The organism is Pseudoalteromonas sp. G5_S1_54_S4 (assembly GCF_054968565.1).
In genome coordinates, this window is record NZ_JBQKUL010000002.1 from 57,672 (window position 1) to 115,342 (window position 57,671).

Annotated in this window: 46 protein-coding genes and 2 pseudogenes (2 of these 48 cut by a window edge); 35 read left to right on the top strand and 13 right to left on the bottom strand. The window is 40.1% G+C overall.

Translation table 11 applies throughout. The features are described 5' to 3' along the window. The 18 genes from tssH to ACTRWE_RS01555 form a co-directional block, all read left to right on the top strand. On the top strand, positions 1–2,200 hold the 3' portion of the coding sequence (gene tssH, locus ACTRWE_RS01470) for a type VI secretion system ATPase TssH (protein WP_462879365.1). The gene continues 419 nt to the left of window position 1, outside the view; 2,200 of the gene's 2,619 nt are visible here — the last part of the coding sequence; its start codon lies beyond the left edge, outside the window; it ends in the stop codon at positions 2,198–2,200. Between the two features lie 220 nt (positions 2,201–2,420). Continuing rightward, positions 2,421–2,900: an Hcp family type VI secretion system effector gene (locus ACTRWE_RS01475; RefSeq protein ID WP_013462973.1), complete on the top strand. Its 480-nt coding sequence runs from the start codon at positions 2,421–2,423 to the stop codon at positions 2,898–2,900. Positions 2,901–2,973: 73 nt separating this feature from the next. Further along, positions 2,974–4,827 (top strand): type VI secretion system tip protein TssI/VgrG, encoded by a 1,854-nt coding sequence (gene tssI, locus ACTRWE_RS01480; RefSeq protein WP_462879367.1) that lies wholly within the window; start codon positions 2,974–2,976, stop codon positions 4,825–4,827. Beyond that, on the top strand, positions 4,827–5,186 hold the full coding sequence (locus tag ACTRWE_RS01485) for a hypothetical protein (RefSeq protein WP_462879368.1): 360 nt from the start codon (positions 4,827–4,829) through the stop codon (positions 5,184–5,186). Before tssI ends, ACTRWE_RS01485 begins: the two co-directional genes overlap by 1 nt. A gap of 38 nt (positions 5,187–5,224) precedes the next feature. Continuing rightward, the gene (locus tag ACTRWE_RS01490; RefSeq protein ID WP_010389361.1) at positions 5,225–5,515 is read left to right on the top strand and encodes a PAAR domain-containing protein; all 291 of its coding nucleotides are present in this window, start codon (positions 5,225–5,227) and stop codon (positions 5,513–5,515) included. A 2-nt stretch (positions 5,516–5,517) separates the two neighbouring features. Then, the gene (locus tag ACTRWE_RS01495) at positions 5,518–6,543 is read left to right on the top strand and encodes a hypothetical protein (protein ID WP_462879369.1); all 1,026 of its coding nucleotides are present in this window, start codon (positions 5,518–5,520) and stop codon (positions 6,541–6,543) included. Further along, the gene (locus ACTRWE_RS01500) at positions 6,540–7,385 is read left to right on the top strand and encodes a hypothetical protein (RefSeq protein WP_462879370.1); all 846 of its coding nucleotides are present in this window, start codon (positions 6,540–6,542) and stop codon (positions 7,383–7,385) included. Before ACTRWE_RS01495 ends, ACTRWE_RS01500 begins: the two co-directional genes overlap by 4 nt. Beyond that, complete coding sequence (locus ACTRWE_RS01505; RefSeq protein ID WP_462879371.1) at positions 7,385–11,983, top strand: RHS repeat-associated core domain-containing protein; 4,599 nt, start codon at positions 7,385–7,387, stop codon at positions 11,981–11,983. The genes ACTRWE_RS01500 and ACTRWE_RS01505 overlap by 1 nt, the downstream gene beginning before the upstream one ends. Positions 11,984–11,985: 2 nt before the next feature. Further along, positions 11,986–13,176, top strand: coding sequence for an ADP-ribosylglycohydrolase family protein (locus ACTRWE_RS01510; protein ID WP_462879372.1), 1,191 nt, complete (start codon positions 11,986–11,988; stop codon positions 13,174–13,176). Positions 13,177–13,202: 26 nt separating this feature from the next. Continuing rightward, positions 13,203–14,021 (top strand): NlpC/P60 family protein, encoded by an 819-nt coding sequence (locus ACTRWE_RS01515; protein ID WP_462879373.1) that lies wholly within the window; start codon positions 13,203–13,205, stop codon positions 14,019–14,021. Continuing rightward, positions 14,018–14,464, top strand: a complete 447-nt coding sequence (locus ACTRWE_RS01520) for a hypothetical protein (RefSeq protein ID WP_076918750.1) — start codon at positions 14,018–14,020, stop codon at positions 14,462–14,464. Before ACTRWE_RS01515 ends, ACTRWE_RS01520 begins: the two co-directional genes overlap by 4 nt. Before the next feature lie 47 nt (positions 14,465–14,511). Next, positions 14,512–15,276, top strand: coding sequence for a ChaN family lipoprotein (locus ACTRWE_RS01525; RefSeq protein WP_215522174.1), 765 nt, complete (start codon positions 14,512–14,514; stop codon positions 15,274–15,276). Between the two features lie 2 nt (positions 15,277–15,278). Further along, positions 15,279–15,863, top strand: coding sequence for a hypothetical protein (locus ACTRWE_RS01530; protein ID WP_462879374.1), 585 nt, complete (start codon positions 15,279–15,281; stop codon positions 15,861–15,863). Between the two features lie 102 nt (positions 15,864–15,965). After that, positions 15,966–16,232 carry a hypothetical protein gene (locus tag ACTRWE_RS01535; protein WP_036955105.1) on the top strand — a complete coding sequence of 89 codons (267 nt, stop codon included), beginning with the start codon at positions 15,966–15,968 and terminating at the stop codon, positions 16,230–16,232. A gap of 60 nt (positions 16,233–16,292) precedes the next feature. After that, positions 16,293–17,078 (top strand): hypothetical protein, encoded by a 786-nt coding sequence (locus tag ACTRWE_RS01540; protein WP_462879375.1) that lies wholly within the window; start codon positions 16,293–16,295, stop codon positions 17,076–17,078. A gap of 306 nt (positions 17,079–17,384) precedes the next feature. After that, complete coding sequence (locus ACTRWE_RS01545; RefSeq protein ID WP_462879377.1) at positions 17,385–17,768, top strand: DUF6795 domain-containing protein; 384 nt, start codon at positions 17,385–17,387, stop codon at positions 17,766–17,768. Positions 17,769–17,790: 22 nt separating this feature from the next. Beyond that, positions 17,791–18,303, top strand: a complete 513-nt coding sequence (locus ACTRWE_RS01550; protein ID WP_462879406.1) for a DUF6795 domain-containing protein — start codon at positions 17,791–17,793, stop codon at positions 18,301–18,303. 27 nt (positions 18,304–18,330) lie between these two features. Continuing rightward, positions 18,331–19,497 (top strand): lipase family protein, encoded by a 1,167-nt coding sequence (locus ACTRWE_RS01555; RefSeq protein ID WP_010389336.1) that lies wholly within the window; start codon positions 18,331–18,333, stop codon positions 19,495–19,497. 13 nt (positions 19,498–19,510) lie between these two features. Here ACTRWE_RS01555 and soxR read toward each other — a convergent pair whose 3' ends face one another. Beyond that, positions 19,511–19,969: a redox-sensitive transcriptional activator SoxR gene (gene soxR / locus ACTRWE_RS01560; protein ID WP_013462989.1), complete on the bottom strand. Its 459-nt coding sequence runs from the start codon at positions 19,967–19,969 to the stop codon at positions 19,511–19,513. A 98-nt stretch (positions 19,970–20,067) separates the two neighbouring features. Between soxR and ACTRWE_RS01565 the strand changes: the two genes are divergently transcribed. The 3 genes from ACTRWE_RS01565 to ACTRWE_RS01575 are packed head-to-tail and all read left to right on the top strand — an operon-like array spanning position 20,068 to position 21,721. Further along, on the top strand, positions 20,068–20,532 hold the full coding sequence (locus tag ACTRWE_RS01565) for a flavodoxin family protein (protein WP_462879379.1): 465 nt from the start codon (positions 20,068–20,070) through the stop codon (positions 20,530–20,532). 47 nt (positions 20,533–20,579) lie between these two features. After that, positions 20,580–21,104 carry a DsrE family protein gene (locus tag ACTRWE_RS01570; protein ID WP_462879380.1) on the top strand — a complete coding sequence of 175 codons (525 nt, stop codon included), beginning with the start codon at positions 20,580–20,582 and terminating at the stop codon, positions 21,102–21,104. Further along, a complete protein-coding gene (locus tag ACTRWE_RS01575) occupies positions 21,104–21,721 on the top strand; it encodes a GDSL-type esterase/lipase family protein (protein WP_462879381.1) in 618 nt (205 codons plus the stop codon). The genes ACTRWE_RS01570 and ACTRWE_RS01575 overlap by 1 nt, the downstream gene beginning before the upstream one ends. 35 nt (positions 21,722–21,756) lie before the next feature. On the opposite strand, the gene ACTRWE_RS01580 is transcribed toward ACTRWE_RS01575, so the two are convergent. Beyond that, positions 21,757–24,006 carry a TonB-dependent receptor gene (locus ACTRWE_RS01580; protein WP_462879382.1) on the bottom strand — a complete coding sequence of 750 codons (2,250 nt, stop codon included), beginning with the start codon at positions 24,004–24,006 and terminating at the stop codon, positions 21,757–21,759. A gap of 280 nt (positions 24,007–24,286) precedes the next feature. Here ACTRWE_RS01580 and ACTRWE_RS01585 point away from each other — a divergent pair, with 280 nt between their 5' ends. The 4 genes from ACTRWE_RS01585 to ACTRWE_RS01600 all read left to right on the top strand — a co-directional run bounded on the left by ACTRWE_RS01585 (position 24,287) and on the right by ACTRWE_RS01600 (position 29,008). Then, entirely contained in the window at positions 24,287–25,294 is a 1,008-nt protein-coding gene (locus tag ACTRWE_RS01585) for a LacI family DNA-binding transcriptional regulator (RefSeq protein ID WP_010389326.1), read from the top strand. A gap of 170 nt (positions 25,295–25,464) precedes the next feature. Then, positions 25,465–26,703: an MFS transporter gene (locus tag ACTRWE_RS01590; RefSeq protein WP_138594315.1), complete on the top strand. Its 1,239-nt coding sequence runs from the start codon at positions 25,465–25,467 to the stop codon at positions 26,701–26,703. A 15-nt stretch (positions 26,704–26,718) separates the two neighbouring features. Then, the gene (treF, locus tag ACTRWE_RS01595) at positions 26,719–28,215 is read left to right on the top strand and encodes an alpha,alpha-trehalase TreF (protein WP_462879383.1); all 1,497 of its coding nucleotides are present in this window, start codon (positions 26,719–26,721) and stop codon (positions 28,213–28,215) included. Positions 28,216–28,318: 103 nt separating this feature from the next. Beyond that, positions 28,319–29,008, top strand: a complete 690-nt coding sequence (locus tag ACTRWE_RS01600; RefSeq protein ID WP_013462996.1) for a response regulator transcription factor — start codon at positions 28,319–28,321, stop codon at positions 29,006–29,008. 52 nt (positions 29,009–29,060) lie between these two features. Here ACTRWE_RS01600 and ACTRWE_RS01605 read toward each other — a convergent pair whose 3' ends face one another. From ACTRWE_RS01605 to ACTRWE_RS01620, 4 genes are read right to left on the bottom strand one after another with little or no spacing between them, the layout of a single operon-like run. Continuing rightward, on the bottom strand, positions 29,061–29,834 hold the full coding sequence (locus ACTRWE_RS01605; RefSeq protein WP_024602690.1) for a CsgG/HfaB family protein: 774 nt from the start codon (positions 29,832–29,834) through the stop codon (positions 29,061–29,063). Beyond that, complete coding sequence (locus ACTRWE_RS01610) at positions 29,834–30,256, bottom strand: curli assembly protein CsgF (protein ID WP_462879384.1); 423 nt, start codon at positions 30,254–30,256, stop codon at positions 29,834–29,836. Before ACTRWE_RS01610 ends, ACTRWE_RS01605 begins: the two co-directional genes overlap by 1 nt. Next, positions 30,250–30,642, bottom strand: coding sequence for a curli production assembly/transport protein CsgE (locus ACTRWE_RS01615; protein ID WP_016900116.1), 393 nt, complete (start codon positions 30,640–30,642; stop codon positions 30,250–30,252). The genes ACTRWE_RS01610 and ACTRWE_RS01615 overlap by 7 nt, the downstream gene beginning before the upstream one ends. Before the next feature lie 41 nt (positions 30,643–30,683). Further along, positions 30,684–32,192 (bottom strand): curlin, encoded by a 1,509-nt coding sequence (locus ACTRWE_RS01620; protein ID WP_462879385.1) that lies wholly within the window; start codon positions 32,190–32,192, stop codon positions 30,684–30,686. 570 nt (positions 32,193–32,762) lie between these two features. Here ACTRWE_RS01620 and ACTRWE_RS01625 point away from each other — a divergent pair. The 4 genes and pseudogenes from ACTRWE_RS01625 to ACTRWE_RS01640 all read left to right on the top strand — a co-directional run bounded on the left by ACTRWE_RS01625 (position 32,763) and on the right by ACTRWE_RS01640 (position 43,022). Continuing rightward, positions 32,763–35,270 carry a S8 family serine peptidase gene (locus ACTRWE_RS01625; RefSeq protein ID WP_462879386.1) on the top strand — a complete coding sequence of 836 codons (2,508 nt, stop codon included), beginning with the start codon at positions 32,763–32,765 and terminating at the stop codon, positions 35,268–35,270. A 214-nt stretch (positions 35,271–35,484) separates the two neighbouring features. After that, on the top strand, positions 35,485–38,655 hold the full coding sequence (locus ACTRWE_RS01630) for a glycosyl hydrolase family 18 protein (protein WP_462879387.1): 3,171 nt from the start codon (positions 35,485–35,487) through the stop codon (positions 38,653–38,655). Positions 38,656–38,722: 67 nt separating this feature from the next. Further along, positions 38,723–40,318, top strand: a pseudogene (locus tag ACTRWE_RS01635) (lytic polysaccharide monooxygenase). Between the two features lie 73 nt (positions 40,319–40,391). Further along, positions 40,392–43,022 (top strand): glycosyl hydrolase family 18 protein, encoded by a 2,631-nt coding sequence (locus ACTRWE_RS01640; RefSeq protein ID WP_462879388.1) that lies wholly within the window; start codon positions 40,392–40,394, stop codon positions 43,020–43,022. A gap of 91 nt (positions 43,023–43,113) precedes the next feature. Here ACTRWE_RS01640 and ACTRWE_RS01645 read toward each other — a convergent pair whose 3' ends face one another. Further along, on the bottom strand, positions 43,114–43,596 hold the full coding sequence (locus ACTRWE_RS01645) for a putative 4-hydroxy-4-methyl-2-oxoglutarate aldolase (RefSeq protein WP_462879389.1): 483 nt from the start codon (positions 43,594–43,596) through the stop codon (positions 43,114–43,116). Between the two features lie 256 nt (positions 43,597–43,852). Here ACTRWE_RS01645 and ACTRWE_RS01650 point away from each other — a divergent pair, with 256 nt between their 5' ends. Then, the gene (locus tag ACTRWE_RS01650; RefSeq protein ID WP_462879407.1) at positions 43,853–45,313 is read left to right on the top strand and encodes a carbon starvation CstA family protein; all 1,461 of its coding nucleotides are present in this window, start codon (positions 43,853–43,855) and stop codon (positions 45,311–45,313) included. 72 nt (positions 45,314–45,385) lie between these two features. Here the strand turns inward: ACTRWE_RS01650 and ACTRWE_RS01655 are convergent, their stop codons facing one another. Then, complete coding sequence (locus ACTRWE_RS01655; protein ID WP_013463009.1) at positions 45,386–45,904, bottom strand: TetR/AcrR family transcriptional regulator; 519 nt, start codon at positions 45,902–45,904, stop codon at positions 45,386–45,388. Between the two features lie 177 nt (positions 45,905–46,081). Here ACTRWE_RS01655 and ACTRWE_RS01660 point away from each other — a divergent pair. The 3 genes and pseudogenes from ACTRWE_RS01660 to ACTRWE_RS01670 all read left to right on the top strand — a co-directional run bounded on the left by ACTRWE_RS01660 (position 46,082) and on the right by ACTRWE_RS01670 (position 47,918). Next, a pseudogene (locus ACTRWE_RS01660) lies at positions 46,082–46,689 on the top strand (glutathione S-transferase family protein). 14 nt (positions 46,690–46,703) lie between these two features. Further along, positions 46,704–47,396, top strand: a complete 693-nt coding sequence (locus tag ACTRWE_RS01665) for a cupin domain-containing protein (protein ID WP_427565601.1) — start codon at positions 46,704–46,706, stop codon at positions 47,394–47,396. Positions 47,397–47,516: 120 nt separating this feature from the next. After that, the gene (locus ACTRWE_RS01670) at positions 47,517–47,918 is read left to right on the top strand and encodes a SpoIIAA family protein (protein WP_013463012.1); all 402 of its coding nucleotides are present in this window, start codon (positions 47,517–47,519) and stop codon (positions 47,916–47,918) included. A gap of 197 nt (positions 47,919–48,115) precedes the next feature. Here the strand turns inward: ACTRWE_RS01670 and ACTRWE_RS01675 are convergent, their stop codons facing one another. The 3 genes from ACTRWE_RS01675 to ACTRWE_RS01685 all read right to left on the bottom strand — a co-directional run bounded on the left by ACTRWE_RS01675 (position 48,116) and on the right by ACTRWE_RS01685 (position 52,992). Next, positions 48,116–49,060: a carbohydrate kinase family protein gene (locus ACTRWE_RS01675; protein WP_462879390.1), complete on the bottom strand. Its 945-nt coding sequence runs from the start codon at positions 49,058–49,060 to the stop codon at positions 48,116–48,118. Positions 49,061–49,185: 125 nt separating this feature from the next. Next, positions 49,186–51,579, bottom strand: a complete 2,394-nt coding sequence (locus ACTRWE_RS01680) for a TonB-dependent siderophore receptor (protein ID WP_013463014.1) — start codon at positions 51,577–51,579, stop codon at positions 49,186–49,188. 183 nt (positions 51,580–51,762) lie between these two features. Next, positions 51,763–52,992: an MFS transporter gene (locus ACTRWE_RS01685; RefSeq protein WP_024602703.1), complete on the bottom strand. Its 1,230-nt coding sequence runs from the start codon at positions 52,990–52,992 to the stop codon at positions 51,763–51,765. Between the two features lie 175 nt (positions 52,993–53,167). Here ACTRWE_RS01685 and gtfA point away from each other — a divergent pair, with 175 nt between their 5' ends. Then, a complete protein-coding gene (gtfA, locus tag ACTRWE_RS01690; protein WP_462879391.1) occupies positions 53,168–54,640 on the top strand; it encodes a sucrose phosphorylase in 1,473 nt (490 codons plus the stop codon). A 73-nt stretch (positions 54,641–54,713) separates the two neighbouring features. On the opposite strand, the gene ACTRWE_RS01695 is transcribed toward gtfA, so the two are convergent. Then, positions 54,714–55,745, bottom strand: coding sequence for a LacI family DNA-binding transcriptional regulator (locus ACTRWE_RS01695; protein ID WP_016900594.1), 1,032 nt, complete (start codon positions 55,743–55,745; stop codon positions 54,714–54,716). A gap of 81 nt (positions 55,746–55,826) precedes the next feature. After that, positions 55,827–56,720 (bottom strand): AraC family transcriptional regulator, encoded by an 894-nt coding sequence (locus ACTRWE_RS01700; protein ID WP_076921973.1) that lies wholly within the window; start codon positions 56,718–56,720, stop codon positions 55,827–55,829. Positions 56,721–56,912: 192 nt separating this feature from the next. On the opposite strand from ACTRWE_RS01700, the gene exaC reads away from it, so the two are divergent. Further along, positions 56,913–57,671: the beginning of an acetaldehyde dehydrogenase ExaC gene (gene exaC / locus ACTRWE_RS01705; protein WP_064663761.1), read on the top strand. It continues 762 nt past the right edge of the window; only the first 759 of its 1,521 coding nucleotides appear in the window; the start codon lies at positions 56,913–56,915; the stop codon falls past the right edge of the window.

Below are 57,671 nucleotides of genomic sequence, written 5' to 3' on the forward strand. Positions count from 1 at the left end.
TATAGAACCTGGACAACTGTTACATGCATGGCCTGAAATTGTTGCCCAATCACAAGAACGTAATACCAGCACTGCAAGTGCTACAACACCTGCAAATGGTTCATCTAAAACACCAAGCTTAGATCAATTTACAGTTGATTTAACCGCTCAAGCAAAAGCGGGGAAAATAGACCCTATTCTAGGTCGTGATTTTGAAATACGTCAAATGGTTGATATTTTAACTAGACGTCGTCAAAACAACCCAATCTTAACGGGTGAAGCGGGTGTAGGTAAAACCGCTGTGGTTGAAGGACTTGCCCTAAGAATTGCCCAAAAAGACGTACCTGCAGTATTACAAAACGTTAAGTTGCACAGCCTAGATTTGGCTTTGCTTCAAGCAGGTGCGGGCATGAAAGGTGAGTTTGAAAATCGCTTAAAGTCGTTAATTAACGAGGTTAAAAACGCTGTTGACCCTGTGATTCTCTTTATTGATGAAGCTCACACTATGATTGGTAGTGGCGGACAAGCGGGTCAAAATGATGCTGCCAACTTACTTAAGCCTGCTCTAGCGAGAGGGGAATTACGTACAATTGCAGCAACAACGTGGACTGAATATAAAAAGTTTTTTGAAAAGGATGCTGCACTAACACGTCGTTTCCAAGTGGTAAAGGTTGAAGAGCCAACGCCAGAAAAAGCGGTTGCTATGCTACGTGGTTTAGTTCCTGTTATGGAAAAGCATCATAAAGTGTTTATTTCAGAGCAAGCACTTGAAAGTGCGGTGCATCTATCGCACAGATACATTACTGCCAGGCAACTTCCCGATAAAGCAGTTGCATTGTTAGATACGGCCTGTGCTCGTGTTGCTATGAGCCAAGCATCGACACCTAATGCGATTGAGCAGTTAATGAATAGACTTAGTGAAATTGAAGCGCAAGTTTTAATGTTAAATCGTGAGCAAAAAACCGGTTTAGATCACAGCGAACAATTATCAGCACTTAAATCTGAACTAGTTGAGATTGAACAGCAACTTGAACCATTAAATGAGCAGTTCAACGTTGAAAAAGGCATCGTTGCAGAATTAAACCAAGCGCTTGAATCGATTAACACCAACGATGCAGACTCTTCTGCTGAAGTACTTGAGCAGTTAAAAGAAAGCAAGCTTAAGCTTGCCTCGTACGAACATAATATGGTGCATTGGCAAGTTGATGAAGAGTTGATTGCACAGGTTATTTCTGATTGGACTGGTATTCCTGTTGGTAAAATGCATGAAGATGAAATTCATGGCATTTTAAATTTAGCTGCGCAAATGAAACAACGTGTAGTTGGTCAAGATCATGCGCTTGAACTCATGGCTAAAGTAGTACAAACCTCCCGTGCTCAGCTTGCAGATGAAAGTCGCCCTAATGGTATATTTATGCTGGCAGGCCCAAGCGGAGTGGGTAAAACAGAGACCGCACTTTCACTAGCACAAGAAGTGTATGGCAGTGAAGATAACGTAACGGTTATCAACATGTCTGAGTTTAAAGAAGAGCATAAAGTGTCATTACTACTTGGCTCACCTCCAGGTTATGTTGGTTATGGCGAAGGCGGTATTTTAACCGAAGCAGTAAGAAGAAAACCATACAGTGTAGTGCTACTTGATGAAATGGAAAAAGCGCATCCTGGCGTGCAAGATATTTTCTATCAAGTATTCGATAAAGGTACGATTAAGGACGGTGAAGGTCGCGATATCGACTTTAAAAATACCATCATTATTATGACCTCAAATGTGGGTACTGATACCACAATGAGCTTATTTGAAGATGAAGAAAGTAAGCCAAGTATTAAAGGCTTATTAAAAGCATTACAAGATGATTTATTAGGGGCATTTAAGCCTGCATTTTTAGGACGAATTAACGTTATTCCATATATTCCGTTAAGTGATGAAATTCTGACCCAAATTGCAGCGTTGCAAATTAGTAAAATAATAAAGCGTGTTAAAAAGCACTATGATGCGCAATTAACGTATAACGATGATGTGATTGAGCACATTATTGCAAATTGTCAAAATGCCGGATCGGGTGCACGAAATATTCACACGATATTACAGAATAAAGTACTACCTCTATTGTCTGAGATCTTGCTTTCGAGCATGGTTGAAGGTGAAAAAGTAACATCTATCTCATTGTTAATTAAAGATAATGAGTTTGATATTGAGTTAACTAAAGTTAATTCAAAATAACTTGTTTTTAAGGTTGTTTCTTTAGTTTTAGGGCATTATAATTCGTGTGTCTTATATAGAAACAAGGAATTTTTGAGACATTGTCTTCATCTAGGGAAAGGAATTCTGAAGACCTTTTCATTGCTGTTTTAAAGATAATGATTTCAAGGAATTTTGGGTAACCAAAGTAAACGAATCCACATAATGGATAATATTGTTTAATAAAAAGGAGCATTATCAAATGCAAGCAAATACATATTTAAAATACGGTTCAATCAAAGGCGAAACTACTGCTGAGTCTTTCAAAGATTTAATTACAGTTTTATCTTTAGATTGGAACGTTAGCCGTGAAATTAGCGCAGCGACTGGTACGGCGATGGATCGTGAATCTAGCTCTACTCGTTTAGGCGATGTGACTATTACTAAACTTCAAGATAAAGCATCTCCGGATCTTTTCAAAGAAGCAACTATTGGTAAAGGTCTACCTGCTGTTTTCCATATCACTAAACAAGGTGATAAAGTTGAAGAAATCATGAAAATCGAACTTACAGATGCCATGATCTCTAGCTACTCAGTATCAGTTCAAAACGACCGTCCAATTGAAACAATCACTATCAGCTACACTGAAATGATGATGACTGTTACACCTACTGACGACCAAAACAACATCACTGCACCACTTGTATATGGTTACAGCGGTGTTAAAGGTCAACAAATGTAATATTTGTTACCCGATTGTAGCTCTGGGCTTTGCCCAGGGCTTTTTTTGATCTTCAGGATGGGAAAAGCAAGGAATGCAAAAAGCAACACAAGATAAAAACGTAATTCAAATTAGTACTCCTGTTGGTAAAGATGCCCTTTATTTAACACGCTTCGTTGCGCAAGAAGCCATGTCAGATTTATTTGTTATGTCGGTCAATATGTACACCATAGGCCAACAAATTGCACATGAAGATCTGGTTGGCAAGCCTGTTTCTATCAAGGTAAAAAATGCCGAGGGTGGCGGAGAGCGTTATTATCACGGTATTGTGAGTCAGCTTGTTTCTAACGGCAGTCGTACTGCGGATGTTGATGAGCAAAAAAATTACATTGATTATCAAGCTACCATTGTGCCTTTTGCCGCTTCTATGCGTAATCGTAAAAACAGTCGCATTTTCCAAAAGAAAACAATTAAAGATATATTTGCTGATTTGTTTGGCCAACACAATGTGGCTTTTTCAGATAAAACCAGTAAAACCTACCCCAAATACGAATACTGTGTGCAATACCAAGAGTCAGATTTTGACTTTATCCAACGCTTATTACAAAGCGAGGGGATTTTTTACTTCTTTGAGCATACAAAAAGTAACCATACATTAGTTTTAGCAGATGATATTACCGCATATGAAATGTGTGGTGAGGCTAAAGTTGTTCATTCAACTGGCCATTTAAGTGAGTCTCATGTTTCGCGTTGGCAGGGCGGATTAAGCTTAGCGCCAGGTAGTTTCAAACGTTTGGGCTACGATTTTAAACAGCCATCACGTTACCCTGATGCAGAGCAAGCAAACGCAGAATTACCGACCCAATCGGTATCAGAAATTTTTGAATATACAGCTGAAGCAGAGTGTCATCCCCGCGCGGCTAATTTGGCATCAGTTCAACTAGAGTCACTGCAAAGAGACATGAAGCTCTCGAGCGGGCGCAGTGACTGCCGCTCATTCTCTGTTGGTAAACTGTTTAGTTTCAAAAAACATGAAGACCCACGCCTTGAAGGTAAAACCTTTGCTATTACCTCGATGATGACATCGATTGTAGTACCAAACCAATCAGGCGCTTTACAATCATCAAGTGATGAAGTGTATTCTAACCACTTTGAATGTGTGCCAAAAGACATTCCATACAGAGCGCAAGTGAGCAAAAAGAAACCGGTTATCAATGGCGTACAAACAGCTATAGTAACGGGTGATAGCGCCGATGAAATTATGATTGACCAATATGGCCGCGTAAAGGTGCAATTTGATTGGGATCGTGAAGGTAAAAAAGATTCTAAAAGTTCATGTTGGATCCGAGTTGCACAAAACTGGGCCGGCAAAAAGTGGGGCGCATTTTTCTTCCCTCGCGTAGGACAAGAAGTTCTGGTTGATTTTATTAATGGCGACCCAGATCAACCTATTATAAGTGGTGCTGTTTATAACGCAGACTTAATGCCTCCGTACGCTTTACCGGGCGAAAAAACGCAAAGCGGTATTAAAACTCGCTCAACTAAAGAAGGTGGAGCAGATAATTTCAATGAGCTGCGCTTTGAGGATAAAAAAGGCAGCGAGCTTGTGTATATGCAAGCCGAAAAAGATAAACAGCTTTACGTTAAAAACGATCAAAACGAAAAAATAGATAACGACCGTAATGTTGAAATTCTTAATAACGATAATCTCAAAGTCACAGCTAACCGTGTTGCTGAAATGGGTGAAAATGACACCTTAAAAGTCGGTAAAACACTTAATATTGAAGCGGGTGACGAAATAGTGATTAAAACAGGCTCGGCGCAAATTAAAATGAGCAGTAGTGGCAATATTACTATTGAAGGTACAAACATTGATATTAAAGGCAGTAATGTAAAAGTAGATGGCAGTGCCATTACCTTATCTGCTGGTGTAATTAAGTTAAATTAATGATGGAAATAGTCAATAACTTTCAATCAGGATTTAGAAACGGCATTGCAAATAACGGGCACGTTGTTTACTGCCGTTATGGTTTACCGCATTTAGTGTGTTTACCGATAAACAGGCCAGACGATCCCTTACTGAGCCCGGCTTTAAGTCATTTAAAAGCTATGAATGGCTATTATGCACAGCAGTTTTTTATTCATTTAAGTGATTCACTTAATAGTGACAATGTAATTTCAAATTTATATCAATATGCAACTCAAAGCACAGTGGCACTTGCTGATCACAGTAAAGATGAGCTAATTGAAGAAATTTCGCTATTAGTGACGACTAACAAGCTACTAGTTATTCCACTGTATGAATAGTATTTCATAAACAAGCAAAGATACGACAAGGAGTCAAAATGGGTAAACCCGCTGCTACAATTGGCCATATGCATGTATGCCCTAAAGTGACCGCTAAAGTGCCACATGTGGGTGGACCTATAGTTGCCGGCTCTGGCAATGTGTTAATAGGTGGCATGCCCGCGGCGCGCAAAGGCGACATGATAGTGTGTATTGGCCCGCCAGATAGCGTAAAAACAGGCTCGGGGAGCGTTAAAATTAATGGTAAACCCGCTGCCAGAATGGGCGATGATAGTGGCCACGGCGGAAAAATCGTTGTGGGCAACCCAACTGTTTTAATTGGTGGCTAACTTTGCTAGCGACCTATTTAAGTGATCATCAAGCACAATTACTACAAATTAGTAACGCTCAATTGTGCCCGTTTACGTGTGTAGGTCATGTTCGTTATTTAAGAAAAACCCTATTAGAAAGCTGCTGGGTAAACGCAAAAAACAATGATCATAAAAATAACTTTGAATTGCCCACCACTGAGCAACTAGTCGAAATAATAACTAACACCAAAAACGATGAATTAGTTGCCCAAGCATGTATTGAAGTCATGGCAAACTTGCCACAAAATAAAAATATTATATTTATAAATGAACTGCTTAATCAGCCAGCGCTTAGTGCTTTTTTTAAAATCATTATAAATAAAGTGGTTATTCAACAGCATAGCTTTAACTTAATTCGGCTATTAAATTTAAACACCTTGTTTTTTGCTTACAGTGCTGATGATGAAATTCCGCCGCAAACACTGGTCACTATAAATCAAATTACCAGCCTTGCGCAGCACCACGGGCCACAGATATTAACGGCTATTTTTGATGCATTAAGTGAGCAAGCCCATCTATCACCCTTAATGTCGTTATTTTTGTTGTCATTAAATTTTGAGCAAGTAAACAGCTTAAGCAATCATGCCAGTAATACCTTATCGGTTGATCAAACATTGCATATTTTATTACAAAGCGGTTTTGTAAAACTGATTGTTTTAGCTAATTCTTTGCTACCACAGGTAGAGCAACCCGCGTTAATTATTGCGCTAATAAGGCGCATGTTAGGTGATAAACTCGATCAGCTAGTGGAGTACGATATCCAGCGACTCGCTTGGCAAGGCGATGAAAGCGCGTTAATAAATTTTCAGCAGCAGTTAAAACATAACTGGCCTAAATATGAAACCGCCATGTCGAGTTTACGATTGATTGCAGGGCACCCTCTTGATGAAGTGCCTAATGCCATTTATTTATCAGCCATGGATAGCTATAGCCAAGGGGTGTTTAACTTATATCGCTATTATCAACACCTCGCTGCCAATAAAGCTCAGGACGAGGTGGCATCATGAGTGCATTTTCAATCGAGATGACATGCTTTTCTGCCCCAAATATTAGCAGCGTAGATGTATTATTATTTGACGATAACAGTGCTGTTTTTAATGAACTGCAATGGCAGTCTTGGGATGCCTGTGTTTACGATTGCATAATTAAATCTAAAGAATTAATGGCAGAAGTCACAGACAGTACATTGCCGATAATTTGGTTACTTCCAGCGTTATCATTTCAAGATGAGCTAAAACAGTTATTAACTCAGAGCTTACAACAGTTATACCCCGATCATAGCAACGAGCTGATTTTTCATGGATCAACAGGTGCACACTCAGCTATAGCTTTGGCCGGTGAAAAAAAATGGCAAAAATTTAATGTAATTGCTTTAGATGCAACCTTTAAAGCAAATAAACAGCAGCAGTTTGTATATCAAGGTTTAGGTGGTGCGTTGGCTGTAGTTGAAATGGTGCCTTGCGGGTGGTCGCAGGTAAGCCATGAGATTGCAGCATCTATTGATTTTAGCAAACATAATCAGCTAGCAGGTATGCTTACGCGATTAGCTGAACAAACAGAGAATAAGATAGAGCTAATTTTTGCACCGGGAAATGGGGTAGATGATGATAGTTGGCTAAACAATTTACAGCTACTTACTAGCTTAATTGATGAGCACACATATTACGAACTACCCAATTATAAATTAGGGAAAATAGGCGCACTAGAAGGGTTAGTTAATTTGTACCAATTAACCACAAGCCCTGCAATTGTTGAGCATTTTAGTTATGCATTAATGCTCTCCCAAGAGCAAGCAAAGCATCAAGGTGCAGCATCATACTTATGGATAAGTGAGGAAGTAGACAGCTAATGCAAAGTAATACCGTTGTTTTACAAGGAATAAGTTACCCAATTTGCCTCGTCGCTGGTAAAGGTTCTGCGCCGTCGGGCTTTGTTGCTGTAGCAGCTAACACGCCTGAAAGTGCCAAAAATCAAATTGCGCAAATAGGCAGTGCGCTTACTAGCGACGCCGCTAAACGTTTAGACGTTATTAACTTGCTTAACCTTGCAGGAATAAGCTGTTCGCGCGGTGCGTCAGCCCGTGAAACCGCGAGTGTATTAACCCAAGCTTTGGTTGCAGATAAAATTAGTTGTTATCACCAAAAAGCTAAGTCGGCCATTCAGGTCAGTGATAACACCAATAGCGGCGCAGCAGGTAAAAAGCCAAGTAGTAAGAGCAGTTCAACAGCCTCAGGTAAAAGTGCCTCTCAAGCGCCGGCTAAAAACAGTGGCGGTGCAAGTAATAATACCCCAAGTGAAGAACCAATCACCAAACAAGAGTGCCGCTCTGACCCAGTTTCTATGCTCTCGGGTGAAGAAATACTGCCGCTTATTGATTTCACCTTAGCAGGTAGCAAACAATTAATTTGGCGACGCCTATACCGCTCATCGCATTCAGATGTATGCAGCTCTATGGGTAATGGTTGGCGACATGACTTTATGGTGCAGCTAACTGAGCACTATTTACCGCCGCCTAAAGTAGGCCCAAAACAAAAAGGCACCTACTGGTTAGAATACCAAGATGAGCATGGCGCTAAACATCGTTTTGAAAAAGTAAAACCGGGGCAATCGAGCTATCAGCTAAGCAGTAATTTGGCGTTGCATTACCAAACTAATGGTAAGCAAGTATTGGTAACCCCAGATGATCAGCATCTTACGTTTAAAGCCGGCGAAAACTCATGGTTGCTCGAAAAGGTTATTAATGAAAAAGGCCAAAGTATTGGTTTTTATTACGATGCGAAAGAGCGCTTGCATCGCGTTGAGGTAAATAAAGCGCGTGGCTGTATTTTAAAATATAACCCGCAAGGGTTGCTGGCAAACATTTCGGCTTATCGTACAGGTGATAACAACAAGCCAGTATTACTAACGCCGTTACTTGCGCAATATGATTATGATGAAAACAAAAACCTCGTTCGCGCGACCAATCAACAGGGTGAAACAGAGCATTATGGCTATAACGCCGCTAACTTATTAACTAAGCGTACCCGTGCTAGTGGTTTTAGCCATCATTTTGAATGGGACAGTTACTCATCAAGTGCTAAATGTATAAAACAATGGGGCGATAACAACACCTATACGTATCAGTTTGAATATAATTTAGATGCTGGTGAAACAACCTGTATAGACTCGCGTGGGCATAAAGAATACTTTGTACATAACGCGCAAGGTAAGTTAGTTAAGCATACCGACCCTAATGGTAATGTGTGGCACTACGGCTATAACGCACAAGGTCAAAAAATAACGGAAATAAAGCCAGATAGCAGTGAAATAAAATACAGTTATACCCCTTATGGTCAGTTAGAATCAATAACGCAGCCAGATGGCAGTGTCACTAAATTTGCTTACAACCAATTGGGTCAGCGTGTATTAACCACCTTGCCTGATGGTCAAACAATAACACGTAAATACAGCGTAGCGGGTTTGCTGCAAAGTGAAACCTTTGGCGACGGCCGCACCGTACTTTACAGCTATGACAAATTTGGCCAGCTAACCCAACACATAAATAAAGATGGTCAAGTCACTAAATTTGTATGGAACGAGCAAGGCGAGCTTTTAGCCAAACACCATAACGATGAGCTTATTCGTTATAGCTACGACAGTTTAGGCCGTGTAAATGCCACCATTAATAACGCTGGTTTGCTGACTCAATATAAATACAATGAGCACGGCCAGCTTGCGCAAACTATTGCCTTTGACGAAAAAGACCCTGAAAACAAACAGCATCAACATTTTAGTTACGATGATGCAGGGCGGTTAATTAGCTCGCAAAACAGTAAGGGTGATACCACCGAGCAACACTTTGAAGGGCTAAGCCAGCCACATTGTGTTATTCAGCCCGATGGCAGTGCACTGCATTTAACTTACGATAAAGAGCGCAACCTAACCGCTATCGAGCGTAGCGACGGCCATGTATACCGCATAAGTTATGACGCTAACGAAAACCCAACGCAAGTAACTGGATTCGATGGCACGTTACAGCAATATAAATACGATGCTTGCAACCGCTTAACCTCGGTTACACAAAGCGATAAACGCCATGTAAAAATAGAGCGTGATAAATTAGGCCGCGTAACTGCGCAGCATGCAAGTTTGGCAACCGATACTCACATCGTTAATAATGCCAATTACTACAACTATAACCTGCAAGGTAAAATTACTCGTGCGCATAATGCACAATCAACCTTAAAGCAGCAGTTTGATAAAGGCGGGCGGTTACTGCGTGCTGAGCAAGTACATAATCAGCAACAAGCGCATACCTTAAAATACAGTTATGACGACTACGGCAGAAGGCAATCACTGACCTTGCCAGATTCAAGTACGCTTAAATATAGCTACAATAAATTTGGTCAGCTAAGTGCTATTCATTTACAGCAAGCCAACAGCACGGCTGTTGAACTTGCACAGCTTAGCTACGACAGCCAAGGTAATATTCAAACGCAAAAGTTTGGTAATGACATAACCCTTACCCAACAGTTTGATGTATTTAACCGCTTAACACAGCAGCAGTTAACTCATCCTGCGCAAGCACTATTTGATGATACCTGTACGTACAATTACGACAGCGTAAACCAACTGATTGCGCGTAAAGAGGAAGGCGTTAGCAGCCATAACATTAATTTTGAGTACAACAGCCTAGGCCAGTTAATTCAGCAAAATCTTGCCAGTGGTGAGAATACAAAAACCAGGCAATACCAGTGGGATAGTTTTGGTAACCCAGTTAGCCAATCAAGAATTCAAAATAACGAATTAGCCGAGCAGCAAACTACTCAGCCAAATGATAATAGCGATGCGACCAATAAGGTTGAAAGTAATCAGTCAGAAAGCACACGTAATGTAATTCATAGTGAGTACAGTGATTCAAGCACAGCAACGGTTGCTAGTGAGCTAAGCGAAGACGATGGGGTTATTACAGGCATCACTGATGCAGACCGTTTAACCCACTTTGGCGACAGCGACTTTCATTATGATGAATTTGGTAACCAAATACGCGAAACCGGTAAAGGCATAAAAACCCGCCGCGAATACAACGCGTTTAATCAGCTAAGCTGTTTTAACAACAACGGCACGCTTACTCAATACGACTACGACCCACTCGGGCGCCGTCTCGCTAAGCACACTGAGCAGGGTAAAATTGACTACATTTGGGATAACGACCAGCTAATTGGCGAATACCAACACGGCGAATATACTTGGTATATCAACCTACCAAATCAATTTCACCCAGTAGCGCTGATTAAGCAAGGCGAGGTGTACTACTACCACCTAGACCAGCTCAACACCCCACGTTTTGTGACAAATTACAAGGCAGAAGTGGTATGGGAAAACCAAGCCGATGTGTATGGTTATGAAGAACCAGAAGCCGAGCCTGGCAATAATAAAGAAAACACTTTCACTCAGCCAATTCGTTTTCAAGGGCAGTATTTAGATGAAGAAAGCGGTTTACACTACAACCGTTATCGCTACTACAGCCCTAAACAACAAAGATTTATAAACCAAGACCCAATAGGTTTAGTGGGTGGCATAAACCACTACCAATATGCACCAAACCCGGTTAACTGGGTGGATCCGATGGGGTTGAGGTGTAAAGAGGGTGAGAGAAAATTAAAAATAAGCTTAGAAAGAGCAGTTAATGAAGGTGTAATTAATAGAGAACTACAAAGGGATCTATTAGAAGCTGCACAAATTGGATTTATTAGTCCAACAGAGATTAAACAGAAATTAATTACAGGGAATCCAGCTTCGTTACTTATATTGGAAGGGATGGAAAAGCCAAGCCCAATGACCACTCAATCTATAATTGACGAATGTATTGACGGACCACCTTCAGTTGATGAATTAATTATGTCAGATTTAAATATTGGCAATAGTTTAAATGGCTTAGAAGGTGATGACTTTAAAAATCATGTCCTAATGAACTATTACATGTGTCCTGGTATGGAAGAGCTAACACGGGAGGAGTTTTTATCGATTTCGGTATATACAACAAACTTGTATAGTCCAATTAATGGCGGATTGAGAGGTTTTTCTCCTGATGATAAAAAGAAATGGTCAAATGTGGTTGAAAACGCAAATAAAGGCTTAGAAAAACTGGCGAAAAACCCAGAGTTTAGATATGAGGGAGAAGTTGTTAGAGGAGATAGATTTAATGATGAATTATTGGATGAGTTGTTTCCAATAGGCGGGATTCATCATGAGAAAGGGTTCAAAAGCACAAGCTATAATCCAGATAAAAATTTTCCAGGTAATACTAAGATTACTATACAATCTAAAAATGGTGTTAGAGTAGCAGACACAGCTTCAGTAGTTCCGCATGAAGAAGAGGTTTTATTTAAATCGGGAACTAAATTTAAAGTTATTAGCCGTGAAAAGGTTAATGGAAAAAATTTCATAGAGTTGGAAGAGGTTTAAAAGTGAGTGGAAAAAAATATTATAATGATTCCGGTGAGTTAATTACCTCTTCCGCAATAATTCGAATGTTAGACTTGGAAAAGAAAATCCCTGAAGAATTACGTTTTCCACCAATGACAGATAAGTTCAGTGGTTCTAGGGAGCCTATTAAAACACAGTGGCTATTATCGTATGCTGTTTATCGTACTGCTGTGCCTTGGCCTACCGATTTACAGTGTAAGGAATATTACCAGCGTATAGCTGTAGATTGCGAGGAAGACATTAATCGTTTCCGTGGGGCTTTGTTAGGGTGCGCTTTAGGTGATGCTTTAGGTACAACGCTTGAGTTTAAGCCTCCGGGTACATTTGAGCCGATTTGTGATATTTTGGGGGGAGGGCCATTTAACTTGAAGGCAGGAGAGTGGACTGACGATACTAGCATGATGTATTGCCTAGCTCACAGCCTCGTTCGTACAAAAACTTGTGATCTTAAAGACCAAATGGATTTGTACCATAAATGGTGGAAAGATGGTGTATTTAGTGTAAATGGTAAGTGTTTTGATATCGGTAATACGGTTGTTCACGCTCTACAAAATTATGAACAAACTGGCGATCCTATATCTGGTAATACGGATCCAAAATCTGCTGGAAATGGGTCTTTAATGCGTTTAGCACCAATACCAATCCGCTATTATGATAATTTCGAAAATGCAATTAAATATGCAGCTTTAAGTTCTATAACCACTCATGGCGCAGAGGAAGCTGTTGATGCTTGTCGTTATTTTAGTGGGGTAATTTGGGGAGCTTTGCATGGGGTATCGAAAGAAACTTTACTTGATGGCATTTACACACCTATTGATGACTATTGGGATAAAAATCCACTATGCCAATCTATTGTTAATCTGATAGTAGACGCTAAATATAAATCTAAAAGTGCTTCTCAAATACGTGCTAGTGGTTATGTTATGCATACTTTAGAGGCTGTTTTATGGGCTTTTTATCATTCTGATACATTTGAAAATGGTGCTTTATTAGCAGTGAATTTAGGGGAAGATGCTGATACAACTGGTGCTATATATGGACAACTCGCAGGAGCTTACTATGGAGAGCGTGTTATTAATTATCATTGGGTTAAAAAAGTAAGAGAATTTCATGTTTTTTATTTAAAAGCTCAAGAGTTTAAAGAGTTGATCGTTTCGGAAAGACATCAATAGCAATAAATTAAAGACAAGGAAATACAATGTCATCAATAAGAATAACCCAACCTGTTGGATTGGGCGGTACTAACAGTTTAAACGATGTGAAGACTGTACAAACGGCGTTGAATAAATTACTAAAACTCATCCCTCCTACACAAGCTTTAACTGTGGATGGTCGCTTAAACTCTCGCCCAGAGAGCTCAAAAACGATTGCCGCCATTAAATTATTTCAAAGTAAAGTATTAAACATGGTTCGTCCTGATGGGAAAATAGATCCTAATGGACGTACTCATCGAAAAATCAATGAAAAATTAATAAGTCAGGCTGCAATTAGCAGTGTAACTACTGCACTAAAAATGCCTGCATCAAATGCATTTTGGATGAAAACGGCTATCGCAGAGGTTGGTGAGGCTGAAATTCCGGGTATAAAAGCAAATCCACAAATTTTGGAATACTTTAAAGCATCAAAATTCTGGGGTAGTGATGATAGCGGTGGTCAAAATGCATGGTGCGGCTCTTTTGTTGCTTGGGTTATGCTGCAGAATAATATGGAGCCTGTTAAAAATGCTTTTAGAGCAAAAGAATGGGCGAGTTTTGGCAAGCCTCTTGCTAAGCCAGTTTTCGGTGCTATAGGCATCAAATCTCGAAAGGGAGGAGGTCATGTTGCTTTTGTCGTAGGTCAAAGTGCTGATGGAAATTACTTATATATGCTTGGAGGTAATCAAAGTAACAGTGTTAATGTTGCAAAGTATAAAAAAGAATTGTGGGATGATTTTGTAGTGCCTGCTAATTTTGACCCTTCATCAGCAAGTTTACCTATTTATACTCAAAAAGCATCTGTTGCTGGGAGTGAAGCATGATAAAAAAAATACTTGTCATTCTTTTTGTTTTATTTGCTTCAACTCATATTGTTTATGCCAAAAGTGCTGAACTTTTGGAATTGAAAGGCTTTAAAGAAGCAATTAAAAATGTGCATTATTTGGCTAAAGTCAAAATCACAAATGTTGAAATTTTCCAGGATGAGGATGAATCTGAAAAACACGTTTACTCTGCTGAAGTGCTAGCAACATACAAAGGTAAATCTCATAAAAAGCTAAGCTATGAGATGTTTGTGGAGAAAGGTGAAGATATTGTTTTTAACTCTGCTTCAATTTATGTAGCACTTTGTTTAGATGAAAAGGGAACATACTATTGGCCAGGCACAGGCTCTGAATTTAAACCTTCATTAGTTATTGATACATGGCTAACTGAAAATAAAAGTAATGTGGAAAAAGTAAGCACTAACGTAGGTTGGTGTGAATAGTGCTATCCAGTAATTATAAAAGTTAAATAAGCTTATATGGAAATAAAATGAATAAAATAAACACGGATGTAAATTACAGAACAATGGCCGGTAATGCGCGTTTAGTTATGTTAGGCGAATCAAGCCACAATCCCGCAATCTACAAATATGAAGCCATAAAAGCACTTAGGCAACTTAAAACAGCTGGCTTTACCCATTTTGCAATTGAAATGTTACCTCGTTCTATGCAAGAAAAAATAGAGTTTTATCAACGAACAGGTAAAGGGTTTAATGTAATTCAGCAATATTTTAATGATAATTGGGCTTGGGGTTATTTAGTTCCTAAAGCATATGGCGAACTGGTTAAAGCCGCTCGGGAAGTAGGCTTAAAAATAATTGCACTTGATTTGACTTTGGATGAGATGGAGTCTATTGATAAATCGTGTGATTATGATAATTCATTAGCAGGTAATTGTTTTAATAGTCACACCATTAGAAATATGGTTTGGGCTCAAAATATAAGTAATATTTTAAATCAAACTAATCAAAATCGCGTTGTTGCTTTTATGCATCGTTGGCATGCTGTTAGATCAACTAAATATCAAGAAGGTCTTGATACACTTGTGAAAATGGAAGGCACGCTAAAACTTAGATTTATTGACTTCATCGGTGGTACTGCTTGTTACTCACAAAGAAGTTGTGAGGGTTATTCTGATGAAAAGGGTAACCTTAAAAAGCAATATTTTTCACGAGAAGGTTTTCCATTTCAAACTGCAGTAAAATCTTATCAAGTACACCTGCCTGAAAATACCTCGATAGTAAAAGGTATATAGTAGTGAAAAAGTTAATTTATACTTTTTTTATACTTATATTATGTTCCGACTCATTTGCTGGAACTTTATTTCCAAAGCATGATATTAATGATCCTAAGTTATCCAAAAACACAGTGATACTTCAATGCCAAAAAAGCCTGATGTATGCGCCTAGACAGCTTGAAAAATGGTGCGAAAAAGCTTACGAAATGGGATATTGGCAAGCGCTAGAAGTTATAGGTTTACATACAAGTGATGGAAGCCGTTATATCACGGAGGCTCAATTACATGCTGAAAATGGTGATCCTGATGGAATCTTAGCATTGGCTTTTGCATATGAGTCTGGGCGTTTTGTTACTAAAAACCTACATAAATCGATTGCTTTATATAGTCAATACTTAAATGAAAACCAAGGTATTGAAGAAGAGAAAATGAGAGTAATCAGAACCCATGAAGCTCTATATTTGATATATACAAAGTTAGGTGATTTTGAAAACGCAACTAAACAGAAACGCTTTTTAGATGAAAGTAATTATAAAGAAAATAAAGAAGCTATATTAAAAAAACAAATGCGAGAAGCGGGAATATCTATTGACTCAGAACAATAAAATGCAATTTTAGTAAAATTGATACTTTGATATTCGCATGACAGATTTAATTGAAATAAAAAGGAGCTATAAACGCCAAACTTAAGGCGCTATAGAATTATTATGGAACAACAACACCAACAAACACTAACCAACCTCGTATACGATATTTACGAGGATCCAACTAAAATTGAAGAGCATCAAGAGCTTATTCAACCACTATTGAGCGATTTAGTTGCAACTGCCCCTGTGGGTTTTGAAGGTATGGCGACGATGATCAATACTCACATATCAAACGGGTTTAAGTTTAAAAACCCTAAAATACAAAAATTTGAGCTTGAGTCGGGCTTATTAAAGCTTAAAACCTACCTGCAAAAAATAAACCTTTAATTAGTTTCGTAATTGCCAATACTCTCGGCGAAGTGTGTTGGCTGTAATCAAGGATGATAAATGATTCTTATAAACACCTGCATTTTAATGCTATTTTTACAGCCATTATTTGTTTATTTAGCACTTTTTAAACAGTCAAAACACAGCGTTGAGCCCAAAAGCTCGTTAGATAATGAAGATTCAATGTTTTTATTTATTGCCCCTGGCTTATCGGTTTTTTATCTTGATCAGTTTTGGGTCGCGCTGCTTTATTTAGGTAGTGTGTGCTTATTGGGTGTATTGCTAGCTAAAATTGTAGAAAGCAAAGCAAACAAGCGATTGACCAGAGACGATTCAATAGGGTTTATGGTCGCCAGTTTTATCTTTTTTGGAATGATAAAGTTAATTATTGTTGCGGTAGCGTATTTTTTTATCGATGACGCTTCAAGCGCGATAACAGAAGATTTAAGCCCAGCTAAAGAGCCCTCATTAACGATTAGCCAAATGTTTAGTGTGGATTATTTGTATAGCCAGTTTAAACCTACGGTTTATTTTTTAGCATTAATGGTCGTGACCTTAGTACTCAAAATTATTGAGTACAAGTTTTCTTTAAAGGAGGCGCTTTCAGGCATCCTTATTATGCTAAGTGCTATATTAGTCGGTATTTCCCCACTATTTGGCGAAGCTTATATATTAGGCTTAATTGCTAACTTTTTTATCTTTTTTATAGTGTGCTCTACATGTATTGAAATAGACAAAATAGGGGATGCATCGGGTGGTGCTATTGCTATTTTATATGGCTATATATTAATGATGGGGCTAGGGTTTAGCATTATATGTAAGCTTGTTTATGAAGTGTTTTTTTAGGGAAAGATTTATTGCTTGTTTTTTGCTCTAAATGCTTGCAGTGCGCTTTGTACCCAATTAGAATAAATTTTAGTTGAAATGGCAATTTCATTAACACTGATATAGTTAAGAGTTTAAAACGTCATTAAATAGCAATACGACACGTGTATTTTGAGGCTAACAGTTGGGAGCTTGTATATTTTGTTATCACGTTTTAAAGCTTACTTTTTGGTAGTTGTATCTATTACTATTATTTTGACTACAACACAGGCTTGTGCAGATATATTTGGTTTTTTCAATAAGCAGGATTTTGTTTTATCGGCTCCGATGAAGGGGCAATTATTAGATAAAGGGCAGCCTGTTGCAAATACTAAGGTTGTACGTGCGCTTACTTATGGTGATGAATATAAAGATGAAGCAATAACCGATCATAATGGTTTTTTTACCTTCACAGAAAAATCTATAAAAACGAGTAAGCCTGCAAACATGTTTGATAATGAATCACTGGTTCAACATGTTTATTTAGAAAATGGTACGCCTGAGGGCGTTGTTCTTTGGTACATAACCGTGTCTATGCACGATGGGAGTGATACCCTAAAAAGCTTACTCGCTGACTTAGAGTGTGATATTGCCAAAGACCCACAAACATACGACATACCTATAGAAGAAGAGCCAGAGCACTTCTTTACGATATATGGTGCATGTATTTGATTTATTGGAGATTATATTTTTGATGGAGCGGTTTAAGTTGCCATTTCTCATTGTAGTTGTGGCTATTCTAATTTTATTTACTACAACACAGGTTTTTGCAAATATGTTTGGTTTTTTTAGTAAGGAAGATTTTGTGTTATCAGCTCCAGTTGAAGGGCGTTTGCTTTTTGATGAGCAACCTGTTGCTGGTAAAAAGGTATTTCGTAGACTAAATTATGGCGATGAATATATTGATGAAGTAACAACAAGTAGTGATGGTCGTTTTTCCTTCCCTAAAAAAGTTATCAAAACATCAAAGCCATCAAACATGTTCGACAACGAATCTGTTATACAACACATATACACATTAGATGAGAATGCAAAGGAAGTTACTATTTGGGCAGTTAGGCTATTTCCTTACGAGCATAAAGATACGCTAACCGAATACTTAAGTAATTTGGTTTGTGATATCTCAAATGAGCCAGAAACATTTGATATAGCTGCTAAAAATGATAAACAGCATACATTTGCAGTTTTTACCACCTGTAAGCTCTAACGTTTAAAGCCAATAAAAGGATTTAAAATGAATACGTTAACACCTACTCAGGCAGTCCAATTAGCATCACTTGCTTATGATGCTAAAGAATTAAAAAATACAAAACTATTAAATGGGCTATTGCATGCATCCTTAAGAGATCAGTTTGATTTTTCTATCAATAATAAATCCATACAAGGTGTGTCAGGCGGGTTTTTCTCTCATTTATTTGGTTTAAGTACTGGGTTTGGCCTTGTTGCACACGGTAAAAATTCATTTCAAGGTGATTCAGTAATCACTATTCGTGGTACGGCTTCTCTTAGAGATGGCCTAACAGATGCACACTTTGGTTTAAGCGGTGGCTCTAACGGCAGTATGGTACATGCTGGGTTTAATAAAACCTTTTATAGTATGAAACCTGCACTACAAGAGTTCGTTGCTGCTAACATTCGAGACAAAATGACCGGCTGTGTGCACATTGTTGGTCATAGTTTAGGTGGTGCATTGGCTACGCTTTCAGCCGATTGGATAAAAGCAGAGTATTCGTTGCCGGTTAAATTATATACGTTCGGCTCACCAAGAGTGGGGCTTGATAACTTTTCACGCGCTGCTACTTCTCGTATTGATAAAATATACCGCTGTACACACGGTGCTGATCCGGTTACAAAAGTGCCTTTATGGCCATTTTCACATGCGCCCTATAATGGCCAAGAAATTCGCCTTGATAATGGTCAGGGCCTTAAAGGCGCAGCCCACAAGTTAAGTGGTACGCCAGGCTATGTTAATACCGCAAACAGTAATGACTGGGGCAATTTAACTGTAAAAGCAAACCACTTCTTAAGCACACCGGTACGTTTAAAGTTTGAAGACAGAAACCAAGCTTCATTTAGTTCACACTGGGCAGATAAACTGGGCGCTGCGTTAGTTACCTTATTAAAAGATTCGGGTTACTACAGTGCTGTTGCAGCACAAGCAGCCATAGGTACAGGCTTAACTTTTTACGATATGCTGGCGCGAACGCTTGATAAAATAGCCAAAGCGTCAGCCTCATTTGCAACGCAAACCTTAGGTTTACTCGGCCACATGCTAGTGTTTGCTGGCAAAGTTATTAGTAAAGCCGTAGAGCTGACTTACAGTTTTATAAAATCGGTATTTGACTCAACTCTAGGGGCGTTATATCGCGCAGCACGAGAAGGCTTAAATGGTCTAGATTAATGTCTTATAAGCCTTAATCTCGCTCTAACAAAATGGCACCACTTTGGGTTTCACCTAAGTGGTCGTCTTTGTTATAAATAGGGCACTTACTCATTGATAAACACCCACAGCCAATACAGCCATCAACCCGTTCACGTAGACGTTGCATATAAGCAATGCGCTCATCAAGCTGTGCTTGCCATTGTTTTGAAAGTGCAGACCAGTCTTTTTGGGTAGGTGTGCGCTGCTCTGGTAACGTTGCCAGTGTTTGTTTAATTTCTTCCAGCGTGATCCCCATCGCTTGTGCCGCTTTTATAACTGCGACTCGCCTTAGTACATCTGGTTTAAAGCGTCGTTGGTTGCCACTGTTTCGCCAACTGCGTATTAGCCCTTTAGTTTCGTAAAAGTGCAGTGTAGATACCTTAACGCCACTGCGTTTAGCGACAAACCCAACCGTTAAGTTGGCTTCAGTAAGCTTTTTTTGTACCGCCATCACTTTAATTCCTTTTAAAAATTAAATTATTTCTTATTGACCTGAACTTAACTTGAGGTTTTAAGCTTTGCATTATCATAAGAAAAGGAGCTAACCCAATGCAAGAAAAATCAGCACACCATATCGCAATCATATATTCAAGTGGACGTAAAAATGGCAATACTACCGCGCAAGTTAATGCCTATAGTAAGCAACAAAGCGGCATTGTTTTTTGCTTAGATGATTATGTTATTTCACCTTATCGCTACGATAAGCAGTATCACAATGATGATTTTTATAATTTGTTTGAAGTGTTACTTCGTTACGAACATTGGGTGTTCGCATCGCCTGGGTACTGGTATAACACCACGCCAAAAATGAAAGCATTTATAGATAGGATCACAGATTACATGGATGATGAGGCGTTAAAACCGAAGCTTAGAACTTTACGTAAAAAACAGTTTTCACTGTTGTCTAATGCTGCATCTCCCTCTGCGCCAGACGCATTTATCGATATGTTTAAACACACCTTTAATTATTTAGGAATGACTTTTAAAGCGCATTCACATGTTCAGGCTAGTTAATCACGTTAAATAGCGTTAGGCTAAACAAAAAGTAAAAAGGATGATGTATGAAAACGTTACTTATTGGCTCAAGCTTACTTTTAGCTAGCTTTGGCGCTCTTGCTGCAGAGCCTGCGCCTGTTATTAAAGACTATGGTTATTTTTATAATGTGCCCGAGCATGTGTCTGATTTAAGCCAAGCACAGTTTAAGATAGCTTTTGATGTAGGTAAAGGCGCTGAAAAGGGTGCGCAAAATAATCATATTAATTCGTTAGCGCGATTTATTAATATGCATGTGGCTCACGGCGTAAAACCAGAAAATATTCAGCTTGCGCTGGTGGTACACGGTGGAGCCCGCGTTGATGTACTGCAAAACAGTGATTATAAAGCTCGGTTTGAAAAAGATAACAAAACCGAATCTTTAATTAAACAGCTGCTTGCTAATAACACGCAGGTATATGTATGCGGGCAGTCGGCAATGCATATGAAGGTAGCAGCAGATCAGCTTATACCTAGGGTGAAAATGGCGCTTTCTGCGATGACTGTGCATGCGCAGTTACAGCAACAAGGCTATACATTGAATCCGTTTTAATGAATATTCTGTGTTTTGGTGATTCCAATACCTTTGGTATTTCTCCTGTTGATGGCAAACGGCTGAGCGAAATTGAACGCTGGCCTACTTTATTAAAGCAGCAGTTGGGCACCGGCTTTGAAGTGATTGAAGCCGGGGAGCCTAATCGTACTTTAGTCAATAACCCCCCGTTTATGGGAGATAAATCGGGCATTAAATATTTAAAACCGTATCTGGAAGCGCACACTGTTGATGTTGTTATTATTCAGCTTGGCACCAATGACTTAAAAGCACGTTTTGCACTGTCTGCTATCGATATTGGCAAAGCGCTTGAGGAGTTAATTTTAGCTATTAAAGCCTTTTATCACTGTAAAACAATACCAAAGATAATCATTATAAGCCCGCCCAAGATTCATGAAGTGGGAAGTTATAAAAGCATTTACGCAGGTGCAGGTAAAAAAGTTGAACAATTATCCATTGAGTTCAAAGCCGCCGCCTATCGTCACACGTGTGAATTTTTAGATTGTTATCTGCTGATACAATCTTGCAAGAAAGAGGGCATACACTTAGCTGTTAGTGCGCATAGAGAGCTTGCTAATAGGTTGACACCTATAATAAAGAAAGCCGCCGTGTATTAAACACAGCGGCTTTAATTTATTGCTTAGGGAGTGTATTAAAATGCGTAACTAACACTTAAGCGTGTTGTACGCGGCATAATGTAACGACCATTGGGCGCGTCGGCATTACGTGGGTCGCCTTCAGTGATACCTTGCTCGTCGGTTAGGTTATCTATGGCTAATTGCAGTTTAATGCCTTCCATTGGTTCAACAATTAAACCTAAGTCTACTTTTTCGTAGCCATCGAGTGTCACGGTGTTTTCGTTATTACCAAAGCGGTCATCTACCGCTGAAATTGTTCCATATAAAGTGGCATACATGCCGTCTACTTCAAAGTCATAGCTTGGTGTTACACGTACTTGCCATTTAGGTTGGCGTTGTGCATCGTTACCTTTATTTTCAGGGCTTTCAGTGATTTCGGTTTGTTGTAATGTGGTATTTAAATTAACAGAAAAGCCAGATTCATGATTAAAGTTGTAATCAAGTTCAACACCATACGCTTCGTTGGTTAAAATTTCAGCCGGCACACCCGGGCGACTTACAAAGGTATCGCCTTTTACTTCATTGACAAAAAAGGTGGCATAGAAGTCGGTAGAGTCTGAAATAAGCTTGTAACCTAGTTCGCCCTGCGTTACTTCTTTAATTAGTTTTTCACCCCCTTGGTATGCGCCAAAGTTATCTCTAAAGTCATCAAAATATGGCATTTTATAACCACGGTTAATACGTGCAAACACGCCCATATCGTCATTAATTGAATAGTTTAAACCGGTTGTCCATGAGGTTTTACTTTCATCGTAATCAACAGTTTTAGTGATAATACCGTCAAGGTCTTCATCAACACTGTATTGCACGTCATGGTTTTCTTTACGTACACCTAAATCAAGCGTAAATGCATCTGCAAATTTGTATTGGCCTGTAAAGTAAAAGGCATTGGTGCGAGCATCGCCTGTTGAGCTAATATCGTAATTAAAACCACACCCGGCAGTGCTTTGGTTACATTCAATGCCATTTAATAACTCACCACCGGCTTCCAGCACGTGATACGCCGTATTACCTAAGCTCCACCAATCGCTCGCAGATGTGCTTGCGGTGTAATAACCCAAAGTGGCCGATAAATCGCCAAATTGCTTTGAAAAGGCTAAGTCGTTAGTAAAAGAGCTTATTTCTTTTAATACTACCCAGCGACCTAATTGCTGAATCGCGGTGTCACTAGCATATTCGGTGTTAGTTACCGCACCGAATGCCGTTTGGCCATTGTCGGCCACTTCACCAACGGTTGTTGCTGAACCATTAGGTACTAGGCCAAATGTATTGGCATCGCCTTTGGTAATATTGAAGCGATCAATAAATTGCCAGCCATTATCAAATTCAAGTTTAATACTACCGCCGGATACATGGCCATCCCATCCTCGGCCATCACCTAGGTCAATGTCGTGTGGTTGCGCATTTGGGCCGGTAAAAATCGTCGCTTGACGGTTAAGTGTGCCAAGTTGGGTATATTCAGCATCAATGCCATTAACATTGAGTGGTGTTGGTAAGTACCATGCGCCATGATCGTCTGTTTGACGGGTATAAAAGTTAAGCTCGCCATTGTCTAACTCTTTAGTAATGTTAATTGTAAATTGGCTGCCTTTTTCAGAAGTAAAGCCTGCATCACGGATACCAGGAGAGCTTTTAACATAGCCGCCTACCATAAAATATAGGTCGTCGGTGATTTCACCACTTACTACAGCATCAACCCGTTGTAAGTCGTAATCTGAGGTGGTGTATTTAAATAAGCCTTGAGTATCTTCACTGCCACGTTTTAATCTAAAGTTGGTTGTTAAACCAGGCTGACCATTGGATAGCACAGGATTAGGACCACCACGCAGTGCTTCCATTGTTTCGATCGTTTCATCGATTCTAAATAACGATGAGTTTTCTAAAAATGAAAGAGTAGGGGCAGGGTAAACTGGCGAGCCTTCAATACTGAGTGTTAAAAATGGCGCATCACCACCTCCTGGAAACCCACGCACAAATACGTTGGCACCAGACTCACCGCCAGAGCTTTCAACCCACACACCGGGAACGGCTTTAAATAAGTCAGCAGTACTTTTAGGTGATAATTTTATAATTTGTGATGAATCAATATTTGTTACAGCGTAGCTGGCATCAATTTTTCTGATCCCAACACCTGCGGGTGTACCAGAAACGACAATTCGCTCAACCTTTTTTTCTTTTGCTTGTTCTGCTGCAAGAGCAGCGTGTGTGCTTAGGGCTAAAGTAATTGCACAGGCTAGCATGCTTTTTGCTTTATTGAATTTCATGTGTGAGATCCCGTTTTTAGTGTGTTAAACAGTGTGTATTACAGCGAGATTGATTAAATTTTAATGTAAACAGGCTGTATAAATTGAAACTCTAGAGATAAATGCAAACGTTTGCAATGTTTATTTGTAAATTATTTATTAATAAGGGCTGTTGTTTTATTGAGCGTAATTACACAAGAGCGTAATTTTTAAGTTAATGGGCAAGCCAGTAAAAAATAATAATGCTATATTGTCAGTAAGTTAGATATAGCAACAGCCGCAGTGGAGCGTTTAGGGTTTTATGAATAATAAAAAAATTAAATTAGCTGATTTAGCAAAGCTTGCTGGGGTGTCTACCTCAACGGTTTCGCGCGCGCTGAATAATAACCCGCTCATTAAGCAAGAAACCCGCGACAAGCTTCAGCAGCTTGCAAAAAAACATAATTTTAGCCTTAACACGGCGGCTAGCCGTTTGCGTACGCAAAAGACCAATGTTGTTGCCGTCATTATTAATCTTGATGAGCAAACCGAGCAATCAATCAGCGATCCATTTTTACTCAAGGTAGTGAGCGAAATTAACCTTGCGCTTAATCAACAGGGGTTAGAGTTGTTGTTATCTAACTCTATTATGGCGCAAGATGACTGGGCTAATTACTTTATTAATGGCCGCCGAGCAGATGGCATTATTGTTGTGGGGCAAGGAAAAAACCAAACTAATATAGAAGCGGCTGCCGATGCAGGTATTCCTTTAGTTGTATGGGGGGATCCAAAAACACAAAGCAATTATCCTATTGTCGGCAGCGATAACTACTTAGGAGGAATGCAAGCGACCGCTCATTTAATAGAACACGGTGCTAAAAATATTTTATTTTTAGGCGATCCTGAGCATGGTGAAATTAGTGAAAGGCATCGTGGTTACGCTGCTGCACTTTCTACCCATAAACTTGAGCAGCATGTTATATCCATTGATCTTACCAGTCGCTCTGCGTATCAAGCAATTAACCAGTTATTACGTGAAAAAGGGTTGTATTTTGATGCGATTATGGCCTGTAGTGACATGGTTGCACTGGGGGCGATGAAAGCGCTGAAAGAGCGCTACGTGAGTATTCCTAACGATGTGGCACTGGTTGGATTTGATGACATTGCCATGGCTGATATTAGCCATCCTTCACTTTCTACAATTAAACAAAACACCCAATTTGCTGCGACTTTGTTAGTTAAAAAGTTAATACAGCAGTTTTCAGGTGAAAAAGTCGAATCACAAGTTATTGATATAGAGTTAATTACTCGCCAGTCAAGCAAACGTTAACTTAGTATGCATGTATATTAATTGTTAAATTTAAAATGCAAACGATTGCAATGGTGTTTATTCTACACTAAACTCTGGACTCACTGACTAACACACACGGTAATTTACCCCTATTGGTAATTTGCTTTTTATAAAAGTTATGGCGTATGTAGCTATAAACGAGGCAGGCAATGAGTAAAATAAAAATCACACTGGCAATTGCTGCAAGCTATTTTATTTTCGCAATACTATTAAATAGCGTAGGCACTGTTATTTTGCAGGCTATAAACACACTAGGAGTAAGCAAAACAGAAGCGTCGGTTTTAGAGGGGTTTAAAGACTTATCAATTGCAATAATGTCATTTGTTGTTGCTTCATTTATACCACGTTTAGGCTACAAGCTTGCAATGCTGCTAGCACTGATAGTTGTCGCTATAGCGTGTTTGAGTACGGCTGTAATAAGTGACTTTTACATGTTTAAAGTGTTATTTGCTGCTGTGGGTTGTGGTTTTGCGGTCGTTAAGGTGTCGGTTTATTCAATTATTGGCCAAGTGACTGAGGATGCAAATAGTCACTCATCATTACTAAACACGATAGAAGGCATTTTTATGGTGGGTGTATTAAGTGGCTATTGGGTATTCACCGCATTTATAGACCCTGTTGATAGCAATGCCTGGTTGAACGTTTATTACCTATTAGCAGCGCTTACGCTTTTGGTGGTTGTTAGTGTTGTGATAGCACCAATAAAGCCTGCTATCAAAGGTCAAAGAAGCAACTCGGGTTGGAATGACTTTATTGCTATGCTCAAACTTACCTATCAACCGTTAGTGCTGATTTTTATTATTAGTGCATTTTTGTATGTGTTAATCGAGCAAGGGGTAGGGACTTGGTTGCCTACATTTAATAATCAAGTTTTGCAATTACCAGTAGCTATTAGTATACAACTAGCGAGTATTTTTGCCGCAGCTCTTGCTTTAGGGCGCTTAGTGGCGGGCCAAGTATTAAAGCATATTCATTGGTTTGTAGTACTTAGCTGTTGTTTAGTTGCTATGGCTGCGTTGATCATTATTACCTTACCACTAACGGAAAACTTACCTAAAAGCGAGGTGAATAGTTTATTTGATGCGCCTCTGGCGGCGTTTGTTTTGCCATTAATTGGCTTTTTTATGGCGCCCATTTATCCGGTACTCAACTCAGTCATGCTCAGTGCGCTTCAAAAGCATCAACATGCTGCAATGACAGGGTTAATCGTTGTGTTTTCAGCACTTGGTGGCACCACAGGGTCGGTGATAACCGGGTATGTATTTGAGCACTTTAGTGGCCAGCATGCTTTTTATCTTTCACTTGTGCCCATTAGTTTAATTTTTATTAGCGTGATTATCTTTAAAAAACGCACCCATGCCATTTCACAACACGCAGTCAATAGTTAATAGATTAGGACAGTTATGAGTTTTTTTAATAGCCAATTATTTAAAGATGTACAAACACAGCACATATTTAGCGACTGTAAAACGTTTGCAGATGCAACTGCGCGTGTTGATTGGCAAAGTGCCTGTATACAGTATGAGCAAATAGCACCCCTTAATAAAACTCAATTAAGAGACTTTGTTGATGCGCATTTTATAACAACGCCTTTATTAACAATGAAAGGGGCTGCAAATACCACCAGTGTAAAAGGCTACATAAACTCACTGTGGAGCGGCCTTCGACGTGAAGCCGATACACCCAAAGCTAATTCTTTACTCGCTTTAAAGCACAGCTACATTGTACCTGGTGGACGTTTTCAAGAAATTTATTATTGGGATAGTTACTTTACTGCGCTGGGTTTAATTGATGCAGATAAAAGTGATGTAGTAGAAGACATGCTACAAAACTTCATAGACTTAATTAACGATTACGGCTGCATTCCAAATGGTAACCGCAGTTATTATTTATCGCGTTCACAACCGCCGATTTTAGCGCTGATGGTTGATCTTTTATGGCAGCACACTCACAGTAAAACACATAATTTAGCTTGGCTTAAATTGTGTGTTGAAGCTTTAACAAAAGAGCACGCATTTTGGATGCAAGGAGCAGATACACTCGATGATGCGCAAACAAGTGTAAAACGCGTAGTAACAATGCCATGTGGTGGGGTATTAAATCGCTATTGGGATGATGAGGCGGCTCCTCGCGCAGAGTCATTAAGAGAAGACTTAGCGCTTGCATCAGGGTTTAGTGATGATAAAAAATCTGAGTTTTATCGTAATATTCGTGCTGCGTGCGAATCTGGGTGGGACTTTAGCTCGCGCTGGTTAGCCGAGTCAAACTTACTAAGCTCAATTCAAACGACAGATATTGTACCTATAGATTTAAATTGCCTACTGTACAATTTAGAAAATCAGCTTAGTGAATGCTTTAAATTGCTTGGCAATGAGCAACAATCACAAACGTACAGCAGCTATGCTGTAAAAAGAAAGTCACTTATTAATCAATATCTTTGGAGTAATGAGCAGCGTTTTTTTGTTGATTATAATCATAAGCTATCTAAGCCGTCTGCTATTTTAAGTGCAGCGGCAAGTACCCCGCTTTTTGTTAATTTAGCCTCGCAACAGCAAGCTGAACTGGTTGCAAACGTATTTAGCGAGCAGTTTTTAAAAGTAGGTGGTATTGTAACAACGGTTGTTGATACTCCACAGCAATGGGACAGCCCGAATGGCTGGGCTCCATTACAATGGTTTGCGGTAAAAGGCTTGCGTAATTATGGTATTGATCAATTAGCTACACGCATAATGAAAAACTGGCTAACAATGGTAGAACAAGATTTTATTGAAAATAAATGCTTGCTCGAAAAATATAACGTATGCACACCGCAAAAAAAAGCCAGCGGGGGTGAATATCAAGTACAACAAGGATTTGGTTGGACTAACGGTGTTACATCACGCTTTTATACACTTTTATAGGGTAACTAAACTCATTGGCTTATACCAAAAGAGCATTGTGTTTTGTAGTTAATTTAGGTAATGTGACGGTTGTTGTAAATCTAATGTTTCAAGGATGAGTTATATGTTGCAAAAAAGCTCGGCTTTTATTAAGACAACGCTTCAATCGTCTTTCCATTCTCAAAACTACACAGTTATTTTAAGAACACTTCAAGCCATTTTTGGTGATATAAAAATGGACAGTACTATCCCACATATTGATCAGCGTGGTGCTTATGACATTTTTCTAATTGATGGATCTCAAAATGATTGGCAGGACTTGATCCCAGCAGATTTAATTTGTTTGGCTAAACAGTATAAAGTTGTGCTTTTTAATGTAGAACTAGAGCAAGTATGTGAAAAAAACTTATTACTCAATCATTTTAATGGGGTATTTTATAAATCGGCAGCAGCAGAAGATATATTTAAAGGCTTAGTAAGAATTTCTACTGGTGAGCTTTGGTTTACTCGTAAAGTAATCTCTAAGGCCTTTAATGATATTCTAAGTGTGGCCTCTTCGTTTAGCTCCTTAAGCGAAGATATCACGTTAAATGAAGCTGACTATAAGCATTTAACTAAACGAGAAAAGTCGGTTATTCATTTAATAGCACAAGGAGCGAGTAATAATAAAATAGCGGACAAACTAAACATTAGCGACCACACTGTTAAAACTCACCTTTATAGCGCATTTAAAAAAACTAATTCGCGTAATAGAGTTGAATTGGCCAATTGGGCGCAAAGATATATTTCAGTATTATTACCCGTTGAGAGCTAATCGTTATTTGTTTGGCCACATCAATGACTTTGTGGCCATCTGTAAGAGTAGGTTAAGTTGCCTGTTTAGCCCATAAGCCTTTATCAATACCTTTGGTGATAAGATCTGTAAGCGCCTTTTCTATTGCTTGCGTTACGCAAATGCTCATTGGTTCATTATCACTAAAGCCCGCCTCAGCTTCCGCCAGACGTTTATAGCTAACATACCTAAAAAAACCTGCTCGCATTTCTTGGCTCAATACTTTTTTGCTGGTGGCTACTGACAACAATACCTGGCCAGTTCTTACATCTACGGCACGTAAATAGATTGATATTGCATCTTCACGATATAGCTCTGATGCGCCAATACCAAAATATTCCATTCCTAAGCCACCCGTTTTTACATTGGTGTCGTAACTAATTATACCGCCTTCTAAAATGATTTTCGCAGTGGTTAACGGCGGTAGCTCGCCTTGATTAGGATTAGTCGCTTGTGCCGCTCTAATTATTTTTCTCTCTGTTAAAATATTTTGTAGACCCTCACGTTCAACCGGCGTAAACCAGTCAGACTCATGTAATGCTTGCACTAGAATAGAGTTTGCACCTTGAGTGACGGCCGTTGAAAACGAGCTAACATTAGTTTGTGGCTTATATTGACCGGTTTGATCGCGAAATGAATAAACCGAGACTGGAATGCTGCCCGCAGGTTTAGGTAAGCTTTTTAAATCAGAAAAGACATCTGTTGGCTCTAACGTTACCGCACTTTGTTTTGACGGAGGGATTAAATTACCCATAGTAGAGCAACCACTAAGAGAAAGAGCGATTGTTATTATTATTAATTTATACATTATCCAAACCTCGGTACTTCGATAACCACAACCGAGTCATCAATTACATTTGTTATTCTAACCGTGATAGTGTCGGTTGTACTGGTGATCACTTCTATTTGATAATCACCACTCATAAAAATGGAGTCTTGATTAAAAACACTGTCTTCAATATTTTCCCCAAAAGCCATGTCGGTGATTTCTCTCACCATTCGATTTAAGTATGTCCGCTCTAATGAATCTTGAAACTGCTCTGCATATCCTTTTTCGACAACCGGCGCTTTATGTTTATTTTGTGCTTGAGCCTTACTAAGCAGCATATTGGCATTGAGAGGGTTGCCACCAAAACTCGGGTTAATAGGGGTATAAATAATTTCAGTTGCGGAGACTGAAAAGCTTAAAGTTGTTATTATTGTTAATACTATTTTTTTCATTGTTACCATCCATTCAATGCCATATCAGGACTCGCTGTTTGCATATTCGATCGCGCCATGGCGTCCATTACAGAGTGCACTGCTTGCTCTACTCGCTCGTCCAAAGGCTCTAACTTTCGTCCCAAATGGGTTGCATAAATAATCTTATGATTCATTATTAAAACTAATTTAGTACCAGCACGGGGTATAACCGTTTCTTTTATTTCTACATTAAAGCCAGCTGTTGAAGGCAGTTCACGCCAATAATTTGAAAATTCACTGTAAAATTGATACCCAAAGCGACTAATACTTTTGTTTAGTAATAATCCATCGATTTCTAAATCAGCACTGGCATTACTCAAAGGAGTAAAAAAAGTTAAAAGTATAAAAAGATAGATATATTGTTTATTTTTCATAGTTAAAATAAGGGAGAGGGTTACTCTCCCCGTCTCATCAATTACATTTGTGTAATTGTTGCTGTATTACCATCACCAAGTTGAGTGACAGAGAATGTACTGTTAAAGCCAATTACGTTACCTTCAACAGTGTTGTAGTTACCGGTTTGAGTAACAGAGAATGAAACGTTTTCACCGCCTAATAAAAACGCTGAATCTCCAGTTCCACCTACCCAGTTACCTTCGCCTTGCTGTGCAATATCAATAGAGTGATTACTGCCTTCTACCATTAAGTCAATAACGTTAATATCACCATTTTGAGCAATATCAATTTGGTTTGCGTTACTATCAAGGATACCCGCTAGTGTAACAATCGCCTCATTTTGATTACCGACTTGATTAACATCAATATCGTTATCGTTTGAAGTGAGAGAAACATCAGGGTATGAAGACTGCACTAAAATTGCGTTTTCATCGCCACCTGATTGGCTAAGATCAACATCGTTACCGCTACCATTAAAGTTAGCTAAATGAACCGAGTTAAAATCACTAACCTGGGTTACTGTAAATTCATTATTTGAACCAATGACACCCATGTATGCTTCATTAGTGTTACCAACTTGCATTGCTGTAAGCTCATTGTTATCGCCCATTAGCTCAGTAGTCGCAAGGTTTTCATCACCAATTTGATTAACTGTTACTTCATTGAATGAACCGTCAAAAAGACCAGACTCAATAGCATTATTCGAACCTTCTTGGTCTAGTTTTATTTCATTATCATTACCAGTAACGGCTGCAAAAGTAATGGTATTGTTATCACCGCTGCTTTGTTCAATAGCTATTTCGTTGTCATCACCAGCAATATCAGTAAATGTAATGATGTTACGTGAACCATCCTGGCTAACGTCAATCTCATTTTCGTTACCGCGTAATGAGCCTATTTTAAATTCATTCCAGGTGTCTGTTTGTTCAATTTCAATAATGTTTTCATCGCCTGATAAGCTAAGTACTTCAAATTCTTGCCACATACCAGACTGAGATGAAATAATTTCGTTACCGTTACCTTTCATGTCCATGTTGTAAAACCAGTGACCGCCATTTCCTTGTTCTACGTCAATATTATTGTCGCTACCAGTGATAATATTGATTGCTTCATTGTTTTGAAATAATCCTTGGCCGAATTGAGAAACATAAACGCCGTTGTTATCACCCGTTATGCGCGTAATGAAACCATTAGCAACACCATCTTGTGCATAAGTTTGTTGGTTGTTATCACCTGTTGTTTCAACTTCGGCGTAATTACCATTTTGTAATTGAGCTATTTTAACATCGTTGTTGTTACCGATTTCAGTAGCTAGTGCAGTATTGCCATCGCCATCTTGAGAGACTAATGCCGTGTTGTCAGAAAATGATTGCTTAACTGTTACAGCATTCTCAATGCTACTTACAGATACTTTAGCTGCAAGCTCAGAAGTTGAACCTGCTTTTGTTTCTGTGTTTGCGTTTGCTGTAAAGCTGGCGCCCATTGCAATTGCAATTGCACAGCTTAAAAGTGATTTATTCAATTTCATTATTATTCTCCTTGAAAGATAAAATAAAATACCTTGATTAATTATTAAGTTTTAAAAAGGTATTTTCGTTGCAGCATGCCGTGCTGCCATAATGTGTGATTAGCTTTTTATTCTTAAACGTAAAATGCTGTTTTAAATATGAACTAGGGTTTGGTCATTAGTACTTGGTAAGGTGGTTTGCCATTCACTAATTCATAACTGCTCAGTCACTGTATTCTTCAATGAGTTCATTTTGAATCATCTTTTTTAATGGTAATTTAAATCTATAAATTTCAATTGCTTACTCTTTTAATTTGTATTTTCTATCTATTTACATCAAAAACCAGTAAAAAATAATGAGTTAATGCCATGTTAAAAATAAGTTATTTAATTCATTAAAATGGCTGCTATTAATGTTTTTTTTACTGTATTTCTAGTTAAAAATAATGGTTTTGTTCCTGGTTTTGCTTTTTTTACTTGAGTTAGTGACTGATTACCCGTTTTCTTAACACTTGCCACGTGATTACTTAAATTCATAAACGTAAATATTTCGCTTAGTAAAGCTAAGTTAACTTAATTACGGATAGAACAATGAAAACAAAATTATCTATTATTACACTTGCACTTTTACCTTGTTTAGCTGCGGCTAAATTGCCTGATGTTAACAGTACAACTCAAAAAGTAACTGCGAGCAGTGACTCGATTATTGTTAAGTATAAAAAGAATGCTTCGCCGGAAATGCGTAAGCAAGCTCGTTCGTTAGTAAAAGCCAAAATATCTGATCTAAATAACGATGAAATTGATGATAACTTCACCTCGTTATTTTCTGGCCGCCTCGCAAAATTTAAAATATCAGGAATGAGCGCTAAAGAAGCAATTGACCGCTTAAAATCTCATCAAGCTATTGAGTATGTTGAGCCTGATTATCGCGTGAGCATTGCAAGTGCAACTAATGACCCTCGTTTTGATGATTTATGGGGCTTAAACAACGAAGGCCAAACTGGTGGCACGGCTGATGCCGATATTGATGCACCAGAAGCATGGTCAATCTCTACAGGTAGTCGTGATGTTGTAGTAGGTGTTATTGATACGGGTGTTGATTATAGCCACCCTGATTTAGCTGCGAACGCGTGGGTAAACAGCGGTGAAATTGCTGGTGATGGTATCGATAATGACGGTAACGGTTACATTGATGACGTTCACGGTATTAATGCGATTACTGATGCTGGCGACCCAATGGATGACCAAGGCCATGGTACACACGTATCGGGTACAATCGGTGCCAGTGGTAACAATGGTGTCGGTGTTGTTGGTGTAAACCATGATGTTTCTATTGTTGGTTGTAAGTTTTTAGCCGCAGATGGTACAGGTTCTACCTCTGGTGCTATTAAGTGTATCGATTACATGGTTGGCCTTAAAAATGCGGGTGTTAATCTGCGTGTGTTAAATAATAGCTGGGGCGGCGGTGGTTTTAGCCAAGCGTTAGCTGATGCGATTACGGCTAGTGAGCAAGCTGATATTTTATTTGTTGCTGCTGCGGGTAACGATGCGGTTGATAACGATCAAAATCCACACTACCCATCTAACTATGAAAACGACAACGTATTATCGATAGCAAGTACTGATAGCAGAGATAATATGTCTAGTTTTTCTCAATGGGGCCTAACAAGTGTTGATATGGGCGCACCTGGCTCAGGTATTTTGTCGACCGTTCCTGGTAATAGCTATGCTACTTATTCAGGCACCTCTATGGCAACACCGCATGTAGCTGGTGCTGCTGCACTTGTACTTTCAGTTAATCCTGATTTAACAACACTAGAGCTTAAAGAATTACTTATGTCTAGTGGTGATGCTAATGCGGCATTAAATGGTAAAACGGTTGCAGGTACACGTCTAAATGTTAACCAAGCGCTAATTGATGCTGATCCAACTCCAGGCTTTAAATTATCTGTATCGCCGGTTTCTCAGCAAGCGACTGTAGGTGATACGGTTACTTATACCTTTACGATTGGCTCAATTGCACAATGGGAAGGTGACGTTTCACTGGCTTTAGCTTCAGATCTTACCGATGCATCACTAAGCGCAACTACCGCTCGTCCGGGCGATGAAGTTGTTCTAACAGTTGCAACTAACAGCGATACTCAGTGGGGAAATTACGACTTTACTGTTACCGCAACATCAGACGAGCAAGTTAAAGAACAAACTGTTAGCTTAATGCTTCAACCTGCTGGTTTAAATGACTTTACTTACAGCAGTGATGAAAACATCGCTATTCCAGATAATTCTCCAGAGGGCGCAAGCTCGGTTATTACGGTTGCTGATGATTTAACTATTTTTGGCACCACTGCTGATGTAGATATTACGCATACTTGGTCTGGTGACTTAGTACTTACACTTATTTCAGCGCAAGGTACAGAAGTAACTTTACAAAGCAATGAAGGTGGCAGTGCAGACGATATTGTTAAGTCATTTACATCAAGCGTATTTAATTCTGAAGTGGCAACTGGAGATTGGACACTTCATGTTGAAGATACAGCTGGTGCAGATACGGGTAATATCAATGGTTGGTCACTTACATTTAGCGCTATTGGTGAGGTAAGCCCACAACCACCACAAGCTGGCTTTAGTGTTTCAGCACAAGGTTTAACTGCTACATTTGTAGATACAAGTCGTGATGTGAATGATGACATTTCACAGTGGAGCTGGAACTTTGGTGATGGTTCAACATCAACAAACCCAAATCCTACACATGTTTACGCTCAGTCAGGAAGTTATGAGGTTGAATTAACCGTAACGGATAGTGAAAATAACTCAGATACATTCACTCAAACAGTGGTTGTTAGTGATGTTGAAATTGAATTGAGCTTAAAACGCGCTAACAAGTCACGTCTTGATACTATGCGTGTTGAGTTAAACTGGGCAGAAGTAGGGGCTGAGTCACTTAGCCTATACCGAAATGGCGAACTAGTAGATACCGTATCAGATAATGGCCGTTACCGTGATTATGTGCGTAACGCAACATTACCGGCATACGACTATCAGTTATGCGTATCTGAAAACGTATGTTCGAATATTATTACGGTTTCATTTTCTGAATAAAACGTTTACCCCTTAGACATTCAAAGCCCAGCAATGCTGGGCTTTTTTATGGAATATCCCTTCTTAATTTTATAATGTAACTATTTTGTATTTATTTTGTATTTATTTTGTTTGTTATTTGTGCGTTATTTTCTTGATATTTACGATATCCATGTTAAGTTTGTACCTGAAAGGTAAAAAATAATGAGTATAAACATCGTTAATGAAGGAGCCAATGAGCTCACGTAAAATAATAACAAATGCCTTTAATCTAAGTGCTTTATCGTTAAGTTTTCTTAGTTTAAATGTACACGCGTCTATTGATTGCAGTGCGTTAGAACAGTGGCAAACAGGCCAGACACACGTTACTGGAGATCAAGTGCAAGCGCAAAGCACAGCGTATGAAGCTAGCTGGTGGACGCAAGCCAATCCAGTGGAGAATGCTGGTGATTATAAAGATTGGAAAATTTTGGGTGTATGTGACAACGCTGTCATTGATAATGAAATTCCAGTAATTACCGAGTTAATGCCTGCAGACGGTTTTCAACTAACCGATAAAGACAGCGTTGTCATATCGGCGCAAGCAATTGATAACGATGGAGAGGTAACCACCGTTGAGTTTTTTGTTGATGGTATTTTTCTAGCTGCAGATACTTCATCACCTTACAGCGTTGATTGGCAAGCTGTGGCGGGTTCTCATCAAATAAGTGCAATTGCAACGGATGATCAAGGTGCGCAGTCATTACAAATCATCAATACCTTAACAGTTGCAGATGACGTTACTAATCCTCTTAATCAAGTACCCGTTGCATCAATTTCATTGAGTACCTTACCTGAACAGCTAATTGTGGGTTCACAAGTTGTGTTTGAGCTTTCAGGTAGCGATAGCGATGGTGAGATCACCGCGCTTAATTTTGCTATAAATGGTGATGATACTCATCAAGCGACATCAGCAACTAGTCAGTATACATGGCAGGCTACAGCTCTTGGGCAAGCCAGCTTTACACTTACAGTGACTGATAACGAAGGGGCTACAGCACAAACCACAAAAACCCTAAATGTTGTTGACTCTGCAGCGCCCGGCAGTGGTGTAACTGATTGTCAACCACAAGGGTTATATCAAACCCCCGGTGTTAATACGCCTTATTGTACTGTGTATGATGCTGATGGTCGTGAAGTTATGGGAGCTGACCACCCGCGTCGTGTTATTGGTTATTTTACTAGTTGGCGAAATGGTGCTAATGACCAACCAAGTTATCTAGTTAATGATATTCCATGGGATAAAATTACTCATATTAATTATGCCTTTGCGCATGTTGATGCCAATAATAAAGTATCTATTGGCGATCCTAATTCAGCAAATAATCCTGCTACAAACATGGAATGGCCAGGCGTTATTGGCGCTGAAATGGATCCTGAGTTTGCATACAAAGGACACTTTAATCTTTTAAATAAATACAAAAAACAACACCCACACGTTAAAACCTTGGTATCGGTAGGTGGCTGGGCTGAAACGGGGGGGTATTTTGATGAAACCGGCCGCGTTGAAAGTGGTGGCTTTTATACCATGACCACCCATGCTGATGGCTCAGTCAATTATGAAGGTATTAATGCATTTGCAAAAAGCACCGTTGAGTTTATTGAAAAATATGGATTTGACGGCGTTGATATTGATTATGAATACCCATCTTCAATGAATGACTCAGGTCACCCCGATGATTTTCCTATATCCAACGCGCGCCGTGCAGGATTGAATGCCTCATACCAAGTGCTAATGAAAAAAGTACGTGAAGAGCTAGACCGTGCAGGTGAAGTCGCAGGTAAGCACTATTTACTCACTATTGCGTCTCCATCTTCTGGTTATTTACTACGAGGTATGGAAACCTTTCAAGCGGTTAAATACCTGGATTATGTAAACATTATGTCTTACGACTTACATGGCGCATGGAACTCACATGTAGGGCACAATGCTGCCTTGTTTGACACCGGTTTAGACTCAGAACTGACACAATGGAACGTCTACGGCACTAAAGAATTTGAAGGGATTGGTTACTTAAACACCGATTGGGCGGTTCGTTATTTCCGAGGGGCAATGGCTGCCGGTCGAATCAATTTCGGTATTCCTTATTATACTCGAGGTTTTAAAGATGTGTCGGGCGGAACTAATGGTCTATGGGGTCAAGCGGCTTTACCAAACCAAGCTGATTGTGCCACAGGTACAGGGGTTGGTGAAAAGAACAAGTGTGGTAATGGTGCATTAGGTATCGATAACCTTTGGCACGATAAGAACGACGCAGGTCAAGAAATGCCCGCCGGTTCAAATCCTTTATGGTACGCTAAAAATCTCGAAAATGGTATTGTTGGCTCTTACCTCGAAGTGTATGGCTTAACCCCCGATACCGATACTGACGATCGCTTAACAGGTTCTTACACACGTTATTACGACAGTGTTGCCGTCGCACCTTGGCTTTGGAATGCCGATAAAAAAGTATTTCTGTCGATAGAAGATGAAGCGTCGATGGCCTCTAAAGTTGATTATGTTATTAACAACGGCCTTGGCGGTATCATGTTCTGGGAGCTTGCTGGTGATTTTGATTACGACTCAGCAAAAGGCGAGTACTTCATGGGGTCAACGCTTACTTCACTTGCATACGATAAGTTTAATCAAAGCGGTGTTGCATATGATGTACATGGCGGAAATCCAAACTTTACAGTGCCTGCTGAAGCTGTAGATATCACATTTGAAGCCAAAGACTTCCCTGTCGGTGATGATAACTACCCAATCAGCCCAACATTTGCGTTTACCAATAACTCAAGCCTTGATTTAAGCGGTGCAAAAATTTCATTTGATGTACCGGTATCAACCTCCGCTATTTTTAAATCCAACTGGAATGCACAAGAAAAACTGGGCATGGCAGTAGAAGTAAATGGCTCGAACGCAGCGGGTAATAATATTGGCGGTTTTGAGAACGAGTTCCACCGTTTCTCAATCACACTGAACAATGAATGGGGCGGTCAACTAAAAGACTTTAGCGCTGGTGCAACTGTGAATGCACAAGTGATGTACTACATGCCAATCACTGGGCCTAGCAACTTTACCATTGAAAAAGATGGAAAAACTTACGCATTCAAAGCTGAATACCCAATGCTACCAGATGCAACACCGGGTGATGGCACGGGCAATCCAGATAACGGTGGCGGTGACCCTGCAGGTACGTGTGAAGGAGTTGATATAGCCTCGATACCTGTTTATCCAAACTTCCCTCAAACAGACTGGGCGGGCAACCCAAGCCATGCCGCAGCAGGTGACTTAATGTCTCATAACAACGCGATATACAAAGCCAAGTGGTGGACAACGTCTGAGCCGGGTGTAACGGCTGATTGGACCCTAAGTTGTAGCCTGTAATTTTCAAAAACAATGAGGGGTAGGCCTGAGCTTGCCCCATGTATTGAGTCTTAGAAAGGATAAAATAATGGCATCAATTAAACTTAACACACTATCGCTATCTGCAATCGCAGGTGGCTTGCTACTGAGTATGCTAGCACCGCAAGTACAAGCACATGGTTATATGGATAGTCCTAAAGCACGCCAAGCATTTTGCCAAGATGATGGCGGATACTGGTGGCCAGAAGATGGCACAAATATTCCTAACCTTGCTTGTCGAGCAGCATATCTAGAATCCGGCACGGTGCAGTTTGTGCAAGCGATTGAATTTTCTGTTAATACTCCTGACTATTTAAATCAAACTGCAGTTGAGGCCAGTGTACCAAACGGCACTTTATGTGCTGGTGGCGATACAGCCAAACGCGGTATGGATTTACCATCACCACATTGGCAACGTAGTGACGTAGTGCCCAATGCTAATGGTGAAATTCAAGTTCGTTACCTTGCATCAACGCCACATAATCCCAGCTTTTGGCAGTTTTACTTAACTAAGCCAACTTTTAATGCCGCTACTGATGTATTGACCTGGCAAGACTTAGAGCTAGTTCAGGAGCATCAAAATGTTGACGTGATTTAAGACACCGATGGTGAGCGTTATTATCAAATGAGTGTGGCTATTCCACAAGGACGCAACGGTGATGCCATTTTGTACAGCCGCTGGCAACGAAACGATGTTGTGGGTGAAGGCTTTTATAACTGTAGTGATATAAATATTGTAAACGACGCAGCTCCAACCAATCCGAATGCGTGGGCAAGCCTTGGGTACTTTGTACGTCAAGGGCAAAATGCCATTGCAGGCGACACTGTATGGGCTCGCTTATTTGATGAATCTGGCCAAGAGGTGATTAATCAACAACTTAAAATCAATGCCGATAATCAAGCAAATTGGCAGCAAGTGTTAGCGTCACAACTTAACCTTGATTATGCGCATTTAGTGCAGATTGGTGTGCAAAATCAAGTTGGTGATGTTGTATTTAACAGCGCTGATGTACTAACAAACCAAGTCTATGGAAGCAATCCAAATTACACTTATACATTAAGCGTGCAGGGCACCCCTGATAATACAGCGCCTATTGTTAGTAAGCCAGAAAACCTAGTAGTTGATGAAAACACCACCACGGCTGTGCATTTACATGCGTTTGATGATGAGCAAAATGCGTTAATTTATACTTGGTCAGTACCGGCACCACTGAGTTTTACCGGTAGCGATGCCAATATCAACTTAATTTCACCTGAAGTTTCAACACCTACAGATTATACCGTTGTGGTATCTGTTTCTGATGGCCAATTAACGACCCAAACCGAGTTTGTTGTCACCGTTAATGACAGCGTTATCAATGATCCTGTTATAGCGCCTTGGAGCACTACTGAGGTTTATCAAGCAACAGATAAAGTGAGTTTTCAAGAGTGTGTTTACTTAGCTAAATGGTGGAATCAAGGTCAGCAGCCCGATAGTTCAAGTGCGTGGGAGCTTGTTGAGGAGGGTACTAATCCAGCAGCATGGAGTATTAACAAAGCCTATCAAGCGGGCGCAGAAATAATCTATCAAGGACAGCGCTATCGCGCTAATTGGTGGACTCAAGGCGATACGCCAGGACAAGCCGATGTATGGAAAACACTGTAACTAAAAGCCTAAGTTTTGTAGTTCAAACTTATTAAACCAAAATAATCACATTAAAAATAGATAAGAGAGAAATATGAATATTAAACAATTAACCGCAGCTATGGGTGTTGCACTATTTGCCGGTTCTGTATCGGCAGCGCCTTCTACACCAAGTATTAATTGGGAGCCACAGCAATATTCGTTTGTTGAGGTAGACCTTGAAGGAAACGGCTCTTACAAACAGCTGGTTACCCGTGTTGAGCAAGTTAATATCAACATTGAATGGAGTGCGTGGAGCGGTGATGGCGGCGATAGCTATAAAGTGTACTTTGATGACATGCTAGTAAATGAGGGCACGCTTGCTGCTGGTTCTAAAAGTGGCACTATTTCATTCCCTTATGATAAAGCAGGCCGCCATACAATGTATGTTGAACTATGTGAAGGCGGCACGACCTGTGCGAGAAGTGCGGGTAAGCCAATTGTAATTGCTGACACTGACGGCGGACATTTAGCACCATTACCTATGGATGTTGACCCAAATAACCGTGATATTGGCGTTAAGCAAGATTTAGTGACGGGCGCTTACTTTGTTGAGTGGGGGATCTATGGCCGTGATTACGATGTAACGAATATGCCAGCACAAAACCTGAGTCATATTTTGTATGGCTTCATTCCAATTTGTGGTGAAAACGCATCGTTATCGGGTGGTCCTAAACGTGCACTTGAAACCGCTTGTGCCGGCTCTGCAGATTACGAAGTGGTTATTCACGACCCATGGGCCGCAGTACAAAAAGCATTGCCAGGGGTTGATGCTAAAGATCCCATTCGTGGTACTTACTCGCAGTTAATCGCACTAAAACAGCGTTACCCAGATATTAAAATTTTACCATCTGTAGGTGGTTGGACGTTATCAGACCCATGTGGTGGTTTTATTAATAAAGCAAACCGCGACACCTTTGTTGCCTCAATGGAAGAGTTTTTAAGAACCTGGAAGTTTTACGATGGTGTTGATATTGACTGGGAATTCCCAGGTGGTGACGGTCCCAATCCTGATATTGGCGATCCAATTAACGATGGCCCAGCCTATGTTGCATTAATGCAAGAACTACGCGATATGCTTGATAAACTAGAAGCAGAAACGGGTCGTACTTACGAGTTAACCTCAGCCATTGGTGCTGGTTACGATAAAATTGAAGATGTAGATTATCAAGCCGCAAGCCAGTACATGGATTACATTTTTGCCATGACCTATGACTTTTATGGCGCATGGAGTAACGTAACCGGACACCAAACAGCACTTTACTGTGGCGAGCACATGAGTGTTGGTCAATGTAATGGCACTGGGCTTGATGAAAATGGCGAACCTCGTAAAGGCCCTGCTTATACCACCGATAATGCAGTACAGCTGTTACTTGCGCAAAATGTACCATCGAAAAAAATCGTCGTCGGCACAGCCATGTATGGCCGTGGTTGGGAAGGTGTTTACCCGCAAAATGCAGCGGTTGATGGTAACCCAATGACCGCCCCTGGTAATGGCCCATTAAAAGGCTCCACGGCACAAGGTGTATGGGAAGATGGAGTTATTGATTACAAGGGCGTTAAAGCCAATATGATTGGTGCGGCAGGCACCGGTATTAATGGTTTTGAAGTGGGTTATGATGAGCAAGCACAAGCCGCTTATGTATGGAATCGCTCAACTGGTAAACTGATCACCTATGATAGCCGTAAGTCTGTGCTGGCCAAAGGTGCGTATGTTAATCAGCATAACTTAGGCGGTTTATTTGCATGGGAAATTGATGCTGACAATGGTGACATTCTAAATGCAATGCATGATGGCTTAGGGGGCGTAGTTGCGCCGCCAAATAATAAAAAACCGGTTGTTTCAGTGTCTTCATCTGTGTCTGTTAATTCAGGCGAGAGCATCACAGTAACGGTTTCTGCAACCGATGCAGATAACGATCCACTGAGCTTTAGCTGGAGTGCTGATAGCGCGCTAGTAGTATCTGGACAAAATACATCATCACTGGTTATTAATGCGCCAACAGTGACTACAGATACACAGTATGTTGCAACCGTTGCGGTATCAGATGGTCAAGCAACAGTGAATCGTGATGTTGTTGTTAATGTTATTGCGCCAACATCAGGTGGCGAAAATACAGCACCGAGTGTTAATGCAATTGCTAATGTTAGTGTTGACGAAGGCGCATCAGCAAGTGTTGCTGTAGTTGCAAACGATGCACAAAACGATGCGCTTACATATACGTGGACAGTACCAACAGGCTTAACGTTAGTGGGCAGCGGTGCAAATGTGAGCATTGAGGCAGGCGCTGTAGATACAGATACAAACTTCACTGTTTCAGTTGCAGTCAGTGATGGCGCATTAACCACAACGCAAAGCTTTAGCGTAACAGTGACAAATGGTGATACTACCACTCCACCAACAGGAGATTGGGATGCGAGTGTTGCATACGTTGGTGGCGATGTCGTTACTTATAACGGCGTTGAATATAAAGCAAAATGGTGGACTCAAGGTGAGCGTCCTGATTTAGGCGGTGCATGGGAAGTAACAACACAGCCTACAGATGGTACGGGTGTCGAAGTTTGGCAGCCAACGGCTATTTATAACAGTGGTGATGAAGTTTCTTATCAAGGTAATAAGTACCAAGCTAAGTGGTGGACTCAAGGGAACGAACCTGGCTCAACCGATGTATGGTTAGCACTTTAATTTTAACCTGAGAATTTGGGTTTTAAAAAACCATATAAATTAAAAAAGCAGCTTTCGAGCTGCTTTTTTTGTTAACGACTATTACGAGGGGTTAAAACAACGCTTTAGAGCTAATTATTAAGCCGTTTACATCAGCATATACCCAATCACCGGTATTAATTGTGGTGTTTAACATATTAACCGGGTGATCTTTGGCACCTAAACCGCGCTTAGTGGTGCAGCGTGGCGTAGCGCCTAGTGCCATCACGGGTAAATCAAGCGTGGCAAGAATTTCAATATCGCGGCAGCAACCATTAATAATAATGCCTTGCCAGCCATTTTTTAGGGCTCGCTCTGCAATCATATCGCCAATGAAGGCAAAGCGCTTACTAGCAAAGCCATCCACAATCAACACTTTGCCTTCACCATTTTCATGTAATATGTTGCCAGCAAACGAGTTATCGTCTGGGCAGGTGACAGTCACTACTTGACCATAAAAGAGAGTTTTATTACCAAAGTGTTGCAAGCCACTGTCAGCGACTTGCACATGGTCGCGATGTTCATCGTATAAATCGGGCGTAGTAAACTGTGTCATTGAGGGCATCCTTGTTTTTTATAAAGCCACGTAGGCCAACGGCAGTACATTAAAAGTAGTAATAATGTTTATCGTAGGCTAATTAATCATTCAGGTGTAGCTATTGTTGTAAATTGGCGTATAGATTTTAGTCGCAATATAAGCACTTTTAACGTTTTTTTATAAGTAACTTATGCTGTTACTTAGTTTAATTTTTTTGAATAAATTTGATTTTGCCAGAGCATTAGCCAAACGTCTCATTGTTGCGTGCTTTTTCATCATCTTTTTTATTTGCCTAACTATTTTAATATTAGGCTATAAGTTTTATAGCCCGTTTGTTGAAAAGCAAGCGGGCATGGATTCAACGGTCGACACACCACAAAAACGCTTTAGCGAAGGTGTTGATTACGTTGCAATTCACCCTGTTCGTGCATTTTTGATTCAATTTTTAAATATAGCAGGCGTAGGCCCCATATTTGGCCCAATATTGGGTGCATTATATGGTCCGGTTGCGCTTGTATGGATTGTGCTTGGTAATGTTTTGGGTGGCGCTGTACACGACTTCTTCTCAGGAGTAATGAGTATAAAAGAAGACGGTAAAAGCTTACCGGAAATAGCAGGGCACTACTACAACGTTGTATTTAAAGGCTTTATGCTTATTTTTACTGCGATGCTACTATTTTTTGTTGGTGTTGTATTTATTATGAGCCCGGCAGGATTATTAAGTAACCTTGATATATTTAAGGATACAATATTTGCAAATAATACCTTTTGGGTTTTGGCTATTTTAGCTTACTACTTTTTAGCTACGTTATTACCCATTGATAAAATCATCACTAAGTTTTACCCTATTTTTGGTTTGTTAATGATTGTGATGACAGTAGCTATTGCGGTATCACTGCTAATAAACGCACCGCATTTACCAGTAGCGGGCGACTTTTTAGCATACTTTGAGGCCGATCACGCTCATGACTTCTTAGCACCAAATCCTGATGGACTGCCCACTTGGCCGCTGCTATTTATAACCATTACCTGTGGTGCTATTAGTGGTTTTCACTCAACACAGGCACCTATTATTGCCCGTTGTTTAACCAATGAAAAATACGTACGCCCAGTTTATTACGGTGCGATGATGTGTGAAGGCATTGTAGGTTGTGTATGGGCATTAGCGGGTATTGCTGCCTTCCCTGAAGGCTATGCGGGTTTAAAAGCTATGCTTGATTTAGGCGGTCCAGGTTTGGTGGTTAACCATATTGCAAACAGCTACTTAGGTGTATTTGGTGGTATTATGGCAATTATTGCTGTTGCTGTTTTCCCTATTACCTCAGGCGATACGGCGTTTCGTTCACTGCGCTTGACCGTGGTTGATGCGTTTAGTATTCCGCAAAGTTTACGTAATCGTTTATTGCTAGCAATCCCTATTTTAACCATTGCTTACTTTATGACTAAGCTCGATTTCTCTGTGATTTGGCGCTACTTCGCATTCTCAAATATGCTGCTTTCAACCAGTGTGTTGTGGCTTGCGACCAAGTATTTATTTGACCGTGGTACATTCCACTGGATCACTAGTATACCAGCAGTAATCGCTACAGCAGTGACCTTGTCATACATAATGACTGCGGCAATAGGGTTAAACTTATCAAGTGATTTAGGTAAACCGATTGGTGCAGTGGTGGCTGTTATAGGGTTTATTGTATTAGCTGTTGTGCATTCAAAGCATAAAGTGCGTACGGCTTAATAAATCGTAATCTCAAAAATGTAAAAGCGAGCCTTATAAAGGCTCGCTTTTTTTATACTTGATCGCCAATCGCTAAAAAGTGGCTTGTTCGAAGTAGCTGATATCATCTAGGGTTTTACTAATCATCATCGCCCCCTCTAATAAGCTCACTGTTTGTATTGCCGCGCGAGCAGGGTTTTTTTCACCATTCGCAGCGTGTGCTTGGGTTAACCAGGCTAAATTTTTATTAAAAAACCGCTGAACTTCAACCCGCACTTTATCAGGTAGGCTGTCGCTTTCTGCGCCGAGCAAGCCACATAAACACATTTTTTTATCAATCACGAGTGCATTTCTAAATAACTGAGTGTAAATATCAATAGGGTTTTTACCGTTTGCTTTGTGTGCCTCTGGTTCACCAAGTACAGCGATAAAGGCATCGGTATATTGATGCGCAAGCTCTGCACCTAAATCAGCTTTAGTTGGAAAGTGATAATGCACACTGGCACTTTTAATACCAATTTCATTGGCCAACTCTCTAAAGCTAAAATTGCTATAGCCACCAAGTCTAACTTTGTTTTCTGCTGCTTTTAACAGGGCTGCTTTTTTTGTCATTTTAAACTTCCTTCATATCGCTGCAAAAAATTATCAACCAGTAGGTAGTTATTTTCAAGCTCTTTTATTTTTAGTTTGCAAAGGTCGAGATCCTAATATAAATTACCTACCAGTAGGTAGGTAATTGTTCTTGCCAGTATTAGCTCAAACTGTGATTAAAAATATAAAGAGATAATTATGAAAATTTATGATGTAGAAAACTTTCCTAATCCATTACGTGTACGTATTGCGCTTGCTGAAAAAAGGCGACTGATAAAGTAGAGTTTGTTGCTGTCGATTTATAAATGGTGAGCACCGTACTGAGGCTTTTTTAGCTAAAAACCCCTTAGCAGGCGTACCTGTTTTAGAGCTAGATGATGGAACGTTTATAGCAGAATGCACCGCGATTACTGAATATATTGATACCGCTTTTGCTGGCCCTTCATTAACAGGTGTTGAGGCAAAAGAACGCGCGGTGATTAATATGATGCAAAAGCGTGCGGAGTCAATGGTACTTGATGCTGTAGCCACTTACTTTCATCATGCTTAGGCCCAGCGCTTGAAACCTATCAAAATGTTGCTTGGGGAGAAAAGCAAGGTGAAAAAGCGCGCCAAGGCTTTGTTTATTTTAATAGCGTATTAGCTAACTCTGCTTATGTTGCTGGTGAGAATTCAGTGTTGCAGATATTACTTTGTACGCCGGTCTGGTGTTTGCAGGCTTTGCAAAAATAGCTATTCCTAGTGAGCTATCACATTTAATAGCATGGCAAGAAAAGGTCGCTCAGCGTCCAAGTATTGCTGTTTAGATATGGAGTCAAATATGAAAATTGCAGCTGATTTTAGCGAACGTGTTGTTGTACATAGCGAATCGTTAGAATGGATAGCCTCACCGATGGCGGGTGTTGATAGGCGTCCACTTGATAGAGTGGGCAATGAGGTTGCACGCGCAACCAGCATTGTACGTTATGCGCCAAACAGCCATTTTTCTGCCCATACACATACCGGCGGTGAAGAATTTATTGTGCTTGAAGGTGTTTTTCAAGATGAACATGGTGATTTCCCCAAGGGCTCTTATATTCGCAATCCGCCTGAGTCAAAACATACACCAAGCTCTGAAAACGGGTGCGTTATATTTGTGAAATTATGGCAGTTTCAGCCAGAGGATAGAGAGCATGTTCGCTTGCAAACTAATACCATGTGCAGTGTTCCTCACCCTGAGTTTAGTAATGTAAATGTAGTTTCTCTTTATAAAGATGCCTTTGAAGAGGTGAGTATTTTTGCATTTGCACCTAACAGTGAAATATCGTTAAACGCCTTAGGTGGGGGCGAGCTTTTAGTTCTTGAAGGCTCGCTTGAAGAGCAGGGCGATACATTAGTAAAGCACAGCTGGTTAAGAGTGCCGCCTAACAGCGAAATTAAAGCAACAGCAGGCAGTGAAGGAGCCAGAGTGTGGCTTAAAATCGGTCATTTAACAGATGTTGAAAACCAAATAGCACGGCTTAAAAATGCATAATTAAGCATTTAATTAAAATGGGCACAATAAAAGTGATGTGCCTGTTTTTTGAACTACTTCACTATTGGTTAATAAGCTATCATCTATACTTGATGCTCATATTATTGTGGAGTTCGGGTTATGGTAAATTTAACACACGGCTTATCTATTGGTATTGAGCGCTCTGGTTGCGAGTTTTTTTTAACCTTAAAAGCTATAGGTACACTCACTCACAAAGATTATGAGGTGATCACGCCGATGATTGACTCTGCGCTTGGCGAAGTTAAACATCCTATTGTTAATGTACTCATAGATGGTACTGAGCTTGATGGCTGGGAACTTAGAGCTGCATGGGATGATTTAAAACTTGGCTTAAAGCATAACAAAGAATTTAAAAAAATAGCCATATACGGCAACAAAGACTGGCAATCAACCATCGCTAAATTAGGCAGTTGGTTTGTATCAGGTGAAATTCAATACTTTGAGAACGCCACTGCGGCTTTAGAATGGTTAAAAAGTAATGATGAAGAAGCGGATGCTTAAATAAAGGCCATAATCGGCCTTTATTTTTAAAGTATTTATACCAATTCGCTTAATTAAGTGATCTATTTTGAGGCTGGAAAAACGTGTTGATAGCTAGGCAAAAAAATTGCTATTTAGTTGTTCTAAATGAGAATTTTTTAACGCAGATAGCGACACGTTTAGCCTCGTAAATGATTAAGTATTATTGCGGATTGGTATTATACCTCTTGAAGTGTAGGTAATGCGGGAAATGCCCCCTTGGCTAAGCAGGCTTTAGAGCCACAACGCAAACCAAAACTTAAAGCGTGTTTTATTAGGTGCTCATTATTAATTTTTTCGATGAGCGAGCTATTTTCATCGGTGTGATTTAAATAATATAACACGCCTGCAATAAACGCATCACCGGCACTGGTAGTATCCACAGCATTAATGATTGGCGCCGATTCATTTAATATAAACCCTTTATGGTAAACCGTTGCCGGTGCAGGGCCATCGGTTAAAAATACCAACTTTACACCTATATTTAAAATAGACTGTAAGTAATCATCAGGTGATTGCTGTGTTTGCTCAGCTAAAAAGTTCAGCTCATCACGCGATAGCTTAACAATGTCGCAATAGGCATAACACGCGTGTACATTGTGTTCAATGTCATTGCTATTTTGCCACAAGCTATAGCGTAAATTTACATCAAAGCTAACGAGTTTATGGTTGTTTTTAGCCAGCTTTAAAGCACACACGGTGGTATTTGCAATGGCTGGATTGGTTAACGTGTTGGAACAAAAGTGTAGGGTACTCAATTCATCCCATTTAATATGGCTTAAGTGATCACTCGTTAACAGTAAATCAGCCGTATTGTGGCGATAAAAATTAAAGCTGCGTTCACCGGTTTCATCTAAACTCACAATAACCACGGCCGTTTGAGAGTCTTTAATCGTAAATAAGTACTCTGTACTTACTTTATATTGCTCAAGCGATTTACTTAATTGTTTAGCAAAGTAGTCATCACCCATACCGCCACAAAAAGCAGCCTTGCCGCCTAACTTTGCATAACCTACCGCTACATTGGCAGGGGCACCTCCTGCAATGGGCAAATAAGCACTGTTTTGAGAATCTTGTGGCAGCATATCAATAAGTAGCTCGCCGAGGCTAAGTAATTTGGTCATAGTGTAAATCCTAAAAAACCCAGCAGAGCTAGGTCAAAATTCAAGGGAGAATTATTAAAACTAATTAAAGTTAGTGTAACAATCGCTGAAAAACATAGCTTCAGCGTTTGTTACACTAAAGATGGTTAGTTAAACGCGTATTTAAGCGTTATTGATGTTGTGCGGCCATTAATAGTACGGGCGCGAATAATGTTATTATCTGGAATTGAGCCTTCTTCAGCTTCTGTAATACCTACCGTATCGAATAAGTTATTTACATTAAGTGCAATATTAAGGTTTTCAGATAAATCGTAACTTACAAAGCCATTTACTTGAGTGTAGCCGTCAAATTTAAGGTCGTTATTGTCTTGAGCGTAAGCATCAGTAGTACCAATAAAGTTGACACCGGCAGCACCTTTATCAAAGCTATAACGAGCCATTAAAGAGTAGATTAAATCAGCTTGGCGGCGTGGCGTATTACCTACCACTTCAGGTGTAAGTGCATCCTTAGCAATTTCTGCATCAGTCCATGTTAAGTTACCACGAAAATCCCATGCATCGATGAAGTAAGTTGATTCAATTTCAATCCCTTTTGCTTCGTACTCACGGTCAAAAAAGGTTTGCGATGTTGCTTCAAAGTTTTGCTCTTCTGTTTCTGCATAAAACGCTGTTGCAAAAACTGAGAGTGAATCAAAACGTTTTTTAACCCCAAATTCATACTGGTTTACTTCATCAACGGCATCTTCATCAGCAACCGAACCGTCAGCGCGTACTTTACCAAATAAAAGTCGGTCAGCATTTGCGCGGCCACCTTTACTCAGTCTTGCAAATGTCGCAAGGCTTGAATCTATTTGGTAGTTAGCCCCAATTGAATAGGATGCATAATCCCAATCGTAATTTACTGGGCTAGCATTTGCGGTATCAATGCCTGCTACATTTTGTTCAGGAACTGAAATCACTCCATCGCGATTCATATCGACCGTTGAGGTAACGGCACCTGCATAGTTGCCGCGTGCTTCACCACTATCGTAACGAGCACTGGCATCGATACTTACATCACCCACTTTTGTTGAAAATGAAACGTACGGGGCGCGGGTATCGTATTCTGTATCGTAATCACGCTGACAACAGTTACCCCAAAAAGGCGTTCCGTATGCATATAAACCATTTTCAGAAAACGCTGTACCATCAGCAGCTGTTACATTTAGTAGCGCCGCATTATCGCCCTTAAGCTCCATTAGGTAAGAGTTCCATAACCATGACATAGCAATATTTTGCGTTGAAGCATAGTAACCAAACGTAACGCTTGTATCATCGCTTAGTGATTTAGTTAGTTTGAAGTCGTTCACAATAGAGTCAAAGTCGTTCATTGTGACGTCAAACGTATGAATACGCATGGCTAAATCGTCATTAAATGCAGCTCCGGTATTTGCATTACTAAGCGTTGCACCTGCGCCGCCAATACTTTGTGCAATAGCAGTCGCGCTGCCTACTTCAGCAGGAATAAGTGAATTAAAGTTACCGCTAACAGAGGATTTACGAAAACGGTTTTCAATACGCCAATCGTTATCTAAGTCAAATACAGCTTCAAAACCCACTGAGTCAACTTGCGGGTTCATGCCATCGCGAATATCGCCGCTACTAATTTGATTTTCGCCATTTAAACGCACTGTTTTAGTAAATAATGCTGAATGCGGGGTATCTGATTGTGCGTCAAACCCTGGGATTGAGTCACCATTTGCATACATTGGCATTGGTAAGTAACCCACGCTTTTGTCATCTAAATGTTTGTAATAAAGACGCACGTAACCGTTTTCAAAGTCTTTGGTAAGGTTGGCTTTAATTTGCCCACCTTTATTTGATGTGTAACCTGTTTCACGCGGGCCTTCACCTTGGCGCACAAAACCACCTACATGAAAACGTACGCTATCACTAAGGTAAGTGCCGTATTCAAAGTCTGTACGAATAGTGTCGTAATCAAGGCCCAGTGTTGTAGAAACACTGCCTGATTCGTTTTCACCATTTTTAGATATAAAGTTAATTATGCCGCCCGGTGCATTACTTGCTGCAGTCGAGGCCGAACCACCACGAATTGATTCGATAGTTTGTACGGTATTATCTAGGCGCATAAATATATCAGCGTTACCAAAAGCAATATCACCGTATTGCATAACGGGTAAACCGTCTTCTTGTAATTGTAAAAACTTAGCACCACCAGAGGCCACAGGTAAGCCGCGTACAGCAATGTTTGCGTTACCTTCACCGCCGGTTGATTCTGAGCGTACGCCCGGAATAATTCTAAACGCTTCAGCAGTTGAACGCGGTGTAGATACTTCAACTTGAGCAAGCGATAAACTGCTCACTGATGAGCTAGATGCCATAATGGTTGTACGACGTGGTACACCAGTTACAACGATAGTCTCAAGACCTTTGTTAGCTTGCGCTTGTGTGTTTTGCTCTTCTTGTTGTGCATAAACGCCTTGGCTTACAGCCAACGCTAAAGCACTCATTAAATATAAAGGTGTGTTGTGTGTTGTCATGTGAACGCCTCGTTTTGTGAGCCCCTCGTTTTGTGAGCCCGAAGGGGGTTGTTATCTTTACTTAATCGATTAAGTAAAAATAACAAATCTTTTACAATAAGCAAATTATTTTATTCTTTATTTGCTGTTTTTTTACTCATCTATTGATTTATATAGTGTTTTTTTAGCCCCCAATTTGTTGATTTACTCAGTTATTAGGTTGCTCTCTTGTAAAGCGCAGGCTGATGGGTCACGGAAATAGTTAAACAGCATCGCTAAAAATAAAATAATGGCAAAGCCGGTTGCAAGGTAAAAACCATAACGTACATGACCAAAGTAATCGCTGATCATACCCATAAATAAAGGCGCTAATGCGGCTGAAAGTGCAGTGAAAAATAATATAACCCCAGCAACTGCACCATGTTGTTGTACCGGGAAGCACGATATTCCTTTGGAGTTTAAGGTCGGGTAAACCATCGACATAAATAACCCTGAAAGCGGCAATAAACCAACAGCCCAATCAACGCCACCGACTAAAGTACCCACATAACACAATGCGATACCTAAACTTAAGTAAGCCATAACACCTTGCCAGCTATAGCGGTTTAATAACCACACAGCAATAAAACGCCCTGCGGCACGCAGTATAAAAAATATGGTGAGTGCATAGGTTGCCAAAAGGGGCCAAGAGCCTGTGTAGTCTTTTAACAGCGTCGGCATCCATACGTAAATGGCAACCTCGGTTGCAACATAAAGCGCAATGGCGAGCGAAAAGCCAAGCGCGTAGGGGTTTTTAATCATTTTCATGGTAGTAGCAAGTGAAGCGGGCTTTTCAGTGCTTTTAACAACGCTCGGATACTCTGCACGCCACGCTAAAAACGCTAAAATTAGGCACATAATACCGGCAATAATATATAAATAAGTCCAACTTACATTTTGTACCAGTAATACACCAACAAGTGCAGGTCCAACAATGGCACCAATACCAAAAAAGCCTTCCACTTTGTTCATGGTTTTAGTGTGCTCTGCGTTGCTATGAGAAATATCGCCTAATAACGCCAAAGCGCCGGTTTTAAATAAGCCAATAGCTAAACCAATACAGCAAAGCAAAAAAACAAAAAATATAAAGCTGCTACTAATGGCGAATAAAAAGCAACTCGCAGAAAATATTAATAACCCAAGCATAATCGTTTTTTTACGCCCGAGGCTATCGGCTAAAAAGCCTAAAAATAATCCGCTAAAGGCAATGAGTGCCATAGGCGCATAGTGGAATGCGCTGGCTTGGGTCATGCTTAAACCAAATTCAGTTATGAGCTCGGGAATGATCATGCCAACGGCATCGGAGGTCATGGCAAACATAAAAAACATCATATATGTGAGCCAGCGAATTTGTTGCAACGGATCGCTGCTTACGTGTGTGTGTGATTTTGTCATGTGCTTTTCCTCGTTAAATGCGTTCTTAACACTCAGTAAGTCAGTCAGTTACTGATTATAGTATTAATGTCGCCACGATATTTGTATGTAAAATTTATAAAAATAACTTGTAAATTCGTACGTGCTAGTTAAAGATATATCTTAATCGATTAAGTTTCAACATGGTAATCACACAATGATGAAGAATAAAGTTCAATTGATCACATACGCTGATCGAATTACTGGCCAAGATATAAATGCACTTACCACTCTTTTACATGGCCCATTAGAGGGCGTTTTTGGTGGTGTGCACTTATTGCCATTTTATAACCCAATTGATGGCAGCGATGCAGGCTTTGACCCGATTGATCATAGTGAAGTTGATTCTCGAATCGGTACTTGGGACGACATAAAGGCACTCGGTAAAGACCATGATTTAATGGCTGATCTAATAGTGAACCATGTGTCGGCGCAATCTTTTCAGTTTCAAGATGTACTGGCTAAAGGTAAAGCGTCAGCATTTTGGGATTTATTTTTAACCAAAGAAGACGTGTTTCCCAGTGGTATGAGCGAGGCTGAGCAGCAAGCTATTTACCGTCCACGCCCAGGCAGTTGTTTTACGCCAATGAAATGCGGTGATGGTCAAACATATGATTTTTGGACAACTTTTACCGACAATCAAATTGATATAAACGTAAAAGTAGAGGCGGGAATTGCGTATTTAAATAATGTACTTACTAAGTTCTCTGCTAACAACGTTAATATTATTCGTTTAGATGCAGCGGGTTATGCTATTAAGCAGGCGGGTACTAATTGTTTTATGCTAGATGAAACGTTTGGCTACTTAGATAACTTATCAAAGCAAGCCAACGATTTAGGCATGGAAACCATTGCAGAAATTCATAGCCATTATCAAACACAAGTAGATGTAGCTAAGCGCGTTAATATGGTTTATGACTTTGCGTTGCCACCACTAATTCTACATAGCTTGTTTAATAACAATGCGGATGCATTACTTAAATGGCTAAAAATATCGCCGCGTAACTGTTTAACGGTACTTGATACGCATGATGGCATAGGCATTATTGATGCAGGCCCAATGGGTGAAAAACCAGGCTTATTAAATGCAGAGCAAATTGATAACCTAGTAGAAACCATGCATGCAAATAGTAACAATCAAAGCCGCCAAGCAACAGGCGCGGCTGCCAGTAATGTCGATTTATATCAAGTAAACTGTACTTATTACAATGCATTAGGTGCTAATGATTTTGACTATTTACTGTCGCGCGCAATTCAATTTTTTGCGCCAGGTGTACCGCAAGTTTATTACGGCGGCTTATTTGCCTGTGAAAACGATATGGAACTGTTAGCAAAAACCAATGTTGGCCGTGATATAAATCGCCCATATTTGAACGCGGCTAAAATAGAGCAAGCCCTTAATAAACCGGTAGTAAAAGGGCTGATAGAGCTAATTAAAATGCGTAATGAACATCCCGCATTTGCAGGTGAATTTTCGGCTCAAGGCGGCGCAAGTGTTTGTTGTTTAATGTGGAAGCTTGAACAACAATCAATTTCATTGAGGATTGACTTTGCAAGCCGTACTGCACTTATTACGCAGGTTAATGGCACTCAAGAAAGCACTCTAAACTTACAAAGTTTATTGGCTTAAATAGCTTTATTTGTTGAAAACCAAAAGCCAAGCAGCCTCTGTTTGGCTTTTTTATTTGCTTTATTAGCAGTGCTTAGCTACTTGCACCAATATCGAGTGCGTAACCTACTTCATATTGTTTTTCTTCTTTAGAAATAAATAAGTTAGCAGCCATAACGCCCTTTTCTTGGCTATTTTGATGAATTGTAGTGAGGCGAGGTACAAAACGAGCGGCTTCTTCTATGCCATCAAACCCCACAATACGCAGCTCACTGCCTATTTTTATCCCTTGTTTTATGGCTTCTCGCATGGTGGCAAGGGCAATTAAATCGCTCATGCATATAATCACGTTAGGGCGAGGGGAGGCTGTTAATACCTCTTTTGCGGCAATATTTGCAAAGCGCTCACTGCTTTCAGGAATATTCCAAATGCGGTCGTCGGCAACCGTTATATTAGCCTCACTTAAGGCGCGTTGATAACCACGCAAACGTTGATGCGAAATAGATTGGCCAGTTTCAAATTCGTGATGTTCGTATACTCGGCACAATACATTTTCATCAAGTAATCTTAAGCCTAATATAGCCACTTTATCATCTTGATTATGTAAAACATGTTTGGCTATTTCATAACTGGCTTGCTCGTTATTAACATTAATTGAGGCGTTACGGGCAATGTCAAAATCAACCGTCACCACATGTTTGGAGACTGTTTTTAGTTGCTCTACTAGTGCTTTATTGCGCGGGCGACCATAACAAATAAAACCATCGACAAAATCAACAACGCTGTTGAGGTTGTCACTATTGCCTGAAAACAATAAAACATTAATATTGTTTTTTTCAAGTACCGAGGTTACTCCCCGCATAAAACTGCTCGCAACAGGGTCTGATACCATGTATTCCACGCTATCGGGAAGGACTAATGCAACAATATTAAAGGTGCCACTTCGCAAAGACTGCGCCGCTTTATTAGGGCCATAATACCCCAGCTCTTTGCACGCTTTAAGTATGGCTTCGCGGCGTTTAGCAGAGAGTTGATCAGGGCGATTAAACGCATTTGATACCGTAGCATTAGACACACCTAATTCTTTGGCAATACTCTTTAATGTCCAGCGGGTGGGTTTACTCATCGGTGACTCATTACTACTTACAACATTGCAAACAATCTAGCATATTAGGCTGTTTAATATAACAAAAACTGTTGTGTTAGGTTAGTGGCGACACGCTTTTGGTGCAATACCAAAAGTTTGCTTAAATAAACGGCTAAAATGACTGGCGCTATTAAAACCCAGGTCGTAGCACACCTTGCTTATAGCGTGGCCTTCTAATAAAAGCGTACGGGCCTTTTTAAGCCTAAGTTGTTGTTGCCAAAGCGCAGGGCTTGTACCAAAAGCAAGTTTAAACTGCTGATAAAACTTACTACGGCTCATACAGGTTATTTTGCAAAGGGTGTTTATGTCGAGGTTTTCGTTTAAATGCTCTTCAATATAATGCAGTGCATCACTCACGTTACTTTTTAGGCGCAGCTTGTCACAGTTGGCCAGCAATAAATCACGGCTTTGCTGTTGTAATAAACGGGTGATCAATTCGTTTAACGATAAATCAATTAAGTAGTGTCGCTCAGCGCCCTGCTCACTAAATAAATGCACCATGCGCTCTAATAACTGCTGAGTTTGCGTATTATGTTGGGTATGCACTAAATTAGGGGTGTATTCAAACAAGGTATCACTAGCAAAGCTTTGCTGCATATTAAGCGCATTAGCCACATTGGTTATTTTATCGGTGCTTATTTCAATGGCTAAACAGGTGGTGGGTGCGTTTAAGGATGCATGCGGAAAATCAATTAGTACGCCTTGCTCGGGTGCTAATACAAACGATTCATGTGGTAAAAACGCTTTGTGGTATTGACTGCTCTCAACATGCATTATTTTTTTACCACTGAGCATGGCACAAAACAGTAATTCGTTTGAGTGCAACGCCACTTTTTGCGCACTTTTATAGGTATCGTAAATACTTAGCTCAGAGTTATCGGCAGCAAAGGTCACTTTGTTTTCAATCAGTACATCAAGTTGTTGGCGTTTTTTATTTAACTGAGATGTGTGCATGTTCAGCCTTTTTTAATCGTTATAGAGCGTTTTTAATGTGGACTCACAGACAACTTTTTTGGACAGCTAAGCAAGTTTTTAAGCGCTTAATGGTCTAATGTCAATCAATACCGATTAAATATAAAGCAAGTTGCTACATTACTCTAACAAATTTCGGCTTAGACTTTTAGCTAACAACAAGAGAACACACATATGATTTATGCAAACCCAGGTTCAGCAGACGCACTCGTCACATTTAAACAGCAGTATGGTAATTACATTGGCGGCGAGTGGGTTGCCCCTGTCAACGGCCAGTACTTTGATAATATAAGCCCAGTTAATGGCAAGGTATTTTGTAAAGTACCGCGCTCAGATAAAGACGATATAAACCTTGCACTCGACAAAGCCCATGCAGTAAAAACCCAGTGGGGCACTACCTCAGTCGCCGAGCGCAGCAATATACTATTAAAAATTGCCGACCGTATTGAACAAAACTTGGAGCTACTTGCAGTGGCCGAAACATGGGATAATGGCAAAGCGATTCGCGAAACCCTCGCCGCTGATATTCCACTGGCCGCCGATCACTTTCGTTACTTTGCAGGCTGCCTTCGTGCTCAAGAGGGCAGTATTGGCGAGATAGACGAAACCACGGTAGCGTATCATTTTCATGAGCCTCTAGGCGTTGTAGGGCAAATTATTCCGTGGAACTTCCCATTATTAATGGCCGCTTGGAAACTTGCGCCTGCGCTTGCAGCAGGTAACTGTGTAATATTAAAACCCGCAGAGCAAACACCCGCCTCAATCTTAGTGTTGATGGAAATTATTGGCGATTTACTGCCAGGGGGTGTTTTAAATGTGGTAAACGGCTTTGGTAAAGAAGCAGGTGAAGCACTGGCAACCAGTACACGCATTGCTAAAATTGCCTTTACAGGCTCAACTCCTGTGGGCTCACATATTTTAAAATGTGCAGCC

Excerpts from the sequence above, each read along its gene's own strand:
- ACTRWE_RS01590 (WP_138594315.1), top strand. The coding sequence starts at position 25,465 with ATGAGTAAAATAAAAATCACACTGGCAATTGCTGCAAGCTATTTTATT.
- ACTRWE_RS01565 (WP_462879379.1), top strand. The coding sequence starts at position 20,068 with ATGCAAGAAAAATCAGCACACCATATCGCAATCATATATTCAAGTGGA.
- ACTRWE_RS01535 (WP_036955105.1), top strand. The coding sequence starts at position 15,966 with ATGGAACAACAACACCAACAAACACTAACCAACCTCGTATACGATATT.
- ACTRWE_RS01525 (WP_215522174.1), top strand. The coding sequence starts at position 14,512 with ATGAATAAAATAAACACGGATGTAAATTACAGAACAATGGCCGGTAAT.
- ACTRWE_RS01545 (WP_462879377.1), top strand. The coding sequence starts at position 17,385 with ATGAAGGGGCAATTATTAGATAAAGGGCAGCCTGTTGCAAATACTAAG.
- ACTRWE_RS01625 (WP_462879386.1), top strand. The coding sequence starts at position 32,763 with ATGAAAACAAAATTATCTATTATTACACTTGCACTTTTACCTTGTTTA.
- ACTRWE_RS01570 (WP_462879380.1), top strand. The coding sequence starts at position 20,580 with ATGAAAACGTTACTTATTGGCTCAAGCTTACTTTTAGCTAGCTTTGGC.
- ACTRWE_RS01585 (WP_010389326.1), top strand. The coding sequence starts at position 24,287 with ATGAATAATAAAAAAATTAAATTAGCTGATTTAGCAAAGCTTGCTGGG.
- ACTRWE_RS01680 (WP_013463014.1), bottom strand. The coding sequence starts at position 51,579 with ATGACAACACACAACACACCTTTATATTTAATGAGTGCTTTAGCGTTG.
- ACTRWE_RS01645 (WP_462879389.1), bottom strand. The coding sequence starts at position 43,596 with ATGACACAGTTTACTACGCCCGATTTATACGATGAACATCGCGACCAT.
- ACTRWE_RS01700 (WP_076921973.1), bottom strand. The coding sequence starts at position 56,720 with ATGCACACATCTCAGTTAAATAAAAAACGCCAACAACTTGATGTACTG.
- ACTRWE_RS01695 (WP_016900594.1), bottom strand. The coding sequence starts at position 55,745 with ATGAGTAAACCCACCCGCTGGACATTAAAGAGTATTGCCAAAGAATTA.
- ACTRWE_RS01550 (WP_462879406.1), top strand. The coding sequence starts at position 17,791 with ATGGAGCGGTTTAAGTTGCCATTTCTCATTGTAGTTGTGGCTATTCTA.
- ACTRWE_RS01620 (WP_462879385.1), bottom strand. The coding sequence starts at position 32,192 with ATGAAATTGAATAAATCACTTTTAAGCTGTGCAATTGCAATTGCAATG.
- ACTRWE_RS01605 (WP_024602690.1), bottom strand. The coding sequence starts at position 29,834 with ATGTATAAATTAATAATAATAACAATCGCTCTTTCTCTTAGTGGTTGC.
- ACTRWE_RS01540 (WP_462879375.1), top strand. The coding sequence starts at position 16,293 with ATGATTCTTATAAACACCTGCATTTTAATGCTATTTTTACAGCCATTA.
- ACTRWE_RS01520 (WP_076918750.1), top strand. The coding sequence starts at position 14,018 with ATGATAAAAAAAATACTTGTCATTCTTTTTGTTTTATTTGCTTCAACT.
- ACTRWE_RS01485 (WP_462879368.1), top strand. The coding sequence starts at position 4,827 with ATGATGGAAATAGTCAATAACTTTCAATCAGGATTTAGAAACGGCATT.
- ACTRWE_RS01500 (WP_462879370.1), top strand. The coding sequence starts at position 6,540 with ATGAGTGCATTTTCAATCGAGATGACATGCTTTTCTGCCCCAAATATT.
- ACTRWE_RS01685 (WP_024602703.1), bottom strand. The coding sequence starts at position 52,992 with ATGACAAAATCACACACACACGTAAGCAGCGATCCGTTGCAACAAATT.
- ACTRWE_RS01490 (WP_010389361.1), top strand. The coding sequence starts at position 5,225 with ATGGGTAAACCCGCTGCTACAATTGGCCATATGCATGTATGCCCTAAA.
- ACTRWE_RS01610 (WP_462879384.1), bottom strand. The coding sequence starts at position 30,256 with ATGGTAACAATGAAAAAAATAGTATTAACAATAATAACAACTTTAAGC.
- gtfA (WP_462879391.1), top strand. The coding sequence starts at position 53,168 with ATGATGAAGAATAAAGTTCAATTGATCACATACGCTGATCGAATTACT.
- soxR (WP_013462989.1), bottom strand. The coding sequence starts at position 19,969 with ATGGCGGTACAAAAAAAGCTTACTGAAGCCAACTTAACGGTTGGGTTT.
- ACTRWE_RS01555 (WP_010389336.1), top strand. The coding sequence starts at position 18,331 with ATGAATACGTTAACACCTACTCAGGCAGTCCAATTAGCATCACTTGCT.
- ACTRWE_RS01615 (WP_016900116.1), bottom strand. The coding sequence starts at position 30,642 with ATGAAAAATAAACAATATATCTATCTTTTTATACTTTTAACTTTTTTT.
- ACTRWE_RS01515 (WP_462879373.1), top strand. The coding sequence starts at position 13,203 with ATGTCATCAATAAGAATAACCCAACCTGTTGGATTGGGCGGTACTAAC.
- ACTRWE_RS01640 (WP_462879388.1), top strand. The coding sequence starts at position 40,392 with ATGAATATTAAACAATTAACCGCAGCTATGGGTGTTGCACTATTTGCC.
- ACTRWE_RS01675 (WP_462879390.1), bottom strand. The coding sequence starts at position 49,060 with ATGACCAAATTACTTAGCCTCGGCGAGCTACTTATTGATATGCTGCCA.
- ACTRWE_RS01600 (WP_013462996.1), top strand. The coding sequence starts at position 28,319 with ATGTTGCAAAAAAGCTCGGCTTTTATTAAGACAACGCTTCAATCGTCT.
- ACTRWE_RS01630 (WP_462879387.1), top strand. The coding sequence starts at position 35,485 with ATGAGCTCACGTAAAATAATAACAAATGCCTTTAATCTAAGTGCTTTA.
- ACTRWE_RS01575 (WP_462879381.1), top strand. The coding sequence starts at position 21,104 with ATGAATATTCTGTGTTTTGGTGATTCCAATACCTTTGGTATTTCTCCT.
- ACTRWE_RS01665 (WP_427565601.1), top strand. The coding sequence starts at position 46,704 with ATGAAAATTGCAGCTGATTTTAGCGAACGTGTTGTTGTACATAGCGAA.
- treF (WP_462879383.1), top strand. The coding sequence starts at position 26,719 with ATGAGTTTTTTTAATAGCCAATTATTTAAAGATGTACAAACACAGCAC.
- ACTRWE_RS01655 (WP_013463009.1), bottom strand. The coding sequence starts at position 45,904 with ATGACAAAAAAAGCAGCCCTGTTAAAAGCAGCAGAAAACAAAGTTAGA.
- tssI (WP_462879367.1), top strand. The coding sequence starts at position 2,974 with ATGCAAAAAGCAACACAAGATAAAAACGTAATTCAAATTAGTACTCCT.
- ACTRWE_RS01580 (WP_462879382.1), bottom strand. The coding sequence starts at position 24,006 with ATGAAATTCAATAAAGCAAAAAGCATGCTAGCCTGTGCAATTACTTTA.
- ACTRWE_RS01670 (WP_013463012.1), top strand. The coding sequence starts at position 47,517 with ATGGTAAATTTAACACACGGCTTATCTATTGGTATTGAGCGCTCTGGT.
- ACTRWE_RS01475 (WP_013462973.1), top strand. The coding sequence starts at position 2,421 with ATGCAAGCAAATACATATTTAAAATACGGTTCAATCAAAGGCGAAACT.
- ACTRWE_RS01505 (WP_462879371.1), top strand. The coding sequence starts at position 7,385 with ATGCAAAGTAATACCGTTGTTTTACAAGGAATAAGTTACCCAATTTGC.